The 42,827-nt window shown below is 37.1% G+C and carries 42 protein-coding genes and 2 pseudogenes; 14 read left to right on the top strand and 30 right to left on the bottom strand.

What is annotated here, in order from left to right; translation table 11 throughout:
* Positions 1–612, top strand: a 612-nt coding sequence (locus ABIQ28_RS08390; RefSeq protein WP_348036440.1) for a 2,3-bisphosphoglycerate-dependent phosphoglycerate mutase, incomplete at its 5' end; no start/stop codon positions are given.
* Positions 613–863: 251 nt separating this feature from the next.
* Here ABIQ28_RS08390 and ABIQ28_RS08385 read toward each other — a convergent pair.
* Positions 864–1,532: a hypothetical protein gene (locus ABIQ28_RS08385; protein WP_348036439.1), complete on the bottom strand. Its 669-nt coding sequence runs from the start codon at positions 1,530–1,532 to the stop codon at positions 864–866.
* Between the two features lie 428 nt (positions 1,533–1,960).
* On the opposite strand from ABIQ28_RS08385, the pseudogene ABIQ28_RS08380 reads away from it, so the two are divergent.
* Positions 1,961–2,362: pseudogene (locus tag ABIQ28_RS08380) on the top strand (fasciclin domain-containing protein).
* 106 nt (positions 2,363–2,468) lie between these two features.
* On the opposite strand, the pseudogene ABIQ28_RS08375 reads toward ABIQ28_RS08380, so the two are convergent.
* The 3 genes and pseudogenes from ABIQ28_RS08375 to ABIQ28_RS08365 form a co-directional block, all read right to left on the bottom strand.
* Positions 2,469–3,308, bottom strand: a pseudogene (locus tag ABIQ28_RS08375) (arylamine N-acetyltransferase).
* Positions 3,309–3,422: 114 nt separating this feature from the next.
* Positions 3,423–3,710 carry a hypothetical protein gene (locus tag ABIQ28_RS08370; RefSeq protein WP_348036438.1) on the bottom strand — a complete coding sequence of 96 codons (288 nt, stop codon included), beginning with the start codon at positions 3,708–3,710 and terminating at the stop codon, positions 3,423–3,425.
* Between the two features lie 242 nt (positions 3,711–3,952).
* Positions 3,953–4,324, bottom strand: a complete 372-nt coding sequence (locus tag ABIQ28_RS08365; RefSeq protein WP_348036437.1) for a hypothetical protein — start codon at positions 4,322–4,324, stop codon at positions 3,953–3,955.
* A 185-nt stretch (positions 4,325–4,509) separates the two neighbouring features.
* Between ABIQ28_RS08365 and ABIQ28_RS08360 the strand changes: the two genes are divergently transcribed.
* Positions 4,510–5,286 (top strand): M90 family metallopeptidase, encoded by a 777-nt coding sequence (locus ABIQ28_RS08360; RefSeq protein ID WP_348036436.1) that lies wholly within the window; start codon positions 4,510–4,512, stop codon positions 5,284–5,286.
* Positions 5,287–5,530: 244 nt separating this feature from the next.
* Here ABIQ28_RS08360 and ABIQ28_RS08355 read toward each other — a convergent pair whose 3' ends face one another.
* The 18 genes from ABIQ28_RS08355 to nhaD form a co-directional block, all read right to left on the bottom strand.
* Entirely contained in the window at positions 5,531–6,955 is a 1,425-nt protein-coding gene (locus ABIQ28_RS08355; protein ID WP_348036435.1) for an AcvB/VirJ family lysyl-phosphatidylglycerol hydrolase, read from the bottom strand.
* A gap of 23 nt (positions 6,956–6,978) precedes the next feature.
* A complete protein-coding gene (locus ABIQ28_RS08350; protein ID WP_348036434.1) occupies positions 6,979–7,437 on the bottom strand; it encodes a universal stress protein in 459 nt (152 codons plus the stop codon).
* Positions 7,438–7,532: 95 nt separating this feature from the next.
* Positions 7,533–8,042, bottom strand: a complete 510-nt coding sequence (locus ABIQ28_RS08345; protein ID WP_348036433.1) for a hypothetical protein — start codon at positions 8,040–8,042, stop codon at positions 7,533–7,535.
* 461 nt (positions 8,043–8,503) lie between these two features.
* Positions 8,504–9,151 carry a hypothetical protein gene (locus tag ABIQ28_RS08340; RefSeq protein ID WP_348036432.1) on the bottom strand — a complete coding sequence of 216 codons (648 nt, stop codon included), beginning with the start codon at positions 9,149–9,151 and terminating at the stop codon, positions 8,504–8,506.
* 179 nt (positions 9,152–9,330) lie between these two features.
* Positions 9,331–10,002 carry a hypothetical protein gene (locus ABIQ28_RS08335; RefSeq protein WP_348036431.1) on the bottom strand — a complete coding sequence of 224 codons (672 nt, stop codon included), beginning with the start codon at positions 10,000–10,002 and terminating at the stop codon, positions 9,331–9,333.
* A 98-nt stretch (positions 10,003–10,100) separates the two neighbouring features.
* Positions 10,101–10,634: a hypothetical protein gene (locus tag ABIQ28_RS08330; protein WP_348036430.1), complete on the bottom strand. Its 534-nt coding sequence runs from the start codon at positions 10,632–10,634 to the stop codon at positions 10,101–10,103.
* Between the two features lie 189 nt (positions 10,635–10,823).
* Positions 10,824–11,495 (bottom strand): hypothetical protein, encoded by a 672-nt coding sequence (locus ABIQ28_RS08325; RefSeq protein WP_348036429.1) that lies wholly within the window; start codon positions 11,493–11,495, stop codon positions 10,824–10,826.
* A 170-nt stretch (positions 11,496–11,665) separates the two neighbouring features.
* Positions 11,666–12,340, bottom strand: coding sequence for a hypothetical protein (locus ABIQ28_RS08320; protein WP_348036428.1), 675 nt, complete (start codon positions 12,338–12,340; stop codon positions 11,666–11,668).
* A 67-nt stretch (positions 12,341–12,407) separates the two neighbouring features.
* Positions 12,408–12,938: a hypothetical protein gene (locus ABIQ28_RS08315; protein WP_348036427.1), complete on the bottom strand. Its 531-nt coding sequence runs from the start codon at positions 12,936–12,938 to the stop codon at positions 12,408–12,410.
* A gap of 172 nt (positions 12,939–13,110) precedes the next feature.
* On the bottom strand, positions 13,111–13,815 hold the full coding sequence (locus ABIQ28_RS08310) for a Crp/Fnr family transcriptional regulator (RefSeq protein WP_348036426.1): 705 nt from the start codon (positions 13,813–13,815) through the stop codon (positions 13,111–13,113).
* 165 nt (positions 13,816–13,980) lie between these two features.
* Positions 13,981–14,625 carry a DUF998 domain-containing protein gene (locus ABIQ28_RS08305; RefSeq protein WP_348036425.1) on the bottom strand — a complete coding sequence of 215 codons (645 nt, stop codon included), beginning with the start codon at positions 14,623–14,625 and terminating at the stop codon, positions 13,981–13,983.
* A 40-nt stretch (positions 14,626–14,665) separates the two neighbouring features.
* Positions 14,666–15,223, bottom strand: a complete 558-nt coding sequence (locus tag ABIQ28_RS08300) for a hypothetical protein (protein ID WP_348036424.1) — start codon at positions 15,221–15,223, stop codon at positions 14,666–14,668.
* A 280-nt stretch (positions 15,224–15,503) separates the two neighbouring features.
* Positions 15,504–18,101, bottom strand: coding sequence for a phosphatidylglycerol lysyltransferase domain-containing protein (locus ABIQ28_RS08295; protein ID WP_348036423.1), 2,598 nt, complete (start codon positions 18,099–18,101; stop codon positions 15,504–15,506).
* 1 nt (position 18,102) lies between these two features.
* Positions 18,103–18,960 (bottom strand): mechanosensitive ion channel family protein, encoded by an 858-nt coding sequence (locus ABIQ28_RS08290; RefSeq protein WP_348036422.1) that lies wholly within the window; start codon positions 18,958–18,960, stop codon positions 18,103–18,105.
* 10 nt (positions 18,961–18,970) lie between these two features.
* On the bottom strand, positions 18,971–19,396 hold the full coding sequence (locus tag ABIQ28_RS08285) for an MgtC/SapB family protein (protein ID WP_348036421.1): 426 nt from the start codon (positions 19,394–19,396) through the stop codon (positions 18,971–18,973).
* Between the two features lie 33 nt (positions 19,397–19,429).
* Positions 19,430–20,119, bottom strand: a complete 690-nt coding sequence (locus tag ABIQ28_RS08280; protein WP_348036420.1) for a VIT family protein — start codon at positions 20,117–20,119, stop codon at positions 19,430–19,432.
* A gap of 50 nt (positions 20,120–20,169) precedes the next feature.
* Positions 20,170–20,568: a hypothetical protein gene (locus tag ABIQ28_RS08275; protein WP_348036419.1), complete on the bottom strand. Its 399-nt coding sequence runs from the start codon at positions 20,566–20,568 to the stop codon at positions 20,170–20,172.
* 668 nt (positions 20,569–21,236) lie between these two features.
* Entirely contained in the window at positions 21,237–22,538 is a 1,302-nt protein-coding gene (gene nhaD, locus ABIQ28_RS08270) for a sodium:proton antiporter NhaD (protein ID WP_348036418.1), read from the bottom strand.
* A 345-nt stretch (positions 22,539–22,883) separates the two neighbouring features.
* On the opposite strand from nhaD, the gene rpe reads away from it, so the two are divergent.
* The 11 genes from rpe to ABIQ28_RS08215 all read left to right on the top strand — a co-directional run bounded on the left by rpe (position 22,884) and on the right by ABIQ28_RS08215 (position 32,451).
* The gene (rpe, locus tag ABIQ28_RS08265; protein ID WP_348036417.1) at positions 22,884–23,537 is read left to right on the top strand and encodes a ribulose-phosphate 3-epimerase; all 654 of its coding nucleotides are present in this window, start codon (positions 22,884–22,886) and stop codon (positions 23,535–23,537) included.
* 815 nt (positions 23,538–24,352) lie between these two features.
* Positions 24,353–25,411 (top strand): class I fructose-bisphosphate aldolase, encoded by a 1,059-nt coding sequence (locus ABIQ28_RS08260; RefSeq protein ID WP_348036416.1) that lies wholly within the window; start codon positions 24,353–24,355, stop codon positions 25,409–25,411.
* Positions 25,412–25,443: 32 nt separating this feature from the next.
* The gene (locus ABIQ28_RS08255) at positions 25,444–25,818 is read left to right on the top strand and encodes a hypothetical protein (protein ID WP_348036415.1); all 375 of its coding nucleotides are present in this window, start codon (positions 25,444–25,446) and stop codon (positions 25,816–25,818) included.
* 92 nt (positions 25,819–25,910) lie between these two features.
* Positions 25,911–26,129: an SHOCT domain-containing protein gene (locus tag ABIQ28_RS08250; RefSeq protein WP_348036414.1), complete on the top strand. Its 219-nt coding sequence runs from the start codon at positions 25,911–25,913 to the stop codon at positions 26,127–26,129.
* A 136-nt stretch (positions 26,130–26,265) separates the two neighbouring features.
* Positions 26,266–27,936: a molybdopterin-dependent oxidoreductase gene (locus ABIQ28_RS08245; protein WP_348036413.1), complete on the top strand. Its 1,671-nt coding sequence runs from the start codon at positions 26,266–26,268 to the stop codon at positions 27,934–27,936.
* 68 nt (positions 27,937–28,004) lie between these two features.
* Positions 28,005–28,322: a phosphoribosylpyrophosphate synthetase gene (locus ABIQ28_RS08240; RefSeq protein WP_348036412.1), complete on the top strand. Its 318-nt coding sequence runs from the start codon at positions 28,005–28,007 to the stop codon at positions 28,320–28,322.
* 35 nt (positions 28,323–28,357) lie between these two features.
* Positions 28,358–28,834, top strand: a complete 477-nt coding sequence (locus ABIQ28_RS08235) for a DNA starvation/stationary phase protection protein (RefSeq protein ID WP_348036411.1) — start codon at positions 28,358–28,360, stop codon at positions 28,832–28,834.
* A gap of 267 nt (positions 28,835–29,101) precedes the next feature.
* Complete coding sequence (locus ABIQ28_RS08230) at positions 29,102–29,503, top strand: cupin domain-containing protein (RefSeq protein ID WP_348036410.1); 402 nt, start codon at positions 29,102–29,104, stop codon at positions 29,501–29,503.
* A 306-nt stretch (positions 29,504–29,809) separates the two neighbouring features.
* A complete protein-coding gene (locus tag ABIQ28_RS08225) occupies positions 29,810–30,844 on the top strand; it encodes a hypothetical protein (protein ID WP_348036409.1) in 1,035 nt (344 codons plus the stop codon).
* The gene (locus tag ABIQ28_RS08220) at positions 30,841–31,362 is read left to right on the top strand and encodes a nucleoside-triphosphatase (RefSeq protein ID WP_348036408.1); all 522 of its coding nucleotides are present in this window, start codon (positions 30,841–30,843) and stop codon (positions 31,360–31,362) included. The genes ABIQ28_RS08225 and ABIQ28_RS08220 overlap by 4 nt, the downstream gene beginning before the upstream one ends.
* Positions 31,363–31,374: 12 nt before the next feature.
* The gene (locus ABIQ28_RS08215) at positions 31,375–32,451 is read left to right on the top strand and encodes a tellurite resistance/C4-dicarboxylate transporter family protein (RefSeq protein ID WP_348036407.1); all 1,077 of its coding nucleotides are present in this window, start codon (positions 31,375–31,377) and stop codon (positions 32,449–32,451) included.
* 245 nt (positions 32,452–32,696) lie between these two features.
* Here the strand turns inward: ABIQ28_RS08215 and ABIQ28_RS08210 are convergent, their stop codons facing one another.
* Genes ABIQ28_RS08210 through nuoG form a run of 8 tightly spaced genes read right to left on the bottom strand, consistent with a single transcriptional unit; the run spans position 32,697 to position 42,685 of the window.
* Positions 32,697–34,154, bottom strand: a complete 1,458-nt coding sequence (locus ABIQ28_RS08210; protein WP_348036406.1) for an NADH-quinone oxidoreductase subunit N — start codon at positions 34,152–34,154, stop codon at positions 32,697–32,699.
* 3 nt (positions 34,155–34,157) lie between these two features.
* Positions 34,158–35,771 carry an NADH-quinone oxidoreductase subunit M gene (locus ABIQ28_RS08205; protein ID WP_348036405.1) on the bottom strand — a complete coding sequence of 538 codons (1,614 nt, stop codon included), beginning with the start codon at positions 35,769–35,771 and terminating at the stop codon, positions 34,158–34,160.
* On the bottom strand, positions 35,768–37,639 hold the full coding sequence (nuoL, locus tag ABIQ28_RS08200; RefSeq protein WP_348036404.1) for an NADH-quinone oxidoreductase subunit L: 1,872 nt from the start codon (positions 37,637–37,639) through the stop codon (positions 35,768–35,770). The genes ABIQ28_RS08205 and nuoL overlap by 4 nt, the downstream gene beginning before the upstream one ends.
* Before the next feature lie 15 nt (positions 37,640–37,654).
* Positions 37,655–37,960, bottom strand: coding sequence for an NADH-quinone oxidoreductase subunit NuoK (nuoK, locus tag ABIQ28_RS08195; RefSeq protein WP_348036403.1), 306 nt, complete (start codon positions 37,958–37,960; stop codon positions 37,655–37,657).
* Positions 37,957–38,499: an NADH-quinone oxidoreductase subunit J gene (gene nuoJ / locus ABIQ28_RS08190; protein ID WP_348036402.1), complete on the bottom strand. Its 543-nt coding sequence runs from the start codon at positions 38,497–38,499 to the stop codon at positions 37,957–37,959. The genes nuoK and nuoJ overlap by 4 nt, the downstream gene beginning before the upstream one ends.
* Positions 38,500–38,513: 14 nt before the next feature.
* Entirely contained in the window at positions 38,514–39,029 is a 516-nt protein-coding gene (nuoI, locus tag ABIQ28_RS08185; RefSeq protein WP_348036401.1) for an NADH-quinone oxidoreductase subunit NuoI, read from the bottom strand.
* A gap of 31 nt (positions 39,030–39,060) precedes the next feature.
* Positions 39,061–40,020 (bottom strand): NADH-quinone oxidoreductase subunit NuoH, encoded by a 960-nt coding sequence (nuoH, locus tag ABIQ28_RS08180; protein WP_348036400.1) that lies wholly within the window; start codon positions 40,018–40,020, stop codon positions 39,061–39,063.
* Positions 40,013–42,685, bottom strand: a complete 2,673-nt coding sequence (gene nuoG, locus ABIQ28_RS08175) for an NADH-quinone oxidoreductase subunit NuoG (protein WP_348036399.1) — start codon at positions 42,683–42,685, stop codon at positions 40,013–40,015. The genes nuoH and nuoG overlap by 8 nt, the downstream gene beginning before the upstream one ends.
* Positions 42,686–42,827 lie beyond the last annotated feature (142 nt).

Genomic DNA, 42,827 nt, shown 5'->3' with positions numbered 1-42,827 from the left:
CTGGCTCCTCAAGGTATTATAGAAGCAAAATTAGTCGGGCAACTCTTGAAAGAACAACACATAAACATTGATATCTGTTTTTCGTCCTATTTAAAACGCGCCATCCGCAGCCAATGGATCGTTTTGGAAAACGCCGACCAAATGCATGTAGATTGCATTTACAGTTGGAAACTTAATGAAAGGCACTATGGGACTTGGCAAGGCCAAAATAAGGATGAGATTTTAAAATTAGTTGGTGAAAATGATTATTTATTTGTTAGAAGAGGAATGCATCAAGCACCGCCACCGCTTACGTTAGACGATAAACGGCATCCACAATACGATAGTAATTACAAAAATATTGAAACCAACATCTTACCTTCAACGGAATCATTGAAAGACACTCAAAATAGAGTGGTCAATTATTTTTACGAAGCTATTGTAACTGAATTGGCTCAGGATAAAACAGTATTGGTTACCGCACACGGAAATTCAATTAGAGCCTTGATGGCAAAGCTAGAAAATAGATCTGATGCCGAAACACCGCTCATTGATGTACCAACCGGAATATTATTTTCATATGAATTTGACAAACAATTGAACTTAGTTGCGCATGAGAAATTAACCCCATAGAAACCCGATTAGTATATCCGTTATTTTTGTCATGTAAGAGAAAAAAATCTCCGTGCGTTTGAGAAATCAGCGGAAAATAAAAATCATCCTTCAGATTTCGCAAATTTACCCAGAATAAAACAAATAATCGTTATTGATGGCGACATAAAAAAGCTCCTATAACATGACAGTTTATAGCATTATGTATTTTTAAGATCATCAAAATCAGATTAATTTAGAGATGATTTCTGATTAAAATAATACTCTAAAAATCACTTTAAATTGGTTTTATATTTTTTCAAAAAATCCTCCATTCTTTTTGTTTGTACTTTAAGATCTTTATCTAGATCCTTGGCATTTGGCTCAGAATTTACTTTTCCAACCAACTTTTCACTGTCGGCTCTGATGCGCATGGCTTCATCTTTAGCCTCGCCCTTTAAGTTGAACACGGCATTGTTTAAAGAGCGTAAAGCCTTGTTAAAATAATAAGTCCCTTTCGCCGGCTCCTCTATTAGCGTTGAAATCGTATAAACAATATAGTTATGTGCCACAAGCATTTCGGCATTAGCCATCGCTTGAGTCAAAACATCTATATCTTTGATTTTATTTGTTCTAACCGATTCTTCAAGACTACGAATTTTCTCAATTTCGCTATCCAACAAAAGACCATTGACGAGTTCTGTAGGTTCTTCTTCCTCTCGTAATTCAATCACGCCATTTTCGATATATTCTGACGCTCTCTCAAAATTGCCTTTTTGATATTCATCCAAAGCTGCCATAAAACTAGTATTTGACGAGTTTTGGATGTCATAGACAATATCTTCTTGTTCTAAAATCATATCGTCATCATTGACGATTTCGTCCTCGAGTTTTTTCTCTTTAGCATCCTTACAAGATACTACCAGAGCAACACAAACAACAATTAGCGCTAATTTTTTCATGTCAAAAGTTCTTATATTACACAATTTTTTATGTATTCCGTTAAAATTAACTTTCTATTAGATAGCGTTTTGCTACGTAGGTAGCACAACGCTCGTTAATTTGACACCCCGTTGAATTTAATTGTGGATGAAAATTAATTCAGGCTCCGATTTCAGGATAATCCATTGATAAAATCTAAAAAAAAATTGCAGTTAAATTTTAGAGCAAAATTTAAGCTTCTGCTACTCAAGTAGCATTCATTGCGCGGTATGGATTAAATCTTTAGTATATCAATATAAAAAAACAAAATCATGAAAACACATTTGAACAACGTATTTGCAGTGGGAGCTTGCATTCTTCTTTTTAACCTGAGTGCCTATTCTCAAAAAAATTCTATTTAGATCATATAGGCAATACTAAGGATTACACCACCATTGATTTGGTACATATGGATCCACAACTGTCCACTTTTGCCTATTTGGTAACTTTGGCCAATATGGATGAGCAATTTATGAATGAGCGTCCACATACGCTTTTTGTACCTACCAATAAAGCCTTTGAGAATATGAAGGTGAAAAATTATGTAAAGCTGATGGATCCGAACAATAGAGAGCAATTAGTTAAGTTTATCGACCTTACCAAAAGAAACCATGAAAAGTGAATTCAAGAATGGGATGTTATCTAAATCGGTTTTAATAAAGGATTTGAGGTTTCAGTAGATAGATCTATTGGGGATGTGGTCAGCATAGGCGGGGCACAGATTATCAAAGCGGATATTCAGGCGTCCAATGGCATCCTTGATATTGTCGATGCTATTTTTGAACCTAGCGATAATGATTTAATGGATTAAAAAAAACGGGCGGAATGACCTCAAATTCAGCTCACATAAAGAAAAAATAATCATTGGATTCTGTAATTAAAAAACAGGAGCTCGTCAGCAAGAAAAAGAACTATTTTTAAGACCGTCCTTTTTTTTCCGACGTCGTTAATTTTTCAAAAGCCTTCTCTATCCCTGAGATATTGGAAAGATTCAATTGAAATTCGTTTTCGAGTAGGTTTCGCAATTCACTGGGAGTTGTTACTACTTTACGCTCGGTTTTACCCTTGAGATAGTTAAGTTTAAATTGGTTGTTGTGTAGCGTATATCTGCAACCGATATCTGCTCGGGCAACAATTAAATCGGTTACAAAACGCGACTCAGGATAGGTCGACACGTACCAATTTACCATTTCATAGTCGGGCAAAAATTGTTCCTGTAAGTCAAAACGGTACATGGTTTTCCATTCCTGGCCGATGTTTATTTGCAAGAAGTAGTCTCCCTCACTATGATTTAACAAACGATACTGACCATGTGGGGTTTTCTGAACCACGTTGGTTTTCAATTGCATAGAGCCAGTAAGCGTCATCGTACCAAAACCAACATCAGCAATAAGATTTTCTCCATTATAATCAATGAGCAGCAACATGTGACTGCGTCGCGTAATCCGATCTTCTGGCTAATTCCAAAGAACGCGCGCAGAAAGTCCTCTTACCGAAAACCCTAGTTGTTCCAGCACCTGTTTGAACAATAAATTCTGCTCAAAACAATAGCCACCCCGTCCATCATGAACTAGTTTTTTCTGAATGGATTCCATGTCCAACTTTACCGGAATGCCCAAAAAGGAGTTTAGATTTTCAAAAGGAATCGCTTGTGTGTGAAGTCTGTGCAATTCCTGAAGCACATTTAAAGTTGTGGTTTCCTCCTCATCATAACCGATGCGTTGAAAATAGGCGTTTAAATCGACCGTTACTGGCATACTTATTTTTAAAGGATTTGGGCAGTATCAGTTCACTTTCCCAATATTACTTGTCCTTGCGAATATAACTCCAAAGTTCTGTTGAGAATATTTTCTTTTGTGATTCTATTCATTTTAGATTACAGCGTCACCGTATGAAACCGTCTTAAAACTAAACACATAGTCAATGACCCTCCCCTTGTCCTTAACCACGTCGGTTTTTTGCAACACAATAAAATCTGGTGTTGATTCTAAAACCCATTTAAAACCAGAACTGTTATCGCCTTCCAAAACAATTTGAAAATTATCGTCTTCACTCAATTCATTGGTCTTACCATTATCCTTCTCGGTGTATGGTTTTCCGCATCCTACTAAAAGGAGCATCAATATAATTAACATGAAAAATCGTATTGACCGTGCCATTTAGATATGCTTTAGAGTATAAAAATAAAGAGATAATCTTGATTGTTATGCTACTTAGATAGCAGAAAACAACAACTCCTGATTATAAATTTACTTTGAAAAAAACATAAAAAACGATGAAACATCATTCCGATGAGTGGCATCAATCAACGACTCTACATGATCATCACAAAAGATTTTCAATTGAAGTTCACGATGAGTTTCTTTTCAGAATTTGCCAATTCATAGGTCGAAATCGAAACTTATTTTGCTTCAATAAGTCCCATGGCTCCAACAATAATATGGACTTCAAAAGTTTTTGCAATGGTCTCTCCATCGGTATAAATAAGTTCAATCCAATCCTCTCCGTCTGAATCAGTCTTGAAATTGAACGTATAGGTTTCAGTGCCTCCTGATACCTTTTTTATCACCGGACTTTCGATTTTCACAAATTGTAATTCTGAGTTCAATTTCCATTCAAAGCCAGAATCAACATCGCCTTTGAGAACAATTTTAAAAGGTTCTTCTTCTGTTAATGATATGGTTTTCCGATTATCTTTCTCAGTAATAGGACCTGAACAACTGCTTAATACCATTAAGAAAACGAATAGCGGACAATATTTAAAGTATTTCATAATTTATTGTTTTTTAATTCCTCATAAATTTAATTAATCCATCTAAATAAGGCAACGCTACATAGAACAAATTCCGTTAACTCAAGCGCCAACCAAAACTCCTAATCAGAATAAAAACAAGGCCGCAAGGCTCAGTTTCCATTATGAAAATTATGGTACTTTTACATATCTAATAGCCCTGTTTTATGACGTTTACAATAATCGCTTTTATGGTCCTGGCTGGTTTTGCGGTATATGCTTTTGTCTCCACAAATAAAAAACCCGCCGAACCATTTCCAGAAACCTGGCACACCTTACTTTTGGAGCATGTCCAATATTATACCGAACTGCCCCTTGTTGAACAAAAGCGTTTTCAAAAGCGCATGATGGTTTTTTTAAGCGAAGTTTACCTAGATAGTGTTGGGTTTGAACTTGAAGACCTCGATAAAGTCCTGATTGCTGCGAGTGCAGTGATTCCCGTTTTTAATTTTTCAGAATGGCATTATGCCAATTTAAGTACGGTTTTGGTATATCCTGAAGATTTTAATGAAGATCTTGGTTTTGCCGAGACCGATGAAAAACGTCAGATTTCAGGAATTGTAGGCACTGGCCGATTTGAAAAACAGATGATTTTATCTCGTAAAGCTCTTCATTTCGGATTTTATCCTGGGTCTCATAAAACAAATACCGGCATTCATGAATTTGTGCATTTAATTGATAAATCAGACGGGATTACTGATGGCGTTCCAGAACAATTGATTGCTAAACCTTATATCGTTCCATGGCTAAAACTCATCCATAAGGAAATGGAAGCCATAAATAACAACAAATCGGATATCCGGAATTATGGTGGCACCAATGAAGCTGAATTTTTAGCAGTCGCTTCGGAATACTTTTTTGAACAACCAAAACTAATGAAAAAAAAGCATCCAGAATTGTATGAGATGCTTAGGAAGTGCTTTGGAATAAAGGAGAGAGGATAGAAAGAGGTTAGAGCTTAGAGGATAGAGGATAGAATTTAGAGACTAGAAACTAGAAACTAGAGAAATGTAAGTTTTTGATTTAGATTGCAATCAAGAATCTGCGAAAATCTGCGCAATCTGCTGGAAAACATTCAAACTATGACGCAAAGTTACACAAAGGAAAAACACAAAGTTGCACAAAGAAGTAGGTTCTTAAAATCTGCGCGATCTGCGGGAAAATCTTTGCGTGTAAGATAAACTCCGATTAATTAACTGAATTGTTAATTGCTTCAAACATGACGTTGTAATCGTTATTATAATGATGATCGCCTGGCATCTCCAAAAATGTAATCTTATAATCTGAAAGTGCAACAGGCATTTTAGACTTCTCCTCGCTTCCAAAAATCACTTTTATAGACGTCATGTGACTGACAGTCCTTAATTCGTTTATAACATCATAATAATCATCTTTGGTTTTCAGTCCCAGCATATTTAAATAATGCACCTCAAAATCGGTTTTTTCATCGGGCGACAATAACACCATACGCGACGATTTTTGTAAATCGGTCGGGAGCTTTTCAAAAATAAAGGGCAACACCTCAGCCCCAATACTGTAACCCACCAATATTACTTTTTGTTTCTTCCAAAGCTCCATATAATGATGGAGCACATTTGAGATATCATCTGCCGCTTGTTGTGGTGTCTTTCTTTCCCAGAAATATTTTTTAGCATCCAATCCAATGGTTGGAATACAAGTTTTTAAAAACCGATCGCTCAAATTCTGCTCAAAACTATACCATCCGCCATCACCCGAAATCATGAAAACAAGTGCACTTCCCTCCTTTTCATTTTCACTTTGTGTAAGCACAAGAGGCAGGTCAATAATGGAATTATTAGTTTCAGAGTTTATGGAACTCGATTTTTGCACCTCCTTTTCAGAGGTCAATTCGCGGAATGCTTTATCCCATTGCGGCATAAAATCTGACCAATTGCTAAAACCATGTCCAACCTTATTTAATATTATAAGTTCATCATCGGAGGTTTTATCTAAAAAGCTCTTCGTATCGTTGAAATTACAGATGTTATCCAATTTACCTTGCAGGACAATCCATCTATTTCCAAGTTTTGAATCCGGATCCAAATAAAACAATTTGTCATTCGGCAATCGATGTGCTTTGAGTCCGTTGAGTTCACAAAAAAGCTTTGGCAAATCCACATCTGGACAAAACCCCAAGGATATACCTCCTCTAAACGTGTTTGGCCTTGCTTGTGCCAATACCGCAAAAACCATGGTTGCACCACTGGAATACCCCATTAGGAGCGGTTCTTGATAACTTTTAAACTTATATTTTTTCTCAATATTGGTCGCCAATGCTACAAAATCGCCCGAAATATGATAGCACTCCTCAGATCTTGACCGAAGATTCTTATTGTATTGAACAATATCAACACCTATGACCAAGCTATTTTGATTGGCGAAATGTTTAGAGAAATCGATGACCCCATATTTCCATCCGCCATCGCCCGAAATCATGATGGTTACTGAGGATGGCATTCCTTGTGGAATATAAAGATGAACTTTTCCAAAAGGAGCAAAAACCAAGGAATCGACTTTAACCTGTGCATTCACATTCCAAAAAAATCCAATTCCGATAAGTAAAAACGCCAAATGAAGCCCTTTTGTTTTCATAGACCATGTCAAGGCATAAGTGTTCATGAATTTCGGATAGGCACTACCAACAATGGGACTGTGGAATGCTTAACGAGTTTGGTAGCAATGTTTCCTAACAGCAAATTTTCCCAGCGACTATGGCTATGGGTGCCGAATACCAACAAATCGGCTTCCCAAGTTTTGGCAAAGTCTAATATCTCATCATGGGTATTACCGTCCAATACTTTGGTTTCCAGGTCGGGCTCTCCTAAAAATTTGGCGGTTGCAATTAAAAACTTTTCTGCTTCCTTATGTATATCCTCAATAAGATCCATGTTATTTTTTATGAGGAAACCATCATATTGCATGATCGGATCATAATCTGAAACATACATTGAAACGTCATAAACGACGTGGACCAATATAACTTCTGCATTTAAAGCCTGGGCAAATTCATAACCCAATGTTGCAATTTTTTCGGCAGATGGGCTGGTGTCTAAAGCAATACATATTTTTTTCATTTTAAATATTTTTAAGATTAATCTTTAGCTGGTACAAATTTAAAGCCTATTGAAACGTCTATAATCCAAGGGGCTGCACACTAATTTCACAAGTCTTATTTATAATTTTTTGAAGGCTTTACAAAACCAACAATATGTGGTGCTGAAAAACATGAAACTGATAGCGTCGCAATGGTTTCAATCCAGTTTACAAAAACCATGGTCTGTACTGGAAATTCACTGGTATTAAAAAGTTCTTTTTTATTGATCATTGCTTGTTCTAATGGAAATCCGGCGATGACAATGGCAATTGTAGGCAAAAATAAGAGGGCAAAATAAAGTCCTGTTCGAATACAAAGAAAAACGGCAGGGGTAAATTCCAATTTAAAATCTTTATGCTTTTTATAATCTATGACCATTAATATTTGACCACCAATAATGAATAAAACATTCACAACGCGCCATCCCATGGACTCATAAATACCTGCAACTTTGAGTATAATAGCAAATACCACAACCGCTAGAAAAATAATAAACGCGTAAAACCAACAAAACCTGCTATCTGACCAATTATGACGGTTTTTAAAACTAAAAAAACCTGGTTTCGAAGTGACAACATGTTCCATTTTAAAAAGCGATTATGTTTATCCATACTATAAATTTAGACTCAACTAATGATAAATAGTGCTACTTAAGTAGCAGTTGGAAATTAATTTAAACAGCAATTTAGTGCATGGGCATAGACTCCACAGACCCATTGTTTTTGACCTTCTTAATCAATAAAATAATCGGAATACACACCAAGAAAAAAACACCTAAGGTCATAAATGTATCCTTATAAGTCACTAAATAAACTTGTTCGCTCAACATGACGATTTCTGACTTGTATCTGGCGAAATGATATGTGCGGTCATCATACAGAAGGTCGCAAAAACGATAAACCAACAGGTACCAAATATTTTGGTTGTATGCCTTTTTGAATCAACCCACCTACTTATTAGAAAGAGGTGGCTTTAATAAACCACCTCTTTCTACCCTAACACATCTAATTTTACCAAATCAATTGTATTGCAATCGACCAGTCTATTTAATATATTTCATAAACGTCTTTATTACTTTCAAAATGCGCCGCTGCTCTTTGGGTATAGGCATCTGCACGTTTTTTCCATTGCTCATAGTCATCTTTTAGCTTTTTACCTTCTTTCTCAAGATTTTCGCCTTCTCTTCTGGCATCGCCTTCCAATTTTTTGGAACCAACTTCAAGACTTCTAATATTGTGGTCTAAAATCCTGTGTAATTTCCTTTCCTCAGCTCTGTTTTTTGGGGTTAAGACGTAAACATCGTCAGATGCCAAATAATTATGAGCAACATAGATTTCGGCATTGGCAATGGCTTCTTTAAGCCCTTCAATAGAAATATCAAAATTATCATCTAATTTACCTCCAATGCTTCTTAATTGATCTTTTGCTAATTCAAAGCTTTCACCATCTAATCCAGTCACATTTTTACTTTCTTTTTCCAATGCAGCAATACCTGCATCTAGTTGTTTAAGGGCTTCTGGTTTATTTTTGTTTTCATAGGCCTTTATGGCTTGTTCAAAATACATGTCTGACGTTCTTGGCAACGGACTAACCACAGTTTCTTCAATGACCGTGTCCATATTTGCTTCTTTTTCTTTACACCCAACAAATGCAAGGGCAATAAAGAGAATTGATAACAGCTTGATGGTTTTCATAATATGAGTTTTTATAGTTAATTGTTATTATTGACTTATTCCAAACAAATTTATGGTCACTTTATATCATTTCTTGCTACTTAGGTAGCAGTTGGACTAATATTTCATAAAAAAAAGAGGCTCCCTTCTAGGCAACCTCTTTCCAATCTAACCAACCATTAAAAATGAAAAACAATATTTTAATACATCATCGGATACATTCTCGGAACATATTCTGGTTGGTACTTTTTAAAATGTTCCAAGGTTTTATTGGCATGTGCTTCAGCTCGGTTATTCCAAACCTTTAATTCTTCTTTTAGTCTTTTGCCCTCAGTGTCTAATTTTTCGGCTTCTTTTTTTGAATCGCCTTCTAGTTTTTTGGTACCAGCTTCAAGACTTTTGAGGTGGTAGTCTAATGAATTGTCAAATCTATAATCATTAACTTTTTCAGGCTCTGTTAACATATAAAAGTTCTCGGAAGCCAAATAGGGATGGTTGACATTGATTTCGGCATTGGCAATCATGTTGCAGAGCACCTTTTCATCCACTTGTTGTCCATTTTGGATTTCTTTAGCGATATCTGTAAGATGTTTAATACTGATATTTAACTCCTCCTTAAATTCTGAACCTTTTGTTTTGGCCTCTTCAGTCAATTCATTTGCTCCAGTAGCAATGAGGTCTCCTGCTTTTTTATACTCTTTATTGCTATATGCTGAAAGCGCTTCGCCAAAAGATACATCTGATTTATTAAGCTGCTCTGTACCATTTTGGTCACTTATAACACCGATGTTCTCATCAGCTTTTAAGCTTTCATTACTATCTATATTTTCATTAATTTTTTTACATCCAATAAGCAATGTAAAAAAAAACATGAATGTTAAAATTTTTAGTGCTTTCATTTCAGTTAGATATTAAAAAAAATGCGCCATCATAGTTTACGAACAATGGCGCATTTTCGGCAGTTTATTATTTACATTCTTTTAGATCTGTTCAACATTTTACCCTCAGCATCAGTATAGATGTGTTTTTTCTTTCCGTCTTTCGTCATTGTAAATCTATAGCGCTCTTTTTCTTTGCCATGGATGTAATGTGACATGTGGTAAGAATCTTTTGAAATTACCCATCCTGGATATTCTTGGGCTAAGGCTTTTGATATAGCTGCTGGTGGGGCCACATTTTTAAGATTTTCAACAGTATTCAATAATTTTCCTTCACTGTTATAGGTTGCGATAAGCGTTTTACCTTTTCCAGTTAATGAAATTTGATAGGTGTCGACATCATCATAATCGAAATCATCATTGACATATACATCCTCTTCTACATATTCAATAGGCAAGGCGGCGAATTCTTCGACAACAAAGCCTGGAAAATCAACATCAACAGATTCTAGAACTACTGTTGGCACTTGTTCTTTTTTAAGTTTGGCCTTAAAAACAATATCATCTTGTGCAAATGCTGAGCTGGTTAGACCCAAAATAAATAAACCGATTAAAAAGTTTTTCATGGCGATAAATTTTAGTTATTAATAATTAATTTTAATTCTTGACTCTATATTTTGATTTTAAAGTGAATCTATCATACTTACTATCAGCTAACTGCTACTTAAGTAGCAGTTTTATCTATAAAAAAAGAGGCTACTAAAAAGTAACTCTAATGTTAGTGGAGTGCTTGAAATAAATAGATCGCATTAAAATCACATGGCATAGACTCGATCATAATTGCTGTATTCTGTTTGGTGTTTTTTGAAATGCTCATCTGCTCTTTTTGCATGATCTTCAGCACGTTTTTTCCATGCCTCAAATTCTTCTTTTAGCTTTTTGCCTTCAGCACCAAGTTTCTCACCTTCTATTCTTGCTTCGCCTGTTAGTTTTGAAGTCCCTGCCTCAAGACTTTTGAGATTATAATCTAAAGCATTTTGCAAATAATTTTCTCTTAACCTTGCTTTTGGTGTCAATACATACACATCATCGGTTGCCAAATAGTTATGTGCAATATTGATTTCGGCGTTGGCAATGGCTTCTTTCAATCCTTCAACCGAAATATCAAAATTACCATCCAATTTGCTTGCAATATTTCTTAATTGGTCTTTTGACATATCAAGATTGGCTTTGTTAAGTCCAGAAACGTCCTTACTTTCTTTGTCCAAAGCCTCAATACCTGCGTCTATTTTTTTCTTTGCTTCGACTTTATCGGCATTTTCATAAGCGTTGATGGCTTGTTCAAAATACGTGTCTGATGCTCTTGGTATGGCCTTAACCACGGTTTCTTCAATAACCTCATCTGTAACTACATCAGGTTGCTTTTCTTTACAGCCGATCAGTGATAAGGCTATAAGTAAAGCTGGTAATAGTTTAATAGTTTTCATAATATTCATATTTTTTAGTTAATGATTTTAATTCTCTACATAAAGGTATTCTCACTTTATATCACTGACTGCTACTTAAGTAGCAGTCGTGTTTTTTTTCATAAAAAAGAGGTTACTTTATAGGCAACCCCTTTCTCAAACTAACCAACTTTTATAATAAAAAAACAAATTTATTGTAAAGGATACAGTCCCCAGGTATAAACATTCTCTGGTTGATATTTTCTGAAATGTTCTTCGGCATTTTTAGTATGCTCCTGAACACGTTCGTTCCAAGCTTCAAATTCTTCCTTCAACTTTTTGCCTTCCTCCTCTAACTTTTTGCTTTCTTTTTTTGCATTGCCTTCCAATTTTTCAATCCCTGTTTCAAGATTCATCACATTACGATCTAAAGATTCATGCAATCTTGCTTCATTTGCTTTTTCTGACTTCATCATGACAAGTTCATTGTCAGACATCAAATACTCATGATTCACATTAATTTCGGCATTGGCAATCAGGTTGCGCAGGGCTTCTTGGTTAACATTTTTTCCGGCTTGAAGCTGATGTGCGACATCAGTAAGATGTTTTAGATTCGTATTTAATTGATCATTGAATAGTGCTCCTTTGGCTTCGGCAGTCAGCTCTTGTACTCCAAGCAACACATGTTCTCCGGCAAGCCGGTATTCCTTTTTTTTTAAAGCCTCAAATGCCTTGAAAAAAGCGACGTCAGATTTGTTGGGTAATTCCATGTTGTTTTCACCCCGTACGACCGCAACTTTTGCTACACTTTTTTGATCTTCGCTCTTTTTGCAACTTACAAAACAGCCTATGACACTTATTAAAATCAGAAATTTCAGAGTTTTCATTTCAATTTAATATTACAAACACACCGTCATCATTTAAAGATGCGCATGTATTTCAATAGTTTAATTATTACATTTTATGGGCTCCTTTCAAAATGACACCATTGGCATCGGTATCGACATGTTTTTTTTGTCCATCTTTAGTGAGCACAAATCTATAACGCTCTCTTTCTTTTCCGTGGCTGTGGTTAGACATATGGTAGCTATCTTTTGAAATAGTCCATCCTGGATATGCTTTAAGTAAAGCTCGCTGAACAGCTAAAGGCGGTGTCACATTTTTAAGATTTTCAACAGTAGACAATAACTTACCTTCACTATTATAAGTTGCAATAATCATTTTGCCATTTCCTTCCATTGAAACTTGATAGGTGTCAATATCAGCATCCACATCATTATTAACGTAAACATCCTTTTCAACATACTCAACTGGAGACGCTGCAAATTCTCTTAAAACATACCCTGGAAAATCAACGTCAATAGCTTCTAAAACTACAGTTGGCACTTGTTCTTTTTTAAGAGTTTCCTTAAAAACAATGCCGTCTTGAGCAAAAACCGAGCTGGTCAGGCCCAAAAAACATAAACCAATGAAGAAATGTCTCATCGCGAAAAATTTTAATTGTTAGTAATTTATTTTAATACTAACATAAAACTACCATCCTTATTATCAGTAAAATGCTACCTAAGTAGCACTTCTATAGTTTTAACAAATTATTCACAATAAAAAAAGGCCATCCTTTTCAGAATAGACCCAGCGCGCTATACTTATAAAAAACTTAATACTTTCCAGAAACTTCGTCCAATAATAACTTTAAATCCTTAATGCTTATACTCTTGCGATGAATATCCAACATGCCTGCTTTCTTGAAAACTTGTATTTGCCTATTGACAACCGCTCGTGTAGAGCCAATCATGTTTGCAATTTCATAATTGGACAAGTCATTGATAAGCTGTAGTTGCTGAGAAGATTCATTGACATTGGAAAGGATTAGTTTTGCAAGTCTGGTGGGAATGTCTGAGAGCACATTATCGGTAAGATTGACTTCTAACATTCTCATACATCTACCAAGATATGGCAACAGCGTTTTGTTGATTTTCGGATGGCTTTCTATCCAATCGCGCATCAAATCGATGGGTGCATAAAGCACTTCTACATCATCAATTGTTTCAAAATTCATGGAATGTTTTAAACCATCCAAAAGCGAAACCACGTCAAAAACATCATTTTGGGTTAAAAGAAAAACAGTAAACTCCCGTCCGTTCTCAATATCAATTTGATACATTTTTAATCGGCCGGAAATGATAATAAAAAATTTATAAAAGGTTTGATCTCCATAGAAGAATTCTGAATTCTTATTCCATTTTTTTAATGATAGACAGCCCATTAATGACTCCAATGTTTCATCATCTAAATTCTCAAACAGTGGATTTATCCGAAGTTTATTGAGACAATACTCGTAATGCGGGTCGTTTGCAGTCATTCTATCTTCTTGTTAGTACTGTTAATCCTCTAAAAACGCGTTGTCCTTTTCAGATGTTCCACTTTAAAAAACATCCATAAAGTTGTTAAAGCGCATCTACGCACGCGCCTTGACTATTGACAATCACACTATTAACTCGACATTGTTTCGTATAAATTTAACGAATTAAATCTTAACATTCGAAGTATTCGAGAGCGAATGCATCTGAGATGTATTTTTAATATTCATTTGATATGCGATAAACATGAAATACACAAAATAAACAACTTGAAACAGCCGTTGCCAAAGTCCTTTATAAGGAATTGTTTGAGGCGTCCATTCAAATTTTGCAGATAGAAAAAGGAGCATAAAAGCAATTCCTAATACCGAAATAAGCATCGTAAAATACCGTTTGGTTTTACTAAAAAAGAATAGCATAACCATTGGAAAGAGCACCAAAGCCACATCGCCAATACCACTAAAAATATCATGGCCTATATTCATCCAACTGACTTTTGATTTAGAGGCATCCAAACTAAATAGGCCTGCTCCCATTCCTTGACCGAAACCATAAAGCACAAGCAACAAAGTGGCCATCTTGCTTTTATCAAAAGAATGATTAAAAGCCTTAAAAAATCCGAAGGCAAATAAGACGAACAAAATTGTAAAAATGACACTCCCAATTTTAACGAGATGATGGGTTGGACTTTCAGGATTACCCAAATAACTTATAGATTGAGAAATCGGAGAATAGCCTGGGTTTTTTGAAGCGGCATAAAACTCAATTATCAACTCCATAACGCAAGCCATAACGCCTGCAATAGCTGCCATACCAATCCATTTTATTTTCATTAGATTACTCTCGTTGCAATTATTTTTTCTTGTTTGATAATACCGTGCCGTCCGTATTTACTTTTACAATGTGCTTTTTTCCTTTTTTAGGTTTCACATAAACTCTGTAAATTGGTGTTTCACTACTGGGGACAATGACTTTTTGAATATCGTCTACTATTTTAATGATTTGGCCTTTAAATGCATCTGCAATGGCTTCCGATACTTTTTCAGGTAATGCATCCACCTTAGCATGGGCAACAATGAACATTCCATCCGTCCTAAAGGTTGCTGTCCAGTTGGTATTATCTTTTGTAAAAAAAATATAATATTCAGTGGCCGCGAGCGGATCTTTCAATCCAAGTTCTTTTGTATCATCAGGCACATGACTTGTTTCAATCGCCGTGGCGCCATTCATATCATCGGTTGGATATAAAACATCAGTCGTTAAAGGTTTGTAAGAATTATTATTTTTCCACGACGAAATTTCAGTGTTCGGAAATTGCGCATGGAATGCCTTTTCTACCGCTTTGGGAAGGCTTTGCGCTGTCATTATTGATGCCGCGCATATCATTAGAATGATTAAGATGGCTTTCATTTTTTCTTTTTTTAGCATTATTGTCCGATTAAAGTTGCGTTGATCAACTGAGAATAGTCATAAATAAAGGTCTTCCAATGTTTTTGATCCTCAATCTCCTTCATTTCGAGGTTTTTTGAAAACTATTGCTAAAACATCATAACCCATTCTAATTATGAATTTCACAGCCCTTATTTTCAATTAATTACGAGTTTAGTCTCTGTTCTTGATTCTATCAGCGAAGCGGCGGTTACTGAGCTTGTCGAAGTGTCTTAATTCTTTTCCGGACAATCGTGATTTTTTAGATGTCTTCACTCTGTTTCATCACTTTGCCCAATACTCGGGTTAGATTAATCAAATCCAAATCGGTATCATAAACCGCATACACTTTGACCCAATAGGGATTGAATTTCTCCTTAAAAGACCTCAAACTCTTATAATGGCCAAACTGTTTTATTTTTTCGTAGGCCAGTTTTAGGGCCTGTTCTTGGATGTTTTCTGGTTTGTCGATGCCAGACAAGGGCACCATTCCCAAACTGATGGTTTTAAATCCTTCAACTTTGTAATATTGCATCATTTCAACAAACAGAAAATCCATCGTTCCGCTTGGCGCATCTGCCGTTTTTCGCATTAAATCAAAATTAATTTGCCCTTCTACACTACTGTCGACAATATTAACAAAGGCCACTATTTTATGTTCGCCGTTTTCAATGGTTAAAATGGTTTGTTGTTTTAGCTCATGGGCATTAAACACACCTTGTGAAAAGTAGAGCTCCGTCCGATCCAAGTCTTTCAACCAACTATCGGAAACAAAAGCCAGATGTTGCAAATAGCCATCCGATTGCGGCGCTGGGTTGACCTTAAAATAAAACCCTGCCTTTTTAAGTTTATTAATTGAATTACGCATGGATTTCCCATCGTCGCCTTCTAAGTTGAAGGTTTCAAGATCTACAAAGGCATCTTCTCCTAAAAACAATTTTTTTTTGCCCAGAGCCTCATAAACTTTTAAAGATTGTTCAGGAATTCGGTAATAAATGGCGTTGAGGTTTTTTGATAACATTGCACTTTCAAATTCTTTAATTCTCTCTTGAATCACCTCTGACGAATGACTTTTTAAAACAGGATTCTCCAATACCACCGCATAACTTGCCGTGGTCTTGTAGGATACAAATCCGTCGTCATTTTGAAAAAAATAGAAGTTTTTATCGCCATAAGTCTTAAAATAATCTAGTGATGAATCGCCAAAATCCTTGACCATTTGCTTAGCTTTTTCAATACTAGCAGCATCCACCAGATTCGGCTGCTTCAGTCGCTTGAAAATCAACCAAAAAAAGTAAAGCAAACTTGATACGCCCAAAAGATTAATACTGGTTAAAAAATAGCGTCCAAAAGCCGTTACTGGAAGTAAATCGCCATCAATAAGCACCGCCGCTTTCAAGGTTTCAATAATAGAATCGCCCATTGTGAAGTTGACATTAAAATGGCGTTTATCAAGAAAATAAAACCCAATGACGCCATAAATGATAACAGACGTCATAAAAACCAATCCATTTTCTAACTTTAGATATTTTAATGGTATCGATTTTATATAATAGGATTTACGCTGATATAAAAGCACGCCGATGGCAAAAGACGCCAAGATAGACTCCTCATAATCAATCCCTTTAACAAGATGTCCTACCAAAGACAAAATGGTCAGTAAAAGTGCCAAATAATAGGAGTTTTTATAGCCTTTGATGAGTGTTACCGCCGTAAACATTAAAATGACACCAATAACAAGCACTGCATTATTGGATAGTTCAATGACATCAAAAGGTATAAAATCCTTTAAAAGCTTTAGGCGCGAAACCAATGCAGGCGTCAATGCAGAAAGAATGTTGACAATACCAAGAAACAATAATAAAATGGGTGCCAATAGCTGCATAAAAAGCCCATCTTTCTTAAACAATAGCGCAAAAACACCAAGAAGCATCACGCTCCAAAACTCGAAAAAACGAAATAAAAACACCACAGAAAGTGCAGAAACAGCATCATAATTGAACAATGTGAGCGCATAGGTCAAGGCCAGTTCAATGGCTCCAATTCCTTTTAAAAACGGAGAACTCAGCAAAAGAATAAGCACCAAGGCATAGCCAATAACCGCCACTATTAATGATGGTGTTAAACCCAAAGCGCCCATGGCGATGTACAAATGCGCAATCCCGATAACTTCAATAACGCAGGAAAATAACAGGACTTTTAAAAGCTCTAACTTATTGAGAGTTTGCTGTTGTAAATCATCAATGATTTTGGCAACTTCTGGTGCTTTATGTTCTATGAATTTAAAAACAAAGCCTTTCTTAATAAGGCTTACTATAAGATAGGTAAGCAGTCCAAAAACCACAAGTAAACCAAGAATTCCATAGACCATATCTTTCTTGAGATCGCCTTTTAAGAACAACATCAAAATTGCTGGCAGCGCCACCAAAATGCTAGAGACTATAGAACATATAGAAAACAACGTGGAAGCGTAATAAATAGAGCCTTTTTCAATGCCTTGCTTTTCTTCAATATCCTTATTAAAAAACAAAACATTCGTAATCGTACCAGCGGGAATAAACACACTGATAAAATTACGTTTGAGATAAAGCAACATCGCCACTTTAAAAGGAATCCGTTTTTGAATGGCTTTAAAACTATATTGATACATCCAACCCTGAACTGCCACAAATAAAAACACTAATAAAACGCCCACAATAAACCATAAAATCTTTGCTTGCATTAGGACTTGTTTCACTTGAGTAAGCTCAGTGCGTTCGTGTTTTACAAAGTAAATCGCCAGTAAAACAGAAAATACCCCAAGGGCTATTTGCAAAATAAGTTTCCAATGTGATTTAACAAGCTTTAAACGGACTTCCATGTTATTCTCTGGTATTTTTCCAAATGACATTACTGTAAGGATAAGGAATTTCAATACCTTCCTTGTCAAAGCGTTCTTTGATGTTTTCCAACAAATCACAGCCCATGACATAGGCATCTCCAGGATTGGCCGCCCAGGTCCAAGCCCGCAAAGTGATGGAGAATTCCCCTACCGCAATCACACGAATTGGTGCAATGTCGGTATCCATTTTTTTGTTGAGATATTTTCTATGATCTATAAATAAAGGATGGGTTACCACTTCCTCCTTCATAATGGCTTTGGCCTTTTTAATATTGGCCGTATAAGAGATACTTATTTCCACCCATTGGCAACACATGTCATCGGCAAAGTTGGCATTGACAATGACCTCATTGCTCATGATCGAGTTAGGGATAATCACGCGTTTGTTTTCATAATTCTTGATGATGGTATGTCTCAAGGTAATATCTTCAACCACACCGCTATTTGACCTCACGGTTACCCTGTCTTTTAAGCGGTACGGTTTTGTGACGACGATCATGATGCCACTGATTAAATTTGACAGCACTTGCTGGGAAGCAAATCCAATAACAGCCACCAAAACTCCTGCACCCGCTAATATGGTTGTGGCAATATGCTTTAAATTGGGAATCATGAAAATGACAAAGCTCAACCCCACCATAATGATGACAAACCCAAGAGCACGTTGCAAAAACTTTAAATTGGTGGCGTCAAAATCGTCATCGGTCATGTGTTTTTTAATCCCTCGTCCTATCATTCGGTTAAAGCAGAAATAGACAATTATGGTAATCACAATAATGCTGATTACATGCGTTAAAAGAAATGTGTCTTGCCTTAAACTTTCTAAAAACGATTTCATCAACTTTAATTTATTTTCTGTTTTTCATCCACGTATCCAAAGGCTGCAATCCAACGTTAATAACAAGCACTAAAGCCGTACTAATCAATGTTTCCAAAAAATATCCAGAGGCCGCCACACAACCGATAGCTGCGCTGCACCAAATGGTAGCTGCCGTGGTCAATCCATGAACGCTAAAACCTTCTTTAAAAATAATACCAGCTCCCAAAAAACCAACTCCTGAAACCACTTGCGCGATAATTCGGGTCACATCCACATCGTTGGAAAAATGATCGAACTGAATGGATAACATCGTGAAAATCGCGCCGCCCATGGCGACCAACATATTGGTTTTTAGTCCCGCAGATTTATGTTGCCACTGGCGTTCAAACCCTATAAAAAGCCCAGCCAAGGCTGCGGCGCTAAGCCTTAAAAAAAATTCAGTTGACGTCATCATCAGTAAAAGTTGGTTTTTGATTTTTCTATGCTATTATGAAATCGTCGCACCAAAGAGATAACCAATTAAAGCGGTCATTCCCATAGCCACTGTACCCCAGAAGGTAATCCTAACTACCGCTCTTGCTATATGAGAACCTCCGGCTTTTGCAGCAATGGCACCTAAAAAAGCAAGAAACAAGATTGCCGCACAATATTGTATGTATTCCATAAATTGTAAGGAACCAAAAACGGCTACTAAAACCGGCAACAATCCACCGAGTGTAAAAGAAGCACCCGATGACAATGCTGCTTGTAAGGGATGGGCTTGTGTAATATCATTGATGCCCAATTCATCTCTGGCATGTGCCTCAAGGGCATTGTGTGCCATTAATTGTGTGGCTACCTCTAAAGCTAACTGACTCTCCAAACCTCTTTGTTTGTAAATGTTGGAGAGCTCTTGTAATTCTTCTTCCGGGGCGGTTTTCAATTCATTTTCTTCACGCTCCAAATCCGATTTTTCAATATCCGATTGTGAACTTACCGATACATATTCGCCAGCAGCCATTGAGAACGCTCCTGCGACCAATCCTGCCAGACTTGACAAAATGATGGTTTCTCGTGTAGAACTTGCGGCTGCCACACCAATAACAATACTAGCAACCGACAGAATCCCGTCGTTAGCACCTAATATAGCAGCTCTTAACCAATTACTGCGCGTCCCGAAATGTTTTTCATATTGCATTTTAAATGGCTATGATCGTTTTACTTTGGATACTATACTTCAAATGGTTTTTATGGCAATAAATCATGTTTATGATGTTTGAAATAGTCTCTAACGAAAGCATGTTCTTGGTGCTCCGACATTTTATCTGCCTGCATGACTTCAAATTTTATTTTTGAAAAACGATGATCGGCTTCTAAAATGTTCAATAACTCAACTTTTGCATCCGTAGGTCCGAACAATAATACATGATCATATTTTCTGATGTATTCCGCAATTTCTTTGTAATACTCAGATTCTTCGTGCTGATCCTTATTGTGCATTATTCTTTCGCTTTTCAGCAAAGTTTTTTCTTTTTCCTCATAAGTGGAATCTGAAGTCAAGACCTTTGAAACCATAGGTTCAGAATTTTCTATTAAGTGGGCATGTGCATGATCCATCCAAATGCCCAATTTATTTGTTGTTGTCATTAGTTTTCAGTTTTTATTTATGATTAATTTTATTGGAATGTCATATAGAATTTCGCACATAAAAGCCTTATAACGTTTATAAAGATTCAATTTCTCATCAATTTATAAATTGTCTTTTGAAGCCTAATTAATGCTCTAAGAAGCTTTTAAAAATCACTCTAATAAAGGTAGATTTCTGTAGAGCGTAAGAATTATAAAGTCTGAGATATTATTTACAATATTCTCACTAAGCCTCCTTAAACCATCTGAATCAACAATTGATATTTGTTTTTTTATCTAAAAATTATTGTTGCCCGATTAAAACTTGCAGTAATTCTCGTAACCTTCTATACATAGAGGTTTTTAAAGTTTGTTCAACTATAAGTTTCTATTATTTTTTATTACAACGCTTTTAAAAAAGAAGATTTGGAGCGGGTCTTGAATTTTAAAATCAACGCCTTCAAGTCTTTACAGCACAAGTCTATTTTCTATGTTCTATCAATGAAATGGTCTTGGTTCTTTATTGGACAATAGGGTTTAAAAATATAAGTGACATCAGCGTGATTAGCGACGCATTTTAACAGCGGCTTGTTTCAAAAAAAGATGTTCTAGCTTTATAAAAACTTCAGAAGCAAAAGCACGTCGTTTAAATTCTATTTAAAACTCATAAACTTGTGAGTTTATCGCGGTTAATTTAGCATATAATAGACGGCTACACCACATAAGTAACTGATCAAAGCGACCAGCGAAATTTTCTTTAAATACCACATAAAATCAATCCTGAATATGCCCATAATAGCAATTCCTGCTGCCGAACCAATGATTAAAATACTACCGCCAGTTCCTGCACAATAGGCCAATAGGTCCCAGAATGCGTGGTCCACTGGATAGGTTTCTATGGAATACATTCCCATGGCACCCGCCACCATCGGTACATTATCGATAATAGAAGATAAAAGGCCAATGAGGATATTAACAGTATAAATGCTTTTAAAATTAGCGTCTAAAATGCCTGAAAGCTGTGCTAAATGTCCTGAGGTTTGTAAAGCGGCAACGGCGATTAATATTCCTAAAAAGAATAAGATACTTGTGCTATCCACACGCTGTAAGACGCCTGAAATTGATAAGGCTTTTTTGTGTTTATGCTCCTTATTCTTATGCAGAATTTCAGTTAAAATCCAAACAATGCTCAATCCAAACAATATCCCCATAAACGGAGGTAAATGGGTTAAGGTTTTAAAAACTGGAACAAATAACAAAACCCCTAATCCAATATAAAACACCAAGTATTTCTCCAAATGACTGACGTTAATTTCATCTTCATCCTTTGATCCTAAAAAGTCAGTCTCGATAACTCCTTTCATTTTAAAACTAAAAATAATCAACGGCACAATAACAGCGACCATGCTTGGGATAAAAATATGGGTTATGATATTAAGCGCCGTAATCTGCCCACCAATCCAGAGCATAATTGTTGTAATATCTCCAATGGGCGACCAAGCGCCACCAGCGTTGGCAGCAATAATCATCATCGATGCAAAAAGCCATAAATCGTTTTTATTTTTTACCATTTTTCTTAAAACTGCAGCCATAACAATGGAGGTTGTCAGATTATCCAACAAAGCCGATAGAAAAAATGTTATTAGAGTAAGTGCCCATAGTAAATGAGCCTTCTTGGTTATCTTAATTTTGTCTGTTATAATTGTAAATCCGCCATGGGCATCCATTAATTCAACAATGGCCATGGCCCCCAATAGAAAGAATAGGATTTCTGAAATTTCGCCAATATGTTCTAATAATGCATCAGACAGAAATTGATATGCCGTGGTGGTATCTAAATCTGGAAAAATACTAGGATGTCCGAAAATTAATAAGGTCCAACACAAAACTCCCAACAGCAATGCGGTAGCCGTCTTGTTAATTTTGATATTGTGCTCTAAAGCGATGGCAAAATACCCTAATACAAAAACGATTATAATGGCCGTGTACATGTTTTCTCTATTTAATTAAGTCACGTATCCGTAGGTTTCATTTGTAAGCGGCACTTAATTCATACCGTTTGAGACGTTAAATATTTAGTGCTGACACTACTCAAAATTAAATGGGACACTTAAATTGTAATGCTACCTAAGTAGCATTCCTACATTATAATTGAGTCTAATTTTGCCGCATGAGAAGCATGTTAAAAAATGATAGAATTATAGAACTTTTTAAACTTATAATAAATCTACAAAAAAGAAAACACTTGCTTAAATCAGAACTGATTAAAAGGATAAAACAAGAGTTTATCCGATTGTATTTGCTTTTTTATTTATCTTGTAGTAAAACTAGATCTAATGTCTCATCTCATAGCTCCTTCAATTCTTTCGGGCGATTTTGCCAATCTGGGCAAGGACATTGAAATGCTCAATAATAGCGCTGCCGACTGGATTCATGTGGACATTATGGATGGCGTTTTCGTTCCCAATATTTCCTTTGGTTTTCCTGTTATTAAGGCCATAAAAAAGCTAGCCGCAAAACCGCTTGATGTGCATTTAATGATCATAAAACCTGATCGCTATATCCATCGATTTAAAGAGGCTGGTGCCGATAATTTAATTGTTCACTTTGAAGCCTGCACCCACTTACACCGCACCATTCAAACTATTAAACAGGAAGGCATGCGAGCAGGTGTTGCGCTTAATCCGCATACAGCGGTCAACAATCTCGAAGCCATTATTCACGATGTTGATCAGCTCATGATTATGTCGGTAAACCCTGGTTTCGGTGGACAGAGATTCATAGAACAGACCTATCAAAAAATTGAACTTGTCCGTAATTTAATTGAGAAAACGGGTGCCAATACAAAAATTGAAGTCGATGGCGGCGTGAATTTAACAAACGCTCCAAAACTGCTCGCGGTCGGTGCTCATATCCTGGTATCAGGTAGCTTTATTTTTGGATCCGTCAATCCCATGGAAACTATTAGCGCTTTAAAAGGAATATCTTGAATCACTAAGAAGTAGTATTCCTTAATCAAACCATTAATGGTTATATTCTTTGAACCATTCAGGCATTAAGAATATTAAGATGTCATATTTTTAACCGACCCCTTAATGCCCTTAATCCCTTAATTTTATTCTTAATGGTTAAATTCTTTGAACCATTAAGGCATTAAGAATATTAAGATCTCATATTTCTAACCAAACCCATAATGCCCTTAATCCTTTAATTTTTTCTTAATGGATATATTCTTTGAACCATTAAGGCATTAAGATTATTTAGATGTCATATTTCTAACCAAACCCTTAATGCCCTTAATCCCTTAATTTTTTTCTTAATGGTTATATTCTTTGAACCATTAAGGCATGAAGAATATTAAGATGTCATATTTCTAACCAAACCCTTCACGCCCTTAATCCCTTAATTTTTTCTTAATGGTTATACTCTTTGAACCATTAAGGCATGAAGAATATTAAGATGTCATATTTCTAATCAAACCCATAATGCCCTTAATAATTTTCTTAATGGTTATACTCTTTGAATCATTAAGGCATGAAGAATATTAAGATGTCATATTTCTAACCAAACCCTTAATGCCCTTAATCCCTTAATTTTATTCTTAATGGTTATTTTCATTCGTAATAATTCATTTTCAGCATCAAGTGGGAATATTATAAATTATAAATCGCGCCTTATAAACCGTTCAAATATCTGAGGGTTATCTTTATAAGGATACTTCGACAGCGTGCAATTTTTATTTGGAAAAGTTCCAAAGATACACACTACTATAAAAAAGATACACACTACTATAAACCAAAATAAAATGAATCAAGACAAACTCATAAAAACTGCGCAAGCCATGGTTACCGGTAACAAGGGCTTGATCGCCATGGACGAAAGCAATCCCACGTGCAATAAACGATTTGCCGCTTTGGATATTCCGCAAACTCCAAAAATGCGTCTGCTTTACCGCGAAATGCTCATCACAACTCCCGGACTTAACGAAGGCATCAACGCCGCTATATTATATGATGAGACTGTTCGGCAAAAACTTTCAGATGGTACGCCATTCGTTAAAGCAGTTAAAAACGCGGGCATTATCCCCGGAATTAAATTGGACATGGGTGCAAAAGACATGGCCGGTTTTCCGGAAGAAAAAATAACTGAAGGTTTGGATGGCTTGCGAGAACGCTTAGCTGAATACAGTGAAATGGGACTTCGCTTTGCTAAATGGCGCGCCGTAATCACTATTGACGACGGAGTTCCCACACGACGCGGTATTGTAAATAACGCCATTATTTTAGCACAATATGCAGCGCTTTGCCAAGAAGCGGGTTTAGTGCCAATCGTTGAACCAGAAGTTTTGATGGATGGCAAACATGATTTAAAAAGGTGTTTTTCCGTTACTGAGCATGTATTACACACGGTCTTTGATCAATTGTACAAACAGCGCGTTTTAACCGAAGGCATCATTTTAAAACCCAATATGGTTTTGCCAGGTTCAAATTGCCAAGACCAAAGTAACACCGAAGAAATTGCACATGCCACAGTGAAGTGTTTAATGCGAACCGTTCCCGCATCGGTGCCAGGAATAGCATTTTTATCTGGCGGACAAACTTCACAACAGGCTTCTGAGCGCTTAAATGCGATGAATGCCAACTATAAATCAGAAATGCCATGGGCACTTACGTTTTCTTTTAGTCGCGCCCTGCAGTATCCTGCAATGGATATTTGGAATGGGAAAGAAGAAAACTCTAAAAGGGCACAAAAAGCATTGCACCATCGTGCCATTTGCAATCGATTAGCCTGCTCTGGAGAATATTCTGAAATACTGGAGAAATCTATTTCATCAGCAAACGAAAGAGATTTAGAGTTTTTATAAAGTGTAAAAGTTTAATCAAAAAACAAGATAAAATGAAAAATACAGATAAAAAATCCGATAAACAAAAACCATCGGATAGCAAAAAAAATAGTCCAGCAAAAGATAAATCAGAAAACCAAGATTTTCCAGGTTATCCACATTATCCTCCATCCGAAGATATTTTCAACAATGAAAAAGAAGTCGATTTAGATCCTGAAGATCTTAAAAAAGTCAAGCATAAAGTATTTAAACCCGGGAAGAAAAACGAAAAGGATTTTTGTGAGGACATGACCGGCGAAGACCTTGACATACCAGGATCCAAAGCTGACGAGAAAGAAAATAATGCCGGAAGCGAAGATGAAGAAAACAATTATTACAGTTTAGGAGGCGACAATCATAAGGATCTTGAGGAAGACAAAGGCGAATAAAACTAACAGTAACAAACTACCATCTAGTTGACTTAGCAACAGTGAAACTTTAGGAAAAAGCCAACCTATTCACTAATTAAAAAACAAAAGTCATGGACATTTATCACGGTTATAATTTTGGAGGAATGCATATCATATGGTGGTTCATCTGGATGATTTTTATTTTCTGGATTTTCTTTACACCCTGGAACATTCCTGGAAACAGAAGAACGAAAGATACCCCACTTGAAATTTTACAAAAGCGCTATGCTGCAGGGAAAATAACCACAGAACAATACTTAGAACAGAAGAAATTATTAGAGAAGGATTAACCAAAACCATTCTCATTTAAGCAAGAACAAGATTCCTCAAATTAACTTTCATAAAAAAATTAACCCGACGAGTTTTGGATGGAAGATGATCATCACTTGATGATTCGCAGCAAAATTATCTTTGAAATTCTAACGAATGATACCACATTTTACAGAGGCCGAAAAAGCAGTTCATTATCCTGAAGATAGAAGATTCCATTTAGGAATGAAACCTTATATGAAGCTGATTTTGCTGGTCTTTTTAATTGGTGTAATCGGCGCGGCATGGCTACAATATTTGGTATTTGGTTTACCGTCCGATCCTTCCGCTGTACTTTCAACGATAACGCCGAACGAAGCTTCAGGTTTCCCCATATGGGTTAACCTCAGTCATTGGGTCAATTTCTTTTTTCTGATGTTGATTATAAGAAGCGGACTTTCCATATTGTTTGACCATCCGCGTTTGTATTGGAATAATTCAAGCGATCCCGAAAAGCAATGGATACGATTTACTCCTTTAAAAATTCCCAAGGATAAATTTTGGACCGCCAAAGAAGATGCCCGTTATATCAGTCCCATTGCGGGTTTGCCAGGTTACAAGCACACCGTGGGAATTGCAAGAGTATGGCATTTTCTAACCGTTCCCTTTTTTGTTTTAAACGGCGCTGTTTTTATTTTTCTTTTGTTTTACACCAATCAATGGCAACGGTTAGTTCCTGTATCATGGCAAATTGTCCCAGACGCTTGGAATGTTTTTGTGCATTATGCCACCTTTAATTTTCCTTTTGAACCCAATGGATTTTATCATTATAATGCCATACAGCAACTCTCCTATTTTGGAACGATATTTATTTTGGCGCCCCTTGCCATGCTCACAGGAATGGCGATGTCGCCTGCCATAGAAAATCGTTTTCATTGGTATCCAAAATTGTTTGGCAACCGACAAAGCGCCCGTTCCATTCACTTTTTAGTATTGATTGCGTTTAGCATTTTTATTATTATCCATATCAGCTTGATAGCGGCCACAGGATTGGTCAGAAACATGAACCACATTGTACTGGGAACTGATAATGCACAAAGTTATACTGGACTTTATATAGGAATAGCCATTATTTTATCAACGATTGCTTTTGCCTTTTTAGCCCATTGGCTTTCATGGCACAAACAACGTTCTCTGCAATACCTGCAAGCATCGATAAACGGACGACTTTGGAAATACACCATCAACCGTTTTAAAGTTAAAAAAAACTATCAGAAAAAGGATATTACGTCTTATTTCTGGCTGAATGGGAAAGAACCGGATTCAGCGGAGTGGAGAAACTTGGCTCAAAACAACTTTGCAGATTACAAACTTAAGATTGAAGGCTTGGTGGAAAATCCAGTAGAATTATCCCTCGCAGACCTAAAACAAATGGGCAAAGATCAAAACATTACCATGCACCATTGTATCCAAGGCTGGTCGGGTATTGCTGAATGGGGCGGATTACCTTTAAGCAAAATCATCGCCTTGGTAAAACCAAATCCAGAGGCAACCACCGTTGCTTTTTTCTCGTTCGGCGAAGGATTATACGGTGGCACCTATTACGATACCCATACACTGGACAATTGCCTGAAACCTGATTCCATATTAGCTTGGGAAATGAACTATGAACCGCTTTCCATTGGACATGGCGCACCATTGCGGTTGCGTGTCGAAAATCAGTTAGGCTATAAGATGGTCAAATGGATAGAACGTATCGAATTTGTAAAATCAGTTAAAGATTTAGGCAAAGGCTTTGGCGGAAAAAATGAAGATGACGAATATTTTGACTTACTGGCAGATAGTTAAAAATCGTAAAGGACATCCTTTTAAAACATATAATTTCAGATAGATTAACGAACACTAAAACATGCACCATGACAACTAATAACACGATGACCACGCTTTCGGAGGTTACCAATTTTCTCAACGACGCAGGATATACGATAGATTTTAATCTAAAACAAAGCTACCTAGAATGCATGAGCACTCATTTAAAAATATTTCCTGGAGAATTTATTGTAGATAAACATTACCGTTTTGAAGGAGAATCAGATCCTGCTGACGAAGCCATTGTTTTTGCCATTTCGTGTCCAAAACACAATTTGAAAGGCGTATTGATTAATGGCTATGGAATTTCCAGTGATAGCATTTCAGATGAAATGATAAAGGCATTAGATGAAAGGAAACACTAAAATCACTCATGTAATTAATTTAAAACTTAAATAAAATGAAAAAAGCTAACATCGGAATTTCCGATAAAAATAGAGAAGCTCTAGCTGAGCAGTTATCAAAAATACTGGCAGATGAATTTTTGCTCTATAACAAAACGCTTAATGCCCATTGGAATGTCGAAGGTCCAGATTTTCATACCGTTCATGTCTATCTTGAAACACTCTATAACAAACAACAGAAAATTGTTGATACCGTGGCCGAAAGGATTCGTGCAATCGGACATTATGCTCCGGGGCAACTTTCTAAATATCTTGAACTTACCCATCTTTCTGAAAAATCTCTGGATAAGAACGATAGCAAATCGCTCTTTGCCGAATTATTGGAAGACCACGAAAGTATCATTATTTTTTTAAGAGAAAATATTAGACCTACTGCCGATAAGTTAAAAGCAGAGGACATCAGCGATTATATTACCGGATTATTGGAATATCATGAAAAAACCGCATGGATGCTTCGGTCCCATTTAAATTAAGAAAAGTTGAAAATAACTTTAAAAAACTTCTATTTAATAGAAAAAGGAGATACACATTAAAGTTATGTCGGCCTATCCGTTTAGAAATATAAAAATGACTTAAGACATTAAGACCTAAGATACTTCGAGAAGCTCAGTGCTGCCCATAAGTGTAAAAAATATTGAAACGACCGACTTTCAACTGAAAATTGTCAGAGTTCTTAATCATACGTCTCAATGTCTTTTGTCATGTAATAATTTTGTTGATGTCCATTAATAGTCATAGTCATGGAAAAAAAGTATAATGACCCAACAGATCTAAGACCAGAAGGCCGACGACTTATGGACGCACCATTGGTAAGCATAGATATTCCTCAATTTAAAAAACAGTTAAAAATGGAGGCCACTTGGCAAACCAGCGACCGAAATGCCATTACTGTTTACAAGACCAATGGTTTACGTATGGTGTTGATTGCTCTTCATAAAGACGCTTTCATGCAAGAACATACCGCCGATGGCATTATAAGCGTACAAGTCCTTGAAGGTGAAATAAATTTCCGTACCGACAACGAATCCATAATTTTAAAAACAGGCCAAATGATTGCCTTGCATGAAGGTTTAAATCATAGTGTAGAGGCCATGGAAGAATCCGTGTTTTTATTGACTTTAACTACAGCTCTGGAAGTTTAAAATTTGTTTACCACATTTAATTCTTCATCAAAAATGAATAAGTCAATATGAAGTAAAATACGATCAAATTTTTTTAAAACAGACTAAAAGTCTGTTGCATTTTTGAAATTTATAGCAAATAATTTATGACCGAATTATCAGTAACCGAGTGAATTTGTGAAAATTCGTGTAATTAGTGTCAAAAAATTTTTAGCTCCCAGTTATTCGGAGAAAGGAAAAGGATTGAATGTACATACTTATCCGACCAAATTCAAACTGGGTTTTTACATAATTTAAGGCTAATAAAAATTCCATTAAAATCATAAAATGATTAAAGAGAAAGCTTTTCTGAAATTGAATGGAATCAACAGTCAAATGGCTGTTGAACGCCTAACAGCATTATGGGCTTTAAACGAATGTGCATTAGGAGGTTTAATGCATGCTTTTAATCTGCCTTTTACTGGAATTCTTGTTGGCGGTATTTCGGTATTGCTCATTACCTTAATTGCTTTTTACACCACTCATATTTGGTCAACATTGCTCAAAGCTTTAACCATTGTTTTATTGATCAAAGCTGGTGTTAGTCCTTATTCGCCAATTACCGCATATGTTGCGGTTTCCTTTCAGGCTTTCTTAGGAATGCTCTTGTATAGCCTGTTTTCTATTAATAAGCTTACAATTATTAGTTTAAGTGCTGTCACTTTTCTGGAATCTGGACTCCAAAAACTAATCACCTTAACTATTATTTTCGGACAATCACTTTGGGAAGCCTTAGATATTTATATGGCTTGGATTGAAAAGCAATTGTCTTTTTTTTCGTTCAATTTAAACAGCAAAACCTTGGCATATACTTTTCTTCTGACCTATTTCATAAGTGGTATTCTAGTAGGTTTTTTAATCATCCGAACTCTGAATTTATTACAGCAGATGCACATCTCGCAGATGGATTTCAAATTAGACATAGTCATTTCGGAGCTTAAATCTCCCAAAAAAAAGAATAAAAAAATCATCTTATATACAATTCTGATGATTGTTGTGCTTCTACCGATTCTGTATTTTAATAATGATTCTCAAGGTTGGCAAAAGGCTGTTTATTTAATAACTCGCAGTACTTTGATTTTAATTGTTTGGTACACTGTATTAGGGCCTTTATTAATAAAATCTTTAAATAAGTCACTTTCAAAAAAACGTCAATTTTATCAAGCAAACGTTCAGAGCATATTAAATATCTTTCCTTCCTTAAAAGCCATTATACATCAATCATGGAAAGACTGCAAACCCTTTAAAGGATGGGACAGACTATCGCAATTCCTGGCAAAAAGTATCGCTTACAGTCTCTATTTTGACCATACGAAAGAATGATTTATATACTCTCTGATCATATCGAAACAGGAAAAACCAATGCCTTGTTAAAATGGTCAGAAGGCCGAAAAGACACCTTTGGAATTTTGACGCCAAGAGACGAAAATAATTACCGCTATATTTTAGATGTGCATACCACAGATAGTTTTAAAATGCAAACAGATTTGGCAACGGCCGATACGATATCTGTTGGTCGTTACCACTTTTTAAAGTCTGCTTTTAAAACAGGAAATAGCATCCTAAAAAAAGCCCTAAAAAACAATAAATCAAGATATATCATCATTGATGAGCTGGGCAAACTAGAATTACAATCGGACGGATTTCACGAAGCAACAACTTTGGCTATAAAAACGACTATTAACAGTAATGCCTTAAATCTCATTTTAATCATCCGAACATCATTATTATCACAAATAATCAAAAAATATCATATTACAGATTACCAATTCATTACGATTAAAGATTTAAACAAACAGTTAGAATTTCCCATAGAAAACAGGAATAAGAAGAATTTTTGAAGCTAAATGACGATGCCAAAAAATTTTAAACCAATAGAAGAAAACAAACAGATGGAGTCAAACCGTTTGTTTAGTGGTATCGCTGAATTATCCCCAGCTTATTTCTCAATGGTTATGGCAACGGGCATTGTATCTATTGCTGCTCATTTATACCATTATTCACTTTTGGCCAGCACACTGTTTTATATTAATGGGATTGCCTATCTCATACTTTGTATTTTATTCATTATTCGTTTTATTTCTTACAAAAAGGAATTTCGATCTGACGTTATTGACGACAGAAAAAACATGGGATTTCTTTCTTTTGTTGCGGCAAGTTGTATCCTTGGTAACCAGTTTTTTTTGATTGAGAATAATCATCAGATGGGGATTTTCTTTTTAATAATAGGATTCTTGTCTTGGATAACTCTTAGCTATTCACTGTTTGCCATTCTTATACAAAAGCGCAAAAAGCAAACAATAAAAGCAATAAGTGGCACATGGCTTCTACTTGTAGTTGCTACGCAGGCAGTTTCCATATTGATTACGCAATTGGAGGAATTTCTGCCATTTTCTCATGAAGAAGTTCTCTTTTCCTCTCTTATGTTATTTTTATGCGGATGCATGTTTTATATCATCATCATAACACTGATCATCTATCGACTTATATTTTTCAATCTACATGCCGAAGAGCTCGGCCCTCCGTATTGGATCAACATGGGTGCTGATGCCATTACTGTTTTAGCAGGTTCTGCTCTCATTATCAGTGCTGAAAAATGGCCTTTTTTAACCGAATTACTTCCTTTTCTTAAAGGATTCACATTGTTGTTTTGGGCTATTGGAACTTGGTGGATTCCGTTGATTTTAATTTTGGGTGTATGGCGACATATTATAAAAAAAGTGCCATTGAGATATAACTCCCAATATTGGGGAATGGTATTCCCTTTGGGCATGTACACCGTATGTACCCTAAGATTATCTGAAGCTATAGCGTTGCCTTTTTTAATGGGTATTTCTTCAGTTTTCGTGTTTTTTGCCATTGGTGTATGGGCGGTTATTTTTATTGGTTTGATTTATACTATTGTTTTAAATGGCATCATAAAACAATAAATTTAAGTCCCAATAAACCTGAGCTTTAGCTCGGGATATAGAAATGTAGAAGAGCATAGGGCTTTAGCCCAACTGTACCAAAATAGGATTTTTTGGCTAAAGCCTTTTACTTTTTATTTTCTGACCTCCAGCTAATGCTGTAGGTTATTCAAAGTTAAAAAACCCAATAACCCCATGCTTTAGCTCGGGGCATAAAAGTGAAGAGGAAAGGGCTTTAGCCCAAACCGTACCCAAGAAATTCTGTATCAAGGCAGACCATTGATAATATCCAAAAGCCAACTTGGATAGGCACCCAACCAAATCATAAATACCGTTAAGAGCATCAATGCCAGACTACCCGCAAGAAGTGAAGAAACTTTGCTCTCGCCTTTTGGGTCCAGTCGTATGGTAGGAACGACATCCTTTTCTTGACGCATCATCACAACAATCACTCGCAAATAGTAATATAAACCTATAACGCTTCCTATCACTAAAGCGATAACAAGCAACCATTGAGATTGCCCTACTCCTGCTGTCAAAACAAAGAACTTACCTGTAAAACCTGCAGTTAAAGGTATTCCGGCCAAGGAAAGCAAGCTCACGGTAAAGGCAAGTGCTAAAAATGGCTTCCTCCAGAACAATCCTTGGTAATCTTCAATATCAATCGCCTCTTCCTCTGATTTGGAAACAAGTGTAATTAATCCAAAAGCCGCCAGGATAGAGATTACATATATTGTTAGATAAAATGTAGCTGCCGGAACAGCCATTTCTCCACCAGCAATGATAGCCACCAATAAATATCCGAAATGAGCAATAGAGGAATACGCCAACATCCGCTTTACGTTATCTTGCAACAACGCTAATAAATTGCCCACTACCATAGAAAGAACAGATAGAATTGCGAATACCCATACAATATTTTCAAATCTATACAGGTCAGCCAATATAAAAAACCTTAATAATATGGCTACAATGGCTCCCTTGGCAACTGATGCAATAAATGCACTTATCGGCGAGGAAGCGCCTTCATAAATATCTGGTGTCCACATATGGAAAGGAACAGCCGCCAACTCAAATCCGATACCTACAATCATTAAGGCAATTCCGGCAATCAGCATCACCTGTGACGTGCCTGTTAAATCGGAAGAAATTGTTGACAATGCGCTGAAGGACATCGTGCCAGAAGCAGCATAAACCAAAGCCATTCCCAACAATAAAAATGCTGCTGCCAAAGCGGCGAGAATCAGATATTTCAATCCGCCTTCAATGGCTTTTTCTCTTTCTCTATAGTAAGCGATGAGCGTATATAAGGAGATACTCAAGATTTCCAAACTCACAAAAAGGGTTATAAAATGTGTACTAAAAACCAACATTCCCGCACCCAAACTCGCCAACATCAATAAGAGATAGAACTCTTCTTTTCTTTTTTCTGGATAAAAATCTCTCAAACTGATATAACTAAAAATGGCCACAACAAAAGTGGTTAACAAAATCAAGGCCAGGTAATAATAACCAAAAGCATCAATAATAAAAAGATCACTGATAGCATAAGATGTCTCAGGCCAACTCATAAATACCGCGATCAGTGAAGCCAGCAAAATAACCAAGGTCAATGCAAATGTCAAAACATGACGGCGCCGCATAGCGATTAAAAGCAGAGTCAAAAGAATTCCTCCGCATAGAATCACAACTGGCAATAAGCTGGTTATATCTTGTTCTGACATGTCTTATTCAGTTTTGATTGATTTAATTTTTTGAGCCTGATTTTCCTTTTTCACATCCATAGATTTTTCATTCAGAAAGTCTCCCCCATTATAAACGGTATTTTTATCGATACTTCCAAGTTCTTCCTTTTCGCCTGACTTCGACATCCTAACTTCCTGAATCATTTTTTGCACCGGAACTTCAGACATACGCAATACCGATGAAGGATACCAACCTAACCAAAGAATGACACCCGTAAGAGAAAGCATGACGATCATTTCACGCACCCCAAAATCTGGAATCACCCAGACTTTACGTTCTTCTTCGTAAAATACTTTCTGAATGATTCGAAGTGCATAGGCTGTAGCTGTTATAAGAACCATGGTCGCGATGATGGTCAGCACTTTAAAAGGCCCTTGATAAGACCCAATCAGAATTAAAATTTCTGCAATAAAATTTCCAAGTCCTGGTAATCCCATGGAAGCCATTACAAATACCAACCCCATTGTTCCCATTCTAGGAACCTGACGCCACAGTCCTCCCATTTGAGCCAAATCTCTGGTATGGATGCGATCGTAAAGAGATCCTGCGATAATGAACAGTGCACCGGTACTGACCGCATGAACAATCATCTGCATGACAACGCCCTGCATAGCCATCTCATTAAAAGAATAGATGCCTAACAAAATAAAACCCATATGACTGACACTGATATAGGCCACTAGCCGCTTAAAATCGGTTTGCGCGAATGCGAGTTTAGCGCCATATAAAATACTGATAACGCCTAATAAAACTGCCAGAGGTGCAAGCTGATGAGATGCCTCTGGAAATAATGGCAAGGCAAATCGTATCAAACCATAAGCACCAGTTTTTAGCAATAAACCTGCAAGGATCACGCTACCTGCAGTAGGTGCTTGGGTATGCGCATCGGGCAACCAACTATGGAGCGGCACGGTAGAGAGTTTAACGGCAAAAGCAACTACAAAACCAAGCATGAGTATAAAAGCTGTTCCCTTCGGAATAACAGTACCCAACAACTGTTCGTAGTCAAAGGTATATACATCCGTATTTTGTCCGTGGATAAAATATAATCCCAAAATACCAAGAAGCATCAACAAACCACTTGCTTGTGTGAACAGGAAAAACTTTTTACCAGCATAAATTCGATCTTCATGCCCCCATATACTGATCAGAAAATACATGGGCACTAGCATCAATTCCCAAGAGAAATAAAATAAAAACAGATCCAAGGCAAGAAATACCCCTGTAATTCCCGCCAATTCTAAAAGCAGATTAAAATGGAAAAAACCGACCCTTGTTTTTATTTCCTTCCATGAGACCAATACGCAAATCACACTCAAAAAAGAAGTCAGTAGTAACATCAGCAAGCTCAGTCCATCCATCCCAAGTTTAAACTGAATACCAAAAGATGGCATCCAATTCCCGGTATAACTAATAATCCATCCCTCACTATCGATACCTGAATCATGTCCAAGCCATAACCACAGTGTAATCCCAAAATACACAAGTGTCCCAACAAGACTAATCAACTTAGGAAGAAAAGTGCTCCATCTGCTTGCTAGCCAAGCCAGCAAACCTGTTCCTATCAACAATATGAGGATCCAAACGAGTATCATGGAAAAAAGATTATGGTTAATATAAGTATTGCTCCCGTCGCTATAATCATGGCGTACCAACGTAACTGGCCATTTTGAGTAGCACTCAATAAGACGTTTAACTGTCTGGCGATATATGCCAATCCTGTATAAAACTTATCGATAATATCATTTTTATTAATCTTAGACAAAAACACCATGGGCTCTACAATCAGTTTGTCATAAACCAAATCAAAATCCCATCCTTTAAAGAAAAATTGTTGTATTGCATTTCGTTGGGGCACAGCAGCAGGAAACGGTTTGTTAAAAAAGAGTTTGTAAGCTATAAAAACCGCTACCAAAGCAACGACTGCAGATATTATCTGGAAAATCAATTCCGTTGAAGGTTGTAATGACAAAAGTGTGGTTGCCGGTAAGGTCTTTTCTACAAAATTTGAAACTAATGTCAGATGTCCCATATTATCAGGCAATTCGATAAAGCCTCCGGCGAACGAGAAAAAGGCCAAGACCACCAAAGGAATAGTGATCATCCACCCAGGACGATGTGTAGGTTCAGCCTTCGCTTTTCCGAAGAACGTAAGAAAAACCATTCGAAAAGTATAAAGTGCAGTAATAAAAGCACCTACTATTGCAGCCAGCCATAAGCCCTTCGATCCTTTATCACTGGCATAAGCCAACCATATAATTTTATCTTTACTATAATATCCTGCCGTAATTAAGGGCAAAGCAGAAAGAGATGCTGAAGCAATCAAGAACGTCCAGAAAGTTATGGGCAATTTTTTCCACAAACCTCCCATTTTAAACATATTATGTTCATCCCGCATCACCCATATCACAGCTCCCGCTCCCAAGAACAAAAGTGCTTTAAAAAATGCATGAATCATAAAGTGAAATAAAGCTGCTGACCATGCTCCTATTCCCAGCGCCAGGAACATATAACCAATTTGTGATATCGTAGAATAGGCCAATACCTTTTTTATATCATGCTGATACAATGCTGACATACCTGCAATAAGCAATGTGGCCGCTCCGATAATAGCAACCGTATGCTGTGCGATGGGAGCAATTTCAAATAACACATGCGTTCTGGCAATCAGATAAACCCCAGCGGTGACCATTGTAGCAGCATGGAGTAATGCTGAAACTGGCGAAGGTGCCGCCATGGCGTCGGGCAACCAGGTTTGCAGAGGAAGTTGTGCCGATTTACCAACCGCTCCTCCCAATAGTAAAAAAGCCGTAGCCACTGCAATACCTGATCCTACCGTCCATGTTTCAGGAGCTTCCATAAGTATATTTTGGATATTTAGCGTATTAAAACTCATGAATAGGATGTAAAAACTGACAGCGAGGGCAGCATCGCCTATGCGTGTTACAATAAATGCTTTCCTCGCAGCATAACCATTTTTTGGATCTTTATACCAATACCCTATTAACAGATAACTGCATAAACCTACCCCTTCCCATCCCAGATAAAGAAAGAGTAAATTATCTGCCAAAACGAGTATTAGCATTAAGCCAACAAACAGGTTCATAAAGACAAAAAAGCGCACGAAGCCTTCCTCTTTCCACATAAATTCTGCCGAATACAAATGAATCAAAGCCCCGACAAAAGTGATAATAAAAATAAAAATAAGCGAAACAGTGTCCAGATGGAATCCAATATTTGGAGACAAACCATAAACGTCAAACCATTGCCAGACCACCTGAAGATAAGGCGTAGTATCACCCAAAAATTCATAGCCCACAATTAAGGTCAAAATCGCTGAAAGACTGACAGATCCAACTCCGACTGCGGCACTGAGGGCACGAGGCAATTTTCCACCAGCAAATGCCAGGATGAGTGCTCCTGCAAAAGGTAATGCCACAATTAACCAAAGAAGATCCTTCATATTACTGCATTTTTATCATCCTTTCATTTTATTGACTTTGCTCACATCCAGCGATCCCGATTGCTTAAAGAGCTGTATAATCAATGCTAGGCCCACAGAAACCTCAGCAGCGGCCATCGCCAATATAAAAATGAACATAACCTGCCCATCCGCTTGTCCCCAGGATGCACCGGCCACCACAAAGGCCAATCCTGCAGCATTGAGCATGATTTCTATACATAGCAACATGAATATAATATTCCGTCGTATGAGTAAACCCACCAATCCGATGCAGAATAAAATCACTGCCAGTAAAAGACCATATTCCATAGGTATATTCATGAAGTTTCTATTTTATCATGTTCTTCCTTTAGATATCTGTGGAGATTTTTTCGTTCTTTTTGCCCTAAATGGTAGGCGCCCACAATTCCGGCCGTCAATAAAAACCCAGCCAAATCAACGACCAGTGCATATTTGGTAAACATTAACTTGCCTACTACCTCGGGAGATATCGTGTGATTTGCCATGGGATGATAGCTATCACTGAATAACATATATAACATCTCGACCACCAAAATCAAGGCGATAATAGACGGCCCGATCCAGACTTTTGGCTTCATAAAATCATATGCTTTATCGTCATCTGAACTATCTATATGCAACATCATAATCACAAAAACAAACAAAACCATTATGGCACCGGCGTAAATGATCACCTCTAAAGCCGCGATAAAAGGTGCGCCCAAAATGAAAAAAATCACCGAAACTGATAATAGCGACACAATGAAATACAATAAGGCATGTACTGCATTTTTTGCGACAACCACCATTAGTGTGGAAAGAATGGCCAAAATACCCGCTATGTAAAAGAATATTTCCATCTTATTATTGATTTTTATGGCATAAGCCTTCTCACATCTACAGGTTGATCTTCTTGTTCTCCTTCTCCTTTTTCTTTGACTCCTACAGCAACCCCAGCATGCTTGTAATAATTATAGCCATGATATTTTCCTTGCCCCATGATCAGCAAATCCTCTTTTTCATACACTAGATTCTGACGGTCATATTCGGCCATTTCAAAATCGGGAATCAATTGGATAGCATACGTAGGACAAGCATCCTCACAATAGCCACAAAAGATGCACCGCGAGAAATTGATACGGAAAAACTCAGGATATCGTCGTCCTTCATCATCTTCTGTCGCCTGAAGTGAAATACAATCTACAGGACAGGCCGCTGCACATAAATAACACCCCACGCAGCGTTCCATCCCATCTGGGTCACGAGAAAGTATAATTCTGCCTCGCCATCGTGGTGCTAAATATGCTTTTTTCTCGGGATACTCAATCGTCACCCGCTTATGGAACATATGTAAAAACGTCAACCAAATTGATCTTATAATGCTGAACATGAGATTATTTTTTTATGTGATCCAAAATCCATTATGAATTAAAATACAGTACAAACGCACCAGTTACCAACAGGTTCAAAAGTGAAAGTGGCAAAAGTATCTTCCATCCTACAGTCATTAACTGGTCATATCTTGGTCTGGGCAATGACGCCCGCAACAAAATAAAAAACAGAATAAAAGCGAACATTTTAATTAAAAACCAAACAACTGGTGGCAAAAATCCAAACCCCAGCCATCCTCCAAAAAACAGGGTCGTAATGAGTGCCGAAATCAACGTAATGCCGAGGTATTCTCCAACAAAGAACATCCCGAATTTCATCCCAGAATATTCTGTATGGTAGCCTGCAATCAATTCATTTTCTGCTTCAGGAAGATCGAAAGGAAGCCGATGCGTCTCAGCGAGGCCAGCAATAAAGAAGATGATAAACCCTAAAAATTGAGGAATAAAAAACCATATCTTCTCCTGTGCCAATACGATATCGGTCATGTTGAACGAACCGGCCATAATAACAACGCCCATCAGGGAAAGTCCCATAAAAACTTCGTAAGAAATCATTTGGGCTGAGCCTCGAACGCCACCTAAAAGGGAATATTTATTATTGGATGCCCAACCGCCCAGCACCACACTGTACGCCCCTAATGATGACATGGCCAGGAAAAAGAGCACTCCAATATTGAGGTCTGCCACCAAAATTCCAGGTGCAAATGGAATGATTGTAAAACTGAGCAAGATCGTTACCATCACGATAGTCGGCGCCAGAACAAATACGATTTTATTAGCAAATGGAGGGATCCAGTCTTCTTTAAAAAACAATTTAATCATGTCGGCCAAAACCTGAAGCAGTCCAAAAGGGCCAACTCGATTTGGGCCATACCGATCCTGCCAGGCAGCAAGCATTCTTCGCTCTACCCAGATTAGACCAGCTGCGATGCTGACAAGCACCAGCAGTATTGCTAGCGCAATAAGCGTTAATTTAAATGTTTCATTCATGACTCATCCGTTTTATTATGGTTTCGAAAGGAAAATCGATGCCTGCCGTTTCCGTTAATCCTTTTGGCAAACCCAAAATTCCTATTGGGATTTCCTTATGAAATTTTAGAGGAAATTGTCTTTTTTCGTCCTTAATAGTAACTTCGATTAAATCTCCTTCCTGGAGATTATTCTTAATGGCGTCATCGTCGTTAAGCGCGATGTATGCTTGAGGAATCCGTTCCATTACAGCTGGACTTTGGGCACTCAATTCTTCAGATCCGAAAATATGATACAATGGTAGGCCACAGTAAACATCCTGTTTTGGAAAAAATTCCGAAGGCCTATGATCTGAAAAACTCAAATCAGAAGTTTCCTTTGGTTCAAATAATCTCTTACCTGGATTTCCTCCTTGCAATGGCCCGCCAACTTCAACCTGATATTTGTTGAGCGCTTGCACAGAATTCCAGCCAGGTGTCCAGTAAAAAGGTGTAATCGACGGTGGTGGCACTCCGGTAAAACCTTCCATCGTAAAGGAAAGTGCAGAATTTGGATCTTCGGGCGGTTTAGGTTCGCTCACATTCATATCAGCGTGCATGGCAGTTCTTCCACTATAGCGATGCGGTTCACGGGGAATTTTTTGTGTGCCTTCCCTAAATCCTTCCAGAGGAGCGACATCTTGCACCGGTTTCAATTCTGGGAATTCCTGTATCATATCATTTACAATGTCATCAAAGCTTGCCGGTCCCCATTTATCCATCATAATTTCCTGAATCCACTCCCAACTACTCTGGATATCATTATCAGGTTGATGCGCCCGGTAGAATCGTTGTGCTCGGCCTTCATTGTTTACGACGGTGCCATCGGCTTCGGCGAATGTTCCTACAGGTAAAACATATTTAGATTGATGTGTTGTGGCATTTTCTAAGTAATGAAAGCTTATGATATTTTTTTGGTGCTTTAAAAAAGCGTCTATACTACTTTTATCTTTACGTTGATATAGGTCGTTCTCAAGGATTATGGTTGCATCGGCTTTATTTGATTTATCTATTGCATCTTCTAAAAACTGATCTGTTAGCAGAGATAAACCAATGGAATTCACTTCGGGAGCGATATAAACCAATCCCGGATCTTTACCTTGTTTTTTTAATGTATATGCCAATGTTGCTGCTGACTGTATTAGGACTTCACTGTACAGACTTGTGCCTGCAATGATCAATGGTTTTTTCGCTGCTAGCAGGGCTTTGGCAATTTCAACAACCAGTGGAGACGCAATGCATTGCGTCTCTACCGACGCGGAAACCGCATATACCAAACGTGCAATATTATCCGGATGCGCATAATACGATTGGGTTGCAATGTCATCCAATTTCGTCACATGGACTGTGGCTATATAAAATGGCCCTGTTGCTTCCTGCACAACTTCGCGTGTGGCGGCATCATTCCAGACGGGAATCTTTAATTCCCTTGCTTCTTCATTGGGTTTATTTTTGGCGGCCTGTCTCAGGTTGAGCGCTAACATGGGCGCGGTGTTGGTCACATCTTCCCCGATGATAAAAACGGCATCATAATCTTTAACCTCACTTAGTGAAGGCGTTCTTACCGATCCTTCCTTCAATATTTTAATGATTTGTTGGATTAACTTCCCTTCAGAAGTTGGAATGCCAGCATAGAAATTTTCTGCTCCCACCCATTGACGTAATAAATAATTGGATTCGAGTGAAGCTTTTGGGGAACCGATGCCGATTAATTGATTAGCATCATCAGTAATTCCTTTGATGCCTTTAATCGCTTCTTCCTTTGTTATGGGCGAAGGGTTGCCCTTTTCTATTTTAAAAGGAGCGATAAGTCGGCTTTCACTATTTACATATTCATAGCCAAACCGGCCACGATCACATATAAAATAACCATTCACATCGCCATTGTAGCGGTTTCTGATTCTTCTAAGACTTCCGTAACGTTCGCCCGCAATAATGTTGCAACCCAAGGAACAATTATGGCAAATGGAAGGGCCATTAGTCATGTCCCATTTTCGTGTGAAATGTTTTTTTAATGTTTTATCAGTGAAAACACCTGTAGGACAAACCTCTATCAGATTGCCACTAAATTCATTTTCCAAAGTACCTGGCTCATGTCGACCAAAATACACGTTATCATGACCTGCAAACACATCAAAATCTTTTCCTCCAGCATAGTTATTATAGAACCTCGTGCAACGGTAACACTGGATGCACCGATTCATCTCATGGTTAACAAAAGGGCCGAGGTACTGATTGTTATGGGTTCTTTTATTAAACCGATAGCGTCTATAATTATGCCCTGTCATGACCGTCATGTCTTGTAAATGACATTCGCCACCTTCGTCACATACGGGACAATCATGTGGATGATTAACCATCAAGGCTTCAATATTATGAGCGCGAAAACTATAGGCCTCTGGATCTGTAAGAGAAATGCGCATATTCTCCCTCACGGGTTCCAAACAAGCCATAACCAACTTGCCTTTTTTATCATCATCGTTTTTATACGACATAATAGCGCATTGCCGACAGGCGGCCACCGATCCCAATTCTGGGTGCCAGCAAAAATAAGGTAGATCCATTTCAAGCGACAAACAAGCTTCGAGCACGTTGTTGTCCTTATCTACCTCATAGACTTTATCATCGATGGTTATATTGACTTTCATTTATGTTTATTCTTTTTAATTGGTCATACTTCGACTTGGCTCAGAACAGATATGTTATTCGTGATTAATTCTATTATCGGTAGATGATATTTTTAGCACTCCTATTTCATGATTTATAAGGGCATTTCTGTTCGTGAATATG

This window comes from Gelidibacter sp. (genome assembly GCF_039916245.1).
In the GTDB taxonomy this organism is placed as follows: Bacteria; Bacteroidota; Bacteroidia; order Flavobacteriales; family Flavobacteriaceae; genus Gelidibacter.
Note: the sequence above shows the minus strand (reverse complement) of the source record. Positions and strands in the feature narration are given on the sequence as shown.

Coding starts and splice junctions, on each gene's coding strand:
- ABIQ28_RS08385 (WP_348036439.1), bottom strand. CDS start 1,532: ATGAAAAAATTAGCGCTAATTGTTGTTTGTGTTGCTCTGGTAGTATCT.
- ABIQ28_RS08370 (WP_348036438.1), bottom strand. CDS start 3,710: ATGGCACGGTCAATACGATTTTTCATGTTAATTATATTGATGCTCCTT.
- ABIQ28_RS08365 (WP_348036437.1), bottom strand. CDS start 4,324: ATGAAATACTTTAAATATTGTCCGCTATTCGTTTTCTTAATGGTATTA.
- ABIQ28_RS08360 (WP_348036436.1), top strand. CDS start 4,510: ATGACGTTTACAATAATCGCTTTTATGGTCCTGGCTGGTTTTGCGGTA.
- ABIQ28_RS08355 (WP_348036435.1), bottom strand. CDS start 6,955: ATGAAAACAAAAGGGCTTCATTTGGCGTTTTTACTTATCGGAATTGGA.
- ABIQ28_RS08350 (WP_348036434.1), bottom strand. CDS start 7,437: ATGAAAAAAATATGTATTGCTTTAGACACCAGCCCATCTGCCGAAAAA.
- ABIQ28_RS08345 (WP_348036433.1), bottom strand. CDS start 8,042: ATGGAACATGTTGTCACTTCGAAACCAGGTTTTTTTAGTTTTAAAAAC.
- ABIQ28_RS08340 (WP_348036432.1), bottom strand. CDS start 9,151: ATGAAAACCATCAAGCTGTTATCAATTCTCTTTATTGCCCTTGCATTT.
- ABIQ28_RS08335 (WP_348036431.1), bottom strand. CDS start 10,002: ATGTTTTTTTTTACATTGCTTATTGGATGTAAAAAAATTAATGAAAAT.
- ABIQ28_RS08330 (WP_348036430.1), bottom strand. CDS start 10,634: ATGAAAAACTTTTTAATCGGTTTATTTATTTTGGGTCTAACCAGCTCA.
- ABIQ28_RS08325 (WP_348036429.1), bottom strand. CDS start 11,495: ATGAAAACTATTAAACTATTACCAGCTTTACTTATAGCCTTATCACTG.
- ABIQ28_RS08320 (WP_348036428.1), bottom strand. CDS start 12,340: ATGAAAACTCTGAAATTTCTGATTTTAATAAGTGTCATAGGCTGTTTT.
- ABIQ28_RS08315 (WP_348036427.1), bottom strand. CDS start 12,938: ATGAGACATTTCTTCATTGGTTTATGTTTTTTGGGCCTGACCAGCTCG.
- ABIQ28_RS08310 (WP_348036426.1), bottom strand. CDS start 13,815: ATGACTGCAAACGACCCGCATTACGAGTATTGTCTCAATAAACTTCGG.
- ABIQ28_RS08305 (WP_348036425.1), bottom strand. CDS start 14,625: ATGGCAGCTATTGCAGGCGTTATGGCTTGCGTTATGGAGTTGATAATT.
- ABIQ28_RS08300 (WP_348036424.1), bottom strand. CDS start 15,223: ATGAAAGCCATCTTAATCATTCTAATGATATGCGCGGCATCAATAATG.
- ABIQ28_RS08295 (WP_348036423.1), bottom strand. CDS start 18,101: ATGGAAGTCCGTTTAAAGCTTGTTAAATCACATTGGAAACTTATTTTG.
- ABIQ28_RS08290 (WP_348036422.1), bottom strand. CDS start 18,960: ATGAAATCGTTTTTAGAAAGTTTAAGGCAAGACACATTTCTTTTAACG.
- ABIQ28_RS08285 (WP_348036421.1), bottom strand. CDS start 19,396: ATGATGACGTCAACTGAATTTTTTTTAAGGCTTAGCGCCGCAGCCTTG.
- ABIQ28_RS08280 (WP_348036420.1), bottom strand. CDS start 20,119: ATGCAATATGAAAAACATTTCGGGACGCGCAGTAATTGGTTAAGAGCT.
- ABIQ28_RS08275 (WP_348036419.1), bottom strand. CDS start 20,568: ATGACAACAACAAATAAATTGGGCATTTGGATGGATCATGCACATGCC.
- nhaD (WP_348036418.1), bottom strand. CDS start 22,538: ATGTACACGGCCATTATAATCGTTTTTGTATTAGGGTATTTTGCCATC.
- rpe (WP_348036417.1), top strand. CDS start 22,884: ATGTCTCATCTCATAGCTCCTTCAATTCTTTCGGGCGATTTTGCCAAT.
- ABIQ28_RS08260 (WP_348036416.1), top strand. CDS start 24,353: ATGAATCAAGACAAACTCATAAAAACTGCGCAAGCCATGGTTACCGGT.
- ABIQ28_RS08255 (WP_348036415.1), top strand. CDS start 25,444: ATGAAAAATACAGATAAAAAATCCGATAAACAAAAACCATCGGATAGC.
- ABIQ28_RS08250 (WP_348036414.1), top strand. CDS start 25,911: ATGGACATTTATCACGGTTATAATTTTGGAGGAATGCATATCATATGG.
- ABIQ28_RS08245 (WP_348036413.1), top strand. CDS start 26,266: ATGATACCACATTTTACAGAGGCCGAAAAAGCAGTTCATTATCCTGAA.
- ABIQ28_RS08240 (WP_348036412.1), top strand. CDS start 28,005: ATGACAACTAATAACACGATGACCACGCTTTCGGAGGTTACCAATTTT.
- ABIQ28_RS08235 (WP_348036411.1), top strand. CDS start 28,358: ATGAAAAAAGCTAACATCGGAATTTCCGATAAAAATAGAGAAGCTCTA.
- ABIQ28_RS08230 (WP_348036410.1), top strand. CDS start 29,102: ATGGAAAAAAAGTATAATGACCCAACAGATCTAAGACCAGAAGGCCGA.
- ABIQ28_RS08225 (WP_348036409.1), top strand. CDS start 29,810: ATGATTAAAGAGAAAGCTTTTCTGAAATTGAATGGAATCAACAGTCAA.
- ABIQ28_RS08220 (WP_348036408.1), top strand. CDS start 30,841: ATGATTTATATACTCTCTGATCATATCGAAACAGGAAAAACCAATGCC.
- ABIQ28_RS08215 (WP_348036407.1), top strand. CDS start 31,375: ATGCCAAAAAATTTTAAACCAATAGAAGAAAACAAACAGATGGAGTCA.
- ABIQ28_RS08210 (WP_348036406.1), bottom strand. CDS start 34,154: ATGTCAGAACAAGATATAACCAGCTTATTGCCAGTTGTGATTCTATGC.
- ABIQ28_RS08205 (WP_348036405.1), bottom strand. CDS start 35,771: ATGATACTCGTTTGGATCCTCATATTGTTGATAGGAACAGGTTTGCTG.
- nuoL (WP_348036404.1), bottom strand. CDS start 37,639: ATGAAGGATCTTCTTTGGTTAATTGTGGCATTACCTTTTGCAGGAGCA.
- nuoK (WP_348036403.1), bottom strand. CDS start 37,960: ATGAATATACCTATGGAATATGGTCTTTTACTGGCAGTGATTTTATTC.
- nuoJ (WP_348036402.1), bottom strand. CDS start 38,499: ATGGAAATATTCTTTTACATAGCGGGTATTTTGGCCATTCTTTCCACA.
- nuoI (WP_348036401.1), bottom strand. CDS start 39,029: ATGTTCAGCATTATAAGATCAATTTGGTTGACGTTTTTACATATGTTC.
- nuoH (WP_348036400.1), bottom strand. CDS start 40,020: ATGAATGAAACATTTAAATTAACGCTTATTGCGCTAGCAATACTGCTG.
- nuoG (WP_348036399.1), bottom strand. CDS start 42,685: ATGAAAGTCAATATAACCATCGATGATAAAGTCTATGAGGTAGATAAG.